Genomic DNA, 57,671 nt, shown 5'->3' with positions numbered 1-57,671 from the left:
TATAAACATACACCACCGGGATTAGCTTCCGGATCGATTAGCGTGGTTTTAATCCCTAAATCGGCTGCTCGAAAAGCGGCTGCATAACCACCCGAGCCTGCACCAATTACTATCAGTTCTTTTTTATCTTTCTTGCTATCTGCCATAATTTATTTTTACTCGATAATCGAGATTTCAATATTGCAAAGGTTGTTTAGAACAATAAAATTACTTTTCTAAACTCTTAAGCTTAGCTAAATGGAATCCTAATTACACACCAAGCAAGGCTTTGTAAGGATCTTCCAACGCCTGAGTGATCCAATTGATAAATGCAGCACCATCAGCACCATCGATTAAACGATGATCGTAGGATAAACTAAGCGGTAAAATCTCTCTTGGTTTAAATTCGTTGTCAATATAAACAGGCTTTTTTGCCGAACGTGAAATTCCTAAAATCCCCGATTGTGGTGCGGGCACAATAGGTGTAAAATTAGTTCCGCCAATTCCGCCAAGATTAGAAATAGAGAAGTTGGCGCCCTCCATATCTTCTTTACTCAATTTACCATCTCTTGCCTTTTCAGCGATATTGGTTAATTCCGCAGCAATTTCTATGATACTTTTCTTGTCGGCATCTTTAATTACCGGTACTAACAATCCTTTTTCGGTAGCAACTGCAATCCCGATATTCACATAATTTTTCAGGATCATTTCCTGATTTTCCATATCTACGCTGGCGTTAAACTTTGGAAATCGAACCAACGCACTGGCAACGATCTTCGTAAGCAATGCCGTAATGGTTAATTTTCCCCCGGCTTTTTCAGCTTTATCCTGATTTGCTTCTAAATATTGCTGAATATCGGTAATATCGGCTTCATCAAACTGAAAAACATGTGGTACTGCTTGCCAGGAAGCCGTAACATTTTTAGCTGTTGCTTTTCGGATATTGTTTAATGGCTCACGTTTTACATTTCCGAATTTTTCAAAATCCGGTAAAGAAACTGAAGCTGATTTTGTAGATTTTTGACTTCCGCCTTTAGCAAATTCTTTGACATCTTTTTCTGAAATTTTTCCTGAAATTTCTTCTGCCAATTCACTAAGATCTACCCCAAGCTCTCTCGCTAAACGACGAGTTCCCGGTGAAGCCTGAATTCCGGCTCCGGTAGATTTCCCTGAAGATTTGTTTGATTTTTTCTTCTCCTCTTTATCTTCATCATCAGATTCAGATTCATCATTTTTAGAAGCTTTTTCCTCCTTTTCTTCGTCATCTCCGTCAGAGTCTTCCTCTTCATCATCGTCAGAATCTTTGCTCTCGCTAGCTTTCTCTTCTTTTACTTTCTTTTTTTTCTTGCCACTATCTTCTTCAGCAGCATCATCTTCATTTTCTTCTTCGGAAGTGTCTTCATTTTCTTCTGTATCTTCTGAAGATTCTTCAGCAGCATCATCGTCCTCTCCATCAGATTCACCGTCGCCTTCTAGCAAAATAATTACCTGACCGACTTCAACCTCATCACCTTCACTAATCTTTATTTCTTTTACCGTTCCGGCGTCTGAACTTGGAACCTCAACAGAAGCTTTATCACTTTCTACAGCAATAACGCCCTGGTCTTTTTCAATTTTATCTCCTTCAGCGACTAATATTTCGGAAACTGTTGCCGTTTCTACTCCGTCCGCTATTTGTGGTACTTTGATTTCTATAGCCATTTTTCTTTTCTTTTTTGATTAGGATGTTCTTGGATTCGGTTTTTTAGCATTGATGTCAAATTTCTTAGCGGCATCTTTTAACTGCTTGGCTTTAATTCTTCCTTCGTTTGCTAACTCGTAAAGTGTGGCAAATACAATATGTGCCGCGTTTACTTCGAAGAAATTACGTAGTTCTGGTCTTGCATCGCTGCGGCCAAAACCATCGGTTCCCAAAGCAGCAAGATTTGTAGGAAACCATTTTGCGATCGATTCCGGCAATGCTTTCACATAATCGGAAGCGGCTACAAAAACACCTTTTTCTTCTTCCAGACAATCTTGAATATAATTCTTCTCTTTGTTTAGCTGAGTTTTTAAGCGATTATTACGTTCTGTATCTATAGCGTCATCGTATAATGATTTGTAGCTGGTAATACTCCAAATATCTACCGCAACATCATATTCTTTTTCTAGAATTTCGGCAGCCTCCATTACTTCAACCATAATAGAACCGCTACCAAAAAGATGTGCTTTTTTATCGGTTTTGCGTTTTCTGGTTTTCTGAAATTTATACATCCCCTTCAAAATACCCTCTTCACTGTCTTTAGGCATTTTTGGCATTTTGTAGGTCGCATTTCCAAGCGTGATATAATATTGATATGTTTTTTTGTCGATATACATTTCCTGTATTCCGTTTTTTACAATAGTCGCCAATTCGTATGCAAAAGCAGGATCGTAAGCTTTTACCGTTGGGAATGCTAAAGCAAATAAATGACTGTTGCCATCTTGGTGCTGTAAACCTTCACCTGGCAAACTTGTTCTTCCTGAAATACCTCCTACTAAAAATCCTTTTGCCCCGGCATCTGCTGCTGCCCAGATTAAATCTCCGGTTCTTTGAAAACCAAACATAGAATAAAAGAAGTAAAACGGAATCATTGGAATTCCCTGATTGAGATAAGAAGTACCGGCGGCAATAAATTCGGCCATGCAACCTGCTTCAGTAATTCCTTCTTCCATTATTGCCCCATCTTCAGATTCTTTATAAAACAGCAGACTTTCTTTATCTACCGGCTCATATACCTGGCCACCGGGAGCGTAAATCCCAACTTGCCTAAATAAAGATTCCATCCCGAAAGTTCGGCTTTCATCTGGAATAATCGGAACAATATATTTCCCCAGTTCTTTATCTTTAAACAACCTACTTAAGGTTTGGATCATTACCATTGTTGTTGCCGCCTCATCATCTCCTGAACCTTCTAAAAAACTTTTAAATACTTTTTTATCGGGTTGTTTTATGGCTTCGCTTTCATCTTTGCGTTGCGGCATAAAACCGCCTAAATCTTTTCGTTTTTTCTGAAGGTACTTAATTTCTTCGCTATCTTCTTCAGGCTTTATAAACGGAATATCTTTTATTTCTTTATCTGAAATTGGCAGATTGAAGAAATCTCTAAACGATTTCAACTCATCTTCTTTAAAGCTCTTAGTTTTATGGGAAACATTACTGGCTTCACCGGCTTTTCCCTGACCGTAACCTTTAATAGTTTGAGCTAAAATTATGGTAGGCTGACCTTTATGCTCGGTCGCTTTTTTATAAGCATTATATATTTTTTGCTGATCGTGACCGCCACGCTTTAAGCGTTTCAACTCATCATCAGATAAATTTTTGACAATTTCAGTTAAATTTTCATCTTTTCCGAAGAGATCTTCTCGGATAAATTCGCCTTCAGAAAATGCATATTTTTGAAGTTGCCCATCGGGTAATTCATCTAATAAACTAATTAACTTGCCTTCGGTGTCTTTTTCAAAAACCGAATCCCAATCTTTCCCCCAAAGCAGCTTAATTACATTCCATCCGGCTCCACGAAATAAACCTTCCAGTTCCTGAATAATTTTTCCATTTCCGCGTACCGGACCGTCTAGACGTTGCAGATTACAATCTACCACAAAGGTTAGATTATCTAATTTATCACGAGCAGCTACACTTATTGCGCCACGTGCTTCCGGCTCGTCCATTTCTCCATCACCTAGATATGCCCATATTTGCTGATCATTATTTTCTATTAATCCACGTTTTTCAAGATACTTATTAAAACGTGCCTGGTAAATTGCATTGATAGGTCCTAACCCCATAGATACAGTTGGAAAGTTCCAGAACTCCGGCATTAAATGCGGGTGTGGATAAGACGTTAAACCTTTATCTGATTTTATTTCTCTACGGAAGTTTTCTAAGTGTTCTTCAGTTAATCTACCTTCTAAAAAAGCTCGAGAATAAACACCAGGTGAAGCGTGTCCTTGAAAGTAAACCATATCAGATCCTGCTTCACGATCCATTTTATAAAAATGATTAAAACCTACTTCCCACAAATGTGCTATAGAAGAATAGGTTGAAACATGCCCTCCTATACCTTTACTTTCATTATTTGCTCTCACCACCATGGCCATGGCATTCCAACGAATGTACCCTAAGATTTTCTCTTCAATTTCGATATCACCAGGATACTTTTCTTCGTCTTCCGGGCTTATAGTATTTATATAAGAAGTGGTAAGGGGTAAGTTTTGCTTCACACCGTTTCTTTGTGCTTCAGCCTGAAGTAATTTTAGGATTTCTTCAACTCGTTCTTTCGACTCATTTTGCAATACCCATCTGAGCGAATCCAACCATTCCTGATTTTCAATCTCGGTATTACTTTCATTTTCCTTAGCCATACTATGCAATTTATTGATTGGTAAAAAGAGTTCTCTTCTTATGAAATTACCAATTTATAAGGCTGAGTTAAAATGATTAACAGAAGATTATAGTGCAATGCTAAAGCTTTCAAAAAATAAAATTGATAATCTGATTTTTGGAAGGTTTACTTGCAGATTTATTAGTGAAGTGAGAAATAGATTGAAATAAAAAAGCCCCATAAATAACAAAATTTATGAGGCTTTTCAACTAATATTAGCTTTCAACTACGAAGCTGCTTTCAGTGCATTTATAGTTGATTTATTTAATTTCTCGTCAGCATACTTTTTAGTAAGCTCAAATTCTTTTACATCACTTTCCGGAAGATCAAACATCGCATCTGTTAAAATTGCTTCACAAAGCGAACGTAAACCACGTGCACCAAGTTTGTATTCTACCGCTTTTTCTACGATATAATCCAAAGCTTCATCGGTTACACTAAATTCGATTTCATCCATTTCAAACAATTTTGTGTATTGTTTGATAATCGCATTTTTAGGCTCCGTTAAAATTGATCTAAGCGTATCTTTATCTAATGGATTCATATACGTTAGTGCCGGTAAACGACCAATAATCTCAGGAATAAGTCCAAAATCTTTCAAATCTTTTGGGATGATATATTTTAAAAGATTAGTTCTTTCGATATTATCATCGCTCTTAGAGGCACTAAATCCTACCGCTTGCATATTTAAACGCTTACTGATATTTTTCTCGATACCATCAAAAGCTCCACCCGCGATAAACAAAATATTCTCTGTATCTACCTCGATAAATTTTTGATCGGGATGCTTTCTTCCTCCTTTTGGCGGAACATTTACAGTAGTTCCTTCTAAAAGTTTTAGTAAAGCTTGCTGAACACCTTCTCCAGAAACATCTCTGGTAATTGATGGGTTATCGCTTTTACGAGCAATCTTATCGATCTCATCAATAAAAACAATTCCGCGTTGTGCTTTTTCTAAATTATAATCGGCTGCCTGTAATAGACGGGTTAAAATACCTTCTACATCTTCTCCTACATATCCTGCTTCGGTTAAAACCGTCGCATCTACAATTGCCAAAGGCACATTTAGCATTTTAGCGATTGTTTTTGCCATAAGGGTTTTACCGGTACCGGTTTCTCCTACCATAACAATATTACTTTTCTGGATTTCGATATCATCATCGCTATCCGGTTGTAATAATCGCTTATAGTGATTATAAACGGCAACAGACATTACCTTTTTAGTAGCTTCCTGACCAATTATATATTCATCTAAAAAAGCCTTAATAGATTTAGGCTTACTTAGCATTAATTCTGAAGATAACTCGTTTGCTTCCCCTTGTTTGGATTCTTCAAGCACAATACCGTGCGCCTGCTCTATACATCGATCACAGATGTGAGCATCCAAGCCGGCAATCAATAGATTGGTTTCCGGCTTTTTTCTTCCACAAAAGGAACATTCTAATTCTTCTTTCGCCATCTTATTTAATTTCCTGTTCTGTTTTAGAAATACCTTCTAAAACTCTTCTCTAAATTTCGTTCTTAATACTCCTTAGTCTCTAGTAAGAATTTCGTCGATCATCCCGTATTCTTTTGCCTTATCAGCTTTCATCCAGTAATCACGATCACTATCTTCGTGTACTTTCTCGTAAGACTGCCCAGAATGTTTAGAGATAATTTTGTATAATTCTTCTTTTAAAGTAATAATCTCTCTTGCTGTGATTTCGATATCACTAGCTTGTCCTTGAGCTCCGCCAAGAGGTTGGTGAATCATCACTCTAGAGTGTGGTAATCCACTACGTTTTCCTTCTGCTCCTGCACAAAGTAATACCGCTCCCATTGAAGCTGCCATACCAGTACAAATCGTAGCAACATCTGGTTTTATAAACTGCATGGTATCGTAAATACCTAAACCAGCGTATACACTACCACCAGGCGAGTTTATATAAATTTGAATATCTTTTGAAGAATCTGTACTTTCTAAAAATAATAATTGCGCCTGAATAATATTAGCTACCTGATCGTTGATGCCAGTTCCCATAAAGATAATCCTGTCCATCATTAATCGTGAAAATACATCCATCGCTACAGCATTCATTTGGCGCTCTTCAATAATGTTAGGCGTCATCCCCATTGGGGTCATACTGCTTACTATTTTGTTATAATAATTGCTATTTATCCCGTGATGCTGGGTTGCGTATTTTTCGAATTCTTTTCCGTAATCCATCAATTTTTCTTTTTAATTACACATGCTACCCATAAAGCCAAAAAAGGCGTTATACCATATGGATAACGCCTTAAAGATAGGTATAAATTATAAAAAAGGCTTAGTTATAGATCTCTTTCACAAAATCATCGTAAGTAACTTCCTTTTCGTCAAATTTCATATTCTCTTTGTAGAAATTTAACAGCTTTTCGTTTACTAATTGCTCAGAAAGACGCTTTACTTCGTCTTGGTTAGAAAGGATTCTTGCTGCGATATCGTCTAATTCTTTATCTGAAGGATCCATCTGCCCAAATTGAGCCATTTGTTCTTTAATTTTATCTTTAGCGAAAGCTTTAAGCGCTTCAAAATCTACCTGAATATCGTTATCCTTAACGATTTTTCCTTCGATCAACTGATAACGTAAACCTTTTTCGCTCTTTTCGTATTCTTCAACCGCTTCTTCTTCAGTAAGTGGTTTTTCTCCAACAGTTCTAATCCATTTTTGAAGAAATTCTTTAGGAAGATCGAAGTCTGTTTTTTCAATTAATGCTTCAGTAACATCATTCATTAATTGTTGATCACTTTGCTGAGTAAATTGCTTCTCTGCATCTTCTTTGATCTTTTCTTTAAGCTCGGTAACTGAAGTTACTTTCCCTTCTCCAAAAAGTTTATCAAATAATTCCTGATCTAAATCTGCAAGCTCTCTTTTGTTAACTTCAGAAATAGTAAACTCAACTTCGATATCCAGATCGTGCGCTTTATCGTGCTCAACCTTTAAGTGTTGTTGCAAGTCGTGATCATCTTCAAAAAGACTTTTTGTCTTTAAAGTGATAACATCACCAGCTTTAGCGCCAACAAATTTATTAAGATTTCTCTTCCCTTTAATTTTTTCTAACTCGATAGAAGTTTCGTTTTCGATTCCTTCTTCTTCGTTTTTAAAAGTTCCGGCTACGATATCTCCTTCTTCAACTTCTTCCTTAGAAATTAATTTACCGTATTGCTTCTGGATAGATTCGATTTGGCTATCGATCATTTTATCATCAGCAACGATATTATATTTTTTAACCGGCTTTTCTAAGTCAAGATCAACTTCAAACTCTGGCGCAAGACCTATTTCAAATTCGAATGTATACTCATCTTTATTCCAGTCGAAGTTTTCTTGCTCTTTTGGAATAGGATTTCCAAGAACGTCTAATTTTTCTTCAGTAAGATATTTATTAAGATTTTCCTGTAGCAATTTGTTTACCTCATCTACTAAAACAGCCTGCCCGTATTGCTTTTTAACCATTCCCATAGGAACATGACCTTTTCTAAAGCCAGGAATATTGGCGTTTTTACGGTAATCCTTAAGGATTTTCTCTACTTTAGGAGCATAGTCGTCTTTTGCGATATCTACTTTAACTACCGCATTCAATTTATCAATATTCTCTCTGGTAATATTCATTCTTGACTTATTATAAAAATTGGTGTGCAAAATTAAGCTTTTTTCATAAGCCTGCAAAGTTTCAAATTATTGAATTTCAGCAAGCTTCTAATCCTTATCAAGAAGGGAATACAATATCGACTGAAACAAAGAAAAAAGCAGACTAAAAATAATCGCCATAAACCAACCATCGACGCTGAATCCTCCTATAAAGCTATCTGCAAGAAATATAATTATCGCATTTATAATTAATAGGAATAGCCCAAAGGTTAAAATTGTTACCGGTAAGGTAAGAACGACCAATATTGGTTTTAAAATCAGGTTTAAGACCGCAAGTACTACAGCTACTATAAACGCTGTTAGATAACTACTTACACTTACACCGGGTAAAATCTTAGCAAGACCAACCACTACAAGGGCCGATAAAAGAAGTTTTAGTAAAAGTCTCATATTTAATTTAGTTTGAATACCTCAAAATTGCGAAAAAAAAAGCCGGCTAATTGCCGACTTTCTTTATTTTAATATAAGTTTATCATTACTGTACATCATTACTAGGTGTAATAGTGTTGTATTGACCAACATTCACTTTAGGAACCGTAGAACCATAAGTTGCATTTATTTGATCGATAATCTCGTTCGCCATTACCGCATATCCTCTTGGTGTTAAGTGAACGCCATCTAAAGAAAATGCACCACCAGTCCCGAAAGTAGAAGTAACCGAACCTCCATCATAAGCGACACCTCCATTAGCCACTTGGCTAAGCATAGCATTAGCATCAACAAAAGCAAGATTATTGGTTGTCGCAATACTTTTTATGGAAGTATTAAAGGCGTTTGTGGCTTCTAAAATTTCAGTCTGCTCACTTGGTATTAAAACATACTCATCACCTAGCGGATAAGTAATCCCGTTTATTGCAAGTTGCCCGGCCATTTCTTGCGGCACACCTGCCTGAACTAGCTGAGTGAACCGTGTTTCATTAAGCTGCCCAATAACTCTTGAAGAAGTAAGTGTGAATAAATCTTCGGAAGTAGCCTGACGAACCTGCCCAAACTGCTGCCCATATAGTGCAGCCATCGACGCATCGAATCCAGATTGCGTTAAAACCTGAGTTATTTCCGCTGAAAGATTTGTCAATGATTCATCAAAAATCAATACTGGCGAAGCCGCTGTTTCAGAATACTGAATACTTCTATCAGAAACTTGTAAGGCAGCAAAAACCTGATTTAACTGTGAAAAAGTAGCATTTAAAGTGGGAATTTGAGCTGCAAAATCGTCGTTAGCTGCAGGATTAAGTGCATTAAACGGTACGGTATTAAAAAATGCTACATCTGTAACGTCTGGTATATTAATAAGGACACCCTTGGCGCCTCCAGAGATTAAAGTTTGTACTAAACCTGAATATACCTGAGCAAAAACATCAGGATCTGTAATATCATTTGATCCATATGTCCTAGGGTCTAAATTACCTGTCTGATTTACCCCAGTTCCTCCTGAACTTGCATAACCTAAAACATCGTTATTACCTATCCAAAGCGTAAAAAAGGTAGGGTTTTGAGCCATCGCATCAGCCATAATACTTGTTTGAGGTGAAGAAGCAAATCTTACAAAATAAGGATTAGCAAGACCGGCCTGCACTCCTGCTATATTACCATAACCAGCCACACCCAAATGATACGATTTAGCACCAGGAACACCCATATTACTAAAAGGCCCTTCTAAAATATTTGATATATCTGTAGTAGGCGACATTCCTGTATAAACTGAAGGAGCACGCTCCCCATCTTCATCTACTGCTAGCACTAAACGATTATTGAAACCCTGCAATGGTTCGCCGGATAGTAAAAGTCCGCCGGCATTATCATTCATATAAGGAATTGTAAACTCCTGTGTTTCCTGAGTTAGAGCAAATTGTCCCGCCAAAATATTGGGATACGAATTTCTTTGCCCCGTAATATAAAGTGCATTATCTGCATAACCTGCGGTTAACGAATTTCCAAGAGCAACATAATTAGAGAAATCTGCTTCTCCATTAGTATAAACACTTCCTTTTTCATCTATTGGGTTATCTAAATCTGGCTCACAAGAAACTATTCCCAAAGCCAATAAACCAACTACTAAAAATTTATAGTTTTTCATCATTTCCTGTAAGTTTAAATTTTGAAAGTTACCCCAAGACCAGGAACAAACGCCACAGTTTTGTAAGTCCCTTCAAAAGGTACATTTTCTCCGTTTTCCATATAATAATTGTAAGACTCATCTACTTCTTTAAACCTATTGTAAAGGAAAGAAGCATCTATGGAAAGCTTTTCGGTAATATTTACTGAAAGTCCCGCGGTAAACCCATGCGCGTCATTTCTTGGTGTTTCCGGCGCAAAATATCCTGATTGTACAGGAGATTCATCAAAATAGTAACCAGCTCTAAGCGTAAACATTTCGTTAGCTAGATATTGAACCCCGAATCTATAGGTATTCGCATCTTTGTAATTTCTAGGATTCTCTGAATCTGGAATATTTGGATCTTCAAAATCGATATCTAAAGATTGATAAACATCCCAAAAAGCGCGGTTATAATCAAAAGCCAACAACCATTTCTCTGTAAGCTCGTAAGATGCACCGATTGAAAACTCTGCTGGTAAAGGCAGCGATGCATCAAATCTAGTATCATTAAAAGGAGCAAGTGGTGAATTAGGAATATTGCTAAAATCTGCGTCACCATCTTCTGCTTCGACAATAATTTCTGAACGATAGTTTGCTCCTATTCTCAGTTTATCGGTAGGATTATACATTGCCCCAAAAGACCATCCCCAAGCATGAACCCCAGAAGCATCTACAGTTACATTTGCCCGATTTCCATCGATATCGCTAAGGGTTCTATTTAAGTTTCTATTAAAGTTAACCGATCCATTTACATAGATAGGACCACCACCAACACTAAATTTTTCTGAAATTTTTACTGAAGCTAACGCCTGAACATAAATTGCCTGGAGATCGATATCGTTTACCAGATGAGATCCAGACCAATCGGTTGGCCATTCTACAGAACTACCATAAGGCGTATATGCTGCTAATCCTAATGTTAACCAATCTGTAGCTCGATAAGAAATGTAAGCATAAAAGGGAGTTCCTATAGAACTATCTGTTCTGGACATTTGTCCAAATTCATCATTCTGCCAAACCACATCAGAGAATACGGCACTTGCTCCAAAAGCAACATTTATATTATCCTCTAAATACACTAAACCCGCCGGATTAAAAAAGGCCAGCTCTGCATTATCAACCACAGCTACACCAGTATGCCCCATAGCCAGTCTCCGCTGCCCCTGAAGCCCTACTCTGTAACCACCTGCATAAGCCATTGCAGCTGCCAACCCAAAAAGGGTTAGAAATACTAGTTTCTTCATAATAATTTATTGTAGAATTAAGTTTTATCAGGTTTAAAAAACCTATGCTCAAATTTAGTATAAATTACGAATCCTACAACAAAATAGAGGAAAATATTATGTATGCATAATAATTAAAGGTGCTTTTTACAAAAATCGTATTATAGCATTGTAAAAATCATTCTGGTTTTCTGCATGAACCCAATGGCCCGCATTACTTATTACTTCAATTTTTGCTTCTGGAAAATGAGTACGGAGAAGTTGCTCATCTTCAGGTAACCTTATGTAATTAGACTTTTCTCCTTTTATAAAAAGTGTTTCGCCTTTATAAACTTCATCTTTTTCTAAACCTGCTCCAATATTTTCAATCTTGTCTTTTAGCGTTTTAAGGTTTACTTTTAATACATAGTTTCCTTTCCCTTCGCGGTCTAAATTCTTCAGAAGAAAAAGCTGTGTTGGCCTATCGGGAACGTATTCAGAAATTATTTTAGAGGCTTCCTGGCGAGAGGAAAGATTGGCGTCTTCTAACAAGGTTAATCCTGCTAAAATTTCCTGATGATGAGGTTCGTAATATTTAGGAGCAATATCTACGATTATTAGTTTATCTAGCAATTCTGGATAGGTTGCTGCAAAGAGCATCGCTGTTTTACCACCCATAGAATGGCCTAAAAGCACAATTTTTTCCAACTTGTGCTCTTCGATATATTCTTTTAAATCTTCCACTAATAATTCATAAGAAAAATCATCACTATGCGGACTTTTACCATGATTTCGCTGGTCTACCAAATGAACTTCGTAACCATCTTCAGAAAACATTTTACCTAAAGTCTTCCAGTTATCTCCCATTCCTAGAAATCCATGCAAAATGATAAATGGCTTTCCTTTTCCTAAAACATTAGTATGTAATTTCATTTTTGTTCTTTTAAAATCTTAACCAAAATTGGTCAATTTTAATTTACTTTAATTTCTTTAAATATCTTGCTATGGTCTCTTCTAGACCTAAATAAAGCGCTTCTGCAATTAAGGCATGCCCAATAGATACTTCATCTACAAAATTCACGTGTTTTTTAAAGAATGCTATATTCTCCAACGACAAATCGTGACCAGCATTTACACCCAACTCCAAATCGTGTGCAAGTTTGGCACATTTAGCATATGGTGCCACAGCTTCTTCTTTATTTCCGTGTGCAAATTTTTCAGCAAAACTTTCTGTATAAAGTTCTATACGGTCTGTTCCGGTTTCTGCGGCTCCCTCAATCATTTTTTCATCTGGATCAACAAAAATCGAAGTACGAATACCATATTTTTTAAATTCTGAAATTACTTCCTGCAAATATTCCTTATAACGAATAGTATCCCAGCCGGCATTACTGGTAATTGCATCTTCAGCATCTGGCACTAGCGTAACCTGCGCTGGTTTAATTTCCAGGACGAGATTTACGAATTTGGTCACTGGATTTCCTTCAATATTAAATTCAGTTTTTAAAACCGGTTTCAGATCTTTCGCATCCTGATATCTAATATGTCTTTCATCTGGGCGTGGATGCACCGTAATGCCTTGTGCTCCAAATTTTTCGATATCCAAAGCACATTTCACTACATTAGGTATATCCCCTCCCCTTGCATTTCTTAATGTGGCAATCTTATTAATATTAACGCTTAACTTCGTCATAGCTATAGTTTTCTCCTTTCAATAAAGGGATTTGTATTTATAGTTTTTATTTGACATATAGAGCCGTGTGCAATTATAAATTACTACTGCACTACATACTCTAAAGCTTATCTTAAAACTTTTTGTTTTAACAAAAATACAAAGTTGGGTATGGCTGAATGAATTTTATTTTAATTAATTTGCGCTAAAGGACGTGGGATATGAATATGGAAGAATATATTTTAAATGACGTTTCAATTCGTCATTTTACTGACAAAATTGGTGAAGTACAGAAAGATTTTAATCAGCTTACCTATTCTCACTTGCCCGTAGAGAATAACGGATTATATATGGGATGTATTTCTGAAAATGACATTCGTTGCTTTGATGCCGAAAAATCAATTGAAGATTACCAATATGCGCTGGAAGGTTTTTTTGTTAGAAATACCGATTACTGGCTAGATGTACTCGAAACTTTTGCACAAAATGATTCGAATATCCTACCTGTATTAGATAACGAAAATGAATATCTGGGTTATATCGAATTAAATGAAATTATGGGAATTTTTAACGAAACTCCCTTTTTGAACGAAGCAGGAAACATTATTGTAGTAGAAAAAGGATTTAAAGATTATTCGTTAAGTGAAATAAGCCAGATTATAGAATCAAGCAACGTACATTTACTTGGCTTATTTGTGTCTAAAATTGAAAACGATCTTGCCCAAATTACCATCAAAATAAATCCTACGGGAATTACTGAAGTGATACAATCACTACGAAGATATGGTTACAGTATTATCTCCCAACACCAGGAAGATTCATTTAATAAAAATCTTCGAGAACGCTCTAAATATCTGGACAAATACCTAAACATTTAATATGAAAATAGGCATTTACGGCCAGTTTTATCACGAAAACGCCGGCACTTACATCAATCAACTTTTAGAGCTTTTGCAAGAACAAAAAGTTGAAGTTATTATCGAACGTTATTTTTTAGAACTTATCAATAAAAATCAAAGCGTTACGGGGGAATATAGTGACTATGAAACATTCGATGTTTTAGATGACAGTTTTGATCTTTTTTTCACTATTGGTGGCGACGGTACCATTTTAAAATCGGTGAATTATATTAAGAATTTGGATATTCCCATCGTTGGTATAAACACAGGGCGTTTAGGATTTCTATCTACCATTCAGAAAGAGCAAATTGGAGAAACGATACACGCGATTTTGAGAAAAGACTTTAGTATTTCTCCAAGAACGGTATTGCAAGTGGAAACAAATCCAGAATTTAATGAAGAGATCTTTAAAAATGTAGCCCTAAACGAAATAGCAGTTAGCCGAAAGAATACAACCTCGATGATTACAGTAGACACCTGGCTAGACGATCAATATTTAACCTCTTACTGGGCGGATGGATTAATAATCGCTACACCTACGGGATCCACAGGATATTCCCTTAGTTGTGGCGGGCCGGTTATTACTCCAGATGCAGATTCTATCGTAATCACACCTATCGCACCTCACAATTTAAATGCAAGACCGCTTATTATTAAAGATAATACAAAAATCACTTTAAAAGTTAGTGGACGCGAAGACTCTCATCTTCTATCGATGGATTCACGCTTAGCAAGTCTCCCTAATGATACTGAAATTATAATTAAAAAAGCACCCTATACTATTAATCTAGTAGAACTTCACGACAATAGCTTTCTACAGACGCTAAGAAAGAAACTTCTATGGGGAGAGGATAAACGTAATTAGACAATATTTTTTTTAAAACTCTGTTAATGTAATACTAATTAGCTCAAATTATTGCAGAGCAAACATAATTGTTATATTTGCAAACTTTTAAGAACCTATGCGGTATCGAATAGCTTTAGTTTTAATGGTAATTACTTCAGTACATTTGCAATCTCAGACCTATGAGGTCGGTGCCTTTTTGGGTGGCGCAAATTATATTGGTGATGTGGGTAAATCTACTTACATCAACCCAAGTGATTTGGCATTCGGGGGTATTCTTAAATGGAATCGCAGCCCTCGCCATTCCTTTAGGTTTTCTGTTATTATGGGAAATATAGAAGCAGATGATACCGAAAGTAATGATACCCGAAGAGAACAAAGAGGTTACTCTTTTAGTAATACGATTACAGAAGCATCCTTAGGCTTAGAATTTAATTTCTGGGATTTCGATCTTCATAAGGGAACGCCGCAAAGCAGCCCTTATCTTTACACAGGTGTTACTTATTTTAGTGCAGACCACGTAATATTAGATGGATCTAGAGGAGGACCATTGGTAAACCAGGGTACAAACTGGGAATTTGCGATCCCAATGGTTATTGGTTACAAAACAACTTTAACTCAGCGTCTAATTGGAGCAGTAGAAATTGGCGCGCGATATACGTTTACAGATAATTTAGACGGAAGTAATCCAGAGGAATTAACCGACACACAAGATCCTATTCTTACCTTTGGAAATCAAAATACAAATGATTGGTATGTTTTTACCGGAATCACATTTACAATAACCTTCGGGAGAAAACCCTGTTATTCGAGCTTTTAGAGAATGAATTTTAAAGAAAATCTCAACTTAACAAAATTACCTGCGCATATTGCCGTTATTATGGACGGTAACGGTCGTTGGGCCAAAAAACAGGGCTTTTTAAGAGCCGTTGGGCACAACGAAGGTGTAAAATCGGTTAGAGATGTAGTTGAAGGAAGTGCCGAAATCGGAGTTAAATATCTAACTCTTTACGCATTTTCAACAGAAAATTGGAACCGCCCTAAATTTGAAGTTGATGCTTTAATGAAAATTTTGGTTTCTTCGCTAAAAAAAGAAATCAAAACATTACAAAATAATAATATTAGATTAACCGCCATTGGTAATATTGAGAACTTACCAAAAAAAGCGAAAAGAGAACTTTTAGATGTTATCGATAAGACAAAAGACAACTCTAAAATGACGTTAATTTTAGCTTTAAGCTATGGATCCAGAGAAGAAATAACCTCTGCATTTAAAATTTTAGCCAATAAAGTACAAAATGGAACGTTAAAACCAGATGAGATCAATGATTCTTTAATCTCTGAAAATTTATATACCAAAGATGTGCCCGATGTTGATCTTATGATTAGAACTAGCGGCGAACAAAGAATCAGCAACTTTTTGCTTTGGCAAATGGCTTATGCCGAGTTGTATTTTACAAGTATTTTATGGCCAGACTTTAGAAAAGAAAATCTTTACGAAGCCATTTATAATTATCAAAACAGAGAACGAAGATTTGGAAAAACAAGTGAGCAACTTAGTTAGTGCATTTATGACGAAAAATATAGTAGCATTCGTAATAATTTGTTTTACTCTTAGTATCGCTGCCAATGCGCAGGATCTCCCTATAGGAAATGGTAAAAAATATACTTTAGGCGAAATTAAAGTAACTGGATCTACACGATACAACGAGCAAACCGTAATCTCGTTTACTCGACTTAAAAAAGGTGAAGAACTTTACATCCCGGGACAACGTTTAAGTAATGTAATTAAAAAACTTTGGGATCTAGATATGTTTAGTGACATTGAATTTTATATTACTAATATAGATAACGGAGTGGCCGATCTTGAGCTTGTTATTACCGATATCCCAAAACTATCAGAAGTTCGAATTCAGGGAATTAAAAAGAAAAGAGATAAAGAAGAGCTTATTGATGAGAATAAGCTTAAAACCGGTGTAAATGTTACCGAGAACTTAATTACAAATACCAAAAACTATATTGAAAGCAAGTATAAAAAAGACGGCTATTTTAATGCAAAAGTAGCTATCAATACTGTAGAAGTAAAAGACACAACCGGTACCAATCAGGTAAATATGGTTGTAAATATTGATACTGGTGATAAAGTAAAGATCAAAAATATTGATATTATCGGTAACGATCAGATCTCTGATGCGAAGCTGAAAAGAGCAATGAAAAACACAAAACAAAAACGCTTTTATCGCTTTTGGAAACGCTCTAAATTTAACCGCGACGATTATCAAGAAGACAAACAAAACCTGGTTAATAAGCTTAAAGAAAATGGTTTTCGCGATGCGCGTATCATATCTGACAGTCTTATAAAAATAGACGATAAAAATATCGCCCTAAATATTAAAGTTGAAGAAGGAGACAAATATTTTATCGGAGATATCTCATTTGTAGGGAATACAGTTTATACAGATGAATTTTTAGATCGCGCAATGGGAATCAAAAAAGGAGACACTTATAATGGTGTTCTTATTAACGAACGAATCGAAGCGCAGGATCCAAACGCAACAAATATTTCAACAATCTATAGAAATAACGGTTATTTATTCTCAAGTTTCAACTTAGTTGAAACGCGTGTTTACAATGACACTATAGACTTCGAATTACGTATTAACGAAGGTAAAGAAGCGTATTTTGATGAAATTAGAGTGGTTGGAAATAACAAAACAAAAGATCACGTAATCTATAGAAATTTACTAACAAAACCGGGACAAAAATACAACCAACAAGATGTTGTTTCAACCGTTAGGGAATTAGGTTCATTAGGATTTTTCGATGCAGAACAATTAAGTCCTGAATTTATTGATCCAGATCCACAAAGTGGAACATTATCTTTAGAATATAACGTTGTGGAAGCAGGCGCCAGCCAAATCGAACTACAAGGTGGTTACGGTGGCGGTGGCTTTATAGGTACACTAGGACTTTCTTTCAACAACTTCGCTATCTCAGAGATCTTCAATAAAGAAGCTTACAAGCCGGTACCGATGGGAGATGGCCAAAGATTATCTTTAAGGGCACAGGCAAGTACATACTACCAAACCTATAGTCTTTCTTTTATGGAGCCTTGGCTAGGAGGTAAAAAGCCAGTACAGCTATCAACATCATTTTCTTACACAAGACAGTTCTTGTATGACTACCGATCGAGAAGAGCTGACAAAAACCGTAGTTTCGACATTTTAGGGGTTAGTGTAGGTTTTGCGAAACGTTTAACAGAGCCAGATCCATATCTTCAGGTTTCACATACTTTAGGGTTTCAACGTTACGATCTTAATAATTATAATACCGGTTTATTTACTTACGGTGATGGTTTCTCTAACAACTTAACTTACACCTTTGGTATTACTAGAGATAATACAAGATATAACCCAATATTCCCTATTGCAGGATCTGTTTTCAGTATTACAGCTAAGTTCACTCCTCCTTATTCTTTATGGAATGGTGTTGACTATGATGACTTAGAAAACCAAAGAGAATTTCAATTAGAAGACAACGATGGTAATTTAATTAACAGAAATGGTGGGCGTGTTACCGAAGCAAATGCCGTTGGCGATCAGGCGAAAATTGACCAGGAAAAATATAAATGGTTAGAGTTTTACAAAGTGAAATTTAAAGGAGATTGGTATACTACATTGGCTAATTTTGGAGAAAACAAAAACTTGGTACTAAGAACTAATGTAGAATATGGATTTCTAGGTGCCTACAATCAGGATCGTGGAGTACCACCTTTCGAAAGATTTTATCTTGGTGGCGATGGTCTTGGCTCATACAGCCTTGATGGTCGTGAGACTATACGTCTTAGAGGTTATCCCAATCAATCTTTAATTCCGCTAGACAGAACTAACTCTTTAAGCCAGGCATCGAATGATGATGGAGCTACTATTTATAATAAATACTCTCTAGAACTTCGATTCCCGATAACGCTTAAACCTTCAGCTTCTATTTATGCATTAACTTTCTTAGAAGGTGGTGCATCTTATGATAATTTTAGAGACTTTAACCCATTTCAGCTAAACAGATCTGCAGGTGCAGGTTTAAGAATATTTATGCCAGCTTTTGGATTATTAGGTATCGATTTTGGATATGGTTTCGATGCACTGCCAGGACAACCTAATAGCGGTGCTAACGGATGGGAAACTCACTTCATCATTGGGCAACAATTTTAAAATGGCATGATATTTTCTATCTACCAATTATGAAAAAAATATTCCTTATCATACTAACCATACTTTTACCCCTGGGAGCTTTTTCCCAACGCGGACTCAATATTGGTTATATTGACATGGATTATATTTTAGAGAATATTCCGGAATATCAGGAAGCATCAAATCAACTTGATAATCGTGTGCAGGATTGGAAAAATGAAATAGATACTAAAAAAAGAGCAATTTCTGAAATTCAGACCCAGCTTGAAAACGAAAGAACTTTATTAACTAAAGAACTTTTAGAGGAACGAGAAGATGATATTAAGTATCTTCAGGATCAATTGACCGAATATCAACAAAAAAGATTTGGCCCGGGTGGTGATTATATTTTACAAAAGCGCCAGCTAATTAAACCTATACAAGACCAGGTATTTAACGCAGTTCAGGAAATAGCTGAAAGAAGAAAATTTGATTTTATTTTTGATCGAACCTCAGATATTGGTATGATTTATGCCAAATCCAATTACGATATGAGCGATCAGGTAGTAAGAATTATTACAAGGGCTGCTAATAGAGAAGAGATTGAAAGCCGCCAGGATCTTATAGAATTACAACAAGCAGAAAATAGAACTGTCGAGCAGGATTCAGTAATTCAAGCTCGGGAGCAAGCCTCTCAAAATGCCAAAACAGAACGCGAATTATATATTGAAGAGCGAAGAAGAAAACGTGATTCTATGAGAGCTGCTAAAAAAGCTGAATTTGAAGAAAGAAGGGCACAGATATTGAAAGACAGAGAGAGAAGAAGAGATAGTATAAATGCAGCCAGAGAAGCTGAAGTTAGAACTAAGGATACAATCAATTAACAAATAATTACTTTAACACTTAATAATTAATTAAAATGAAACAATTCAAAACACTTTTTATAGCCCTAGCCTTAACATTGGGAGCTACAACATTTGTAAATGCGCAGGATTCTAAAATCGCTCACATTGCAACTCAGGATCTTATCGAGTCTATGCCAGCCTACAAAGAAGCAATGACGCAGCTTGATAAGCTACGAAACACTTACGATGCTGAGATCAAAGATATGATGAATGAAGCTCAAAAAACGCTTCAACGTTACGAAGCTGAAGCAGAAACTGTAACTGAGGAAGAAAACCAAAAACGTTCTATGGAGTTACAAGGTGCGCAAAGAAGAATTCAAGAACGCAGCCAAAAAGCTTCTCAGGATCTTCAGAAAAAACAACAAGATCTTGTAAGACCAATCTTAGAAAAAGCTCGTGGTGCTATTCAAAAAGTCGCAAGAGCTAAAGGATACGACTATGTATTAGACTCTACAACAGGTGCTGGAGTAATCATGGCAGATGGTTACGACTTAATGCCAGCTGTAAAGACTGAATTAGGTATGTAATTTACCTTAAAACATAAAATTCTATAAAAACTGCGCAGATATCTGCGCAGTTTTTATTTTTGGAGTTATGGTAAAAGATAAAATCGGCATATTTGATTCTGGGATAGGCGGCACCTCTATATGGAAAGAAATTCACGAACTTCTTCCCTTCGAGAATACTATTTACCTTGCAGACAGCGCTAATGCTCCCTACGGAATAAAAAGTCGAGAAGAAATTGTGGCATTAAGCCGAAAGAACACCATTAAACTTTTAGAATTAGGCGCTAAAATAATTGTTGTAGCCTGTAACACCGCAACCACCAATGCAATCCAGGAGCTAAGAACTGAGTTTGACGTACCATTTATAGGAATTGAACCAGCAATAAAACCAGCTGCTTTAAAATCGAAAACAAAAACGATTGGCATTCTTGCAACCAAAGGAACGCTTAGCAGCCAATTATTCTCAAAAACTTCAGAATTGTATACACGAGGCCTAAAAGTGATTGAAGTAGAAGGAAATGGTCTTGTAGAGCTTATTGAAGCCGATAAGATTAATTCCGAAGAAATGGATATCTTATTACAAAACATTCTAATTCCGTTTCAGGAACAAGCTTTAGATTATCTGGTTCTCGGTTGTAGTCACTACCCCTACCTGATCCCTAAATTACGTCATTTTTTCAGCAACGATATATCAATCATCGATTCTGGTGAAGCGGTTGCCAGACAGACAAAAGCAGTCTTGGAGAAATTGAAAATACTAAATACTAATTTTCAACAAAAAGGAGAATGTAAATTTTATACGAATACTAATCCGAATGTACTTCAGAAAATAATTAATCCTGAAAAAGAAGAATTTCAGGTAAAGCAAAAAAAATTCTAATTTATTGCGGGACAGTGACAATCGTATCGTTCTCTATTCTTTCCAAAATTATAACCTAGTGTAAGTTGATGGAATCCATTATCACTTAACACCATTGTATTTAATTGATAGCTGAAAGTGTACCCAAAAATAAACTGTTTATATTCAATACCTAAAAACGGTGTGATATATTTCAAACTTTGGCGAGCTACTTCTTCCCCATTTCTGTTATATTCTGAAGCATCAAAACTATGCCGATAAGAAGCACCTATCCACCCAAGGCCAAAATCAAAATCTTTATAAGCTTTTAGATTTGCGTCTACACTACTCTGCGAATTTTGCTCTCGTAACTGAAATAAAACTGAAGGTTCTAATCCCCAATCATCTTTATAGAAATCAAAAACATAACCGGCAGATGCCAAATATTTTCTTTGATTATTAGGAACGGCATCTGAATAAAATAAATCGCGCTCTACAGAAATTATATTCTTAGCTGCAATATGCGCATAGAAATCCATGTAGTAATAAGACATTCCCAAATCCATATTAGCAAAAAAATCGGTTGCATTACGGCCTCCAATTAAAGGATCAAAAACTGTAAACTGAGATTGGTCTAAACGATGCTGAATAATCCCCGCACTAATCCCGAATGATAATTGATTCAGATTGACGTTATCGCGAGAAAACATAAGATGATAAGCAAAAGTACCATAAGCACCCAATTTCGAAAAATAACCGTTTTCATCTCTAAAAAAAATAGTACCTAATCCAACCTTTTCACCTAGTCTTCCATTAACACTTAAAGTTTGTAAGTTGGGTGCATCCTTAACGTCAAACCATTGCTGCCTTGCGGTTAGACGTATCTGATTATAATTAGAAGCGCCCGCCATAGAAGGGTAAAGAAGATATAAATTATCTGTCAAATAATCGGAGTAGGTTGGGATAACTTCTTGTGCTATCGCATTATTGACTGGAAAAACGAAAAATAAGCTTAAAATCAATAAGCCTTTGATTCGTTTAAAAACTATAAAATTAGAGTAAAATTTTATCAAACTATATTTTCAATTTTATATAAGTTAGGCAATAAATCTACAAGATAATTTTTGTTTAGTATTTTTGCCAAAAATTAAGAATAATGGAAAATTACAAAATTAATATACAACATACTACACAAACTCAGATTGTTAAATTTGAAGCTAACAAATTTTTAACCAAGCATGAGAATTTTGAATTCAAAAATATAGATGAAGCTGCAAAATCGCCTATAGCACAACAGTTATTTTACCTTCCCTTTGTAAAAACAGTTTATATCTCACAGAATTTTATCGCTATTGAAAAGTACGACATTGTAGAATGGCCAGAGGTAGAGCAAGAAGTAGCTGAACAAATAGAATCTTACCTTAATAAAGGTGGAATCATTATCAAAAACGATGAAACCGAGCAGAAAAATATTCCGGTAACTGTTTATGCTGAAAGCACACCTAATCCAAAGGTAATGAAGTTTGTCGCCAATCGTAAGCTTGTGCTTCATGCGGCAGAATTTAAAAATATCGACGATGCGAAGGATGCACCTTTAGCGCAACAATTATTTCATTTTCCATTTGTAAAAGAAGTTTTTATTGATGAGAATTATGTGAGTATTAATAAGTTTGATGTTGCCAGTTGGGAAGAAATCACCATGGAACTGCGTGAATTTATCCGCAATTTTATTCAGGAGGGAAATTCGGTTTTAAACAATGATGCCGTTACCACTTCTACGGAAAAAAATAATACAACCGAAGATGCTGCAAAAGCCCCAAAGCCACAAATTAATATTGATGAGTTAGATGACACTTCACAACAGGTTGTAGCGATATTGGAAGAATATATTAAACCTGCCGTTGCCAATGATGGAGGGAATATCTTATTCGATTCTTACAATGAAGAAACAAGAACAGTAAAAGTTATTTTACAAGGTGCTTGTAGTGGCTGCCCATCCTCTACTATGACATTAAAAAGCGGAATCGAAACGATGCTTCGTGACATGCTGAAAGGAAAAGTAGATTACGTTGAAGCTGTAAATGGATAATTTCTTCGGAAATAAAAACAAAAAAGCCGCTTATCAATTTTAAGCGGCTTTTTTATTAATACTAAATATTTATTATAAAGTACTTTTTGCTTCACGATAAAAATCCTGAAATAATTGCAACAAACTCATCGTAGACGTTATTAGATCGCGAGTTTCCAATAACAATCCAAAATATAATTTTGTATTACGAGGACTGGTTTCTGATGTTCTAATCCTATTAATTTGCTTCTGAATTAAGTCTGAAACATAATCCAGTAATTCCTGCTTATCTGTTAGAATTTGATCTATTTTCCCAAATTCGTGATTATTAAATGTATGCTCAATATCATCGAATAAAACCTGCATACGATCGTCAACCTTTTTCAAATCTCTAATCTGATTAAACTTCAGGTTTTTATGATTATTATGAACGTGGTTATAGCTATTACGAGTAATAAATGCTATAGACTGCGTCATATCCTGAAGATAATCCAGAATCAAAATATAAAATTTACTGGCTTCAACAGAGTCATCATCTAGCGATTTAATAAAATAAAAAATATTCCCCTTTAAATCATCTACTTCCTCTTCAAGCTTCCCTATAGCTTTATTATTTTTCTTCAGTTTGCCAAGATCATGATAACCAAGATTATCGACCGTCTTAGTGTACATTCTATTAATCCCGTGTATTACACTAGAAATATTCTCTGAAGTTTCGGTGGTAATTTCATTAATCGTAATAATATCGGTACGATTATATCGCTTATTTTTCTTCTCTTCTTTCGATTTTCTAGAATGCATTATTCCGCTTCTTACCACAAGAACTACGGCTAAAATGATTAAAACAGCTAAGGCTATAGTCCCTCCGTAGTAAATGATACAAGCAAAAATTGCTGCTGCTGTAAATGCTACTAATGCTGTTACAAACCAACCACCAATTACATTAAGTACTCCTGCAACACGATAAACAGCACTCTCGCGATCCCATGCTCTATCTGCTAAAGAAGAACCCATAGCTACCATAAATGTTACATAGGTAGTAGATAATGGTAATTTAAGGTTTGTACCTATAGAAATTAAAATACTGGCCACAACCAGGTTTACAGAGGCTCTAACCATATCAAAGGCCGGAGCATCTAACCTCTTACTTCTAGAAGTATTTTCTGGCTTTTCAAATTTCTTATCTATTTTATTTTTAACCACTTTTGGCACTACGGTAGAAACAGCTCCACTAACTATAACAGAATAGCGAACAATACTTCTGGAAAGCCAATTGGGTTCAAAACGCTCTACTCCATCTCCTTGTCTTGCCAGGTTAACTCCCGTTTCTACTACTGCTTTGGCTTTACTGCTAAACCACAAAGTTACTACCATAACACCACCTGCTATGATTAGCAAAAACTCTGGTGTAGGGACGCTCCCGCTTAAACCGCTCATCAAAAGCTCTGAAGGTAATGTTCCTGAAGATTGATAAGCAGCTTCCCATAAAGTAAAAGATTGCCACGCAGCAATAGGCACTCCAATAAAGTTTACCAAATCGTTACCAGCAAATGCTAACGCCAAGGCAAAAGTTCCTATAACAATAATTACCCTAAGAATATTCAGCTTGAAAATACTCATTAAAAGCTGACTGATAATCGAGAATATTACAAAACCAATAAGTATTATTAATAATGTATTTTCATTTATAAAATTTAGTGTTTCTTCAGAAAGGTAAGTAACACTTTTAAGACCTTTTATAAGGATAAAATAAAGGATAGCGGTTAATGAAGCTCCACCAAAAGCACCTCCAACATATTTCATTTTTTTCTCAAACTGAAAAGAGAAAATAAGCCTTGATATATATTGAACCAGCAACCCTATAATAAAGGCAATAACTACCGCCATTAAAATACCAATAATAATCTCTGTCGCCTTACTGGTATTTATATAATTAGTTAATAATCCTAAATCGCCACTATCTTTATAGATCTTAATTACAGCTATACTTACAGCAGCACCCAGTAATTCGAAAACAATAGATACGGTTGTCGAAGTAGGAAGACCAATAGAGTTAAAGAAATCGAGCAGCAGTACATCTGTAATCATTACCGCCATAAAAATGATCATGATTTCTTCAAAATAGAATTGCTGAGGCAGAAAAATCCCTTTTCTGGCAACCTCCATCAAACCACTCGAAAATATCGCTCCTACAGCTACACCTATACTGGCAACGATTAAAATGGTTCGCATTGAAACGGCTTTAGACCCAATAGCCGAATTCAAAAAGTTGATGGCATCATTACTTACTCCTACCACCAAATCTGTAATTGCCAGTGCAAGAAGGGCCACCAGCATTACAATGTATACATCTTCCATAAATCCTATATTTTCAACCAGCAAAAGTCTTTCTTTTTTTTCAAATTAAAAGCGCTCCAAGGTTACCAAAACTTTAATTAATTACTGCCCTCAAAATATAGGCTTTGTACTGATATTGAGAGACAAATATAATGATCTCACCTTTAGATTGTCATTACGAACGTGAAGTTATCTAAACTTCATTGCACCAAAACTTTTAAATTTTACTACCTTTTATTAAAAATAGGTTATGGAATCCCCGCAGTTTACTAATGATTTAATAAATGAAAGTAGTCCGTATTTGCTTCAGCATGCCCATAATCCAGTGGATTGGAGAGCATGGAATAAAACGGCATTACAGGAGGCAAAACAGAGTAATAAGCTAATTATTATAAGTGTTGGCTATTCGGCTTGTCACTGGTGTCATGTAATGGAGCACGAAAGTTTTGAAGACGAAGAGGTTGCTGATATCATGAATGCGCATTATGTTTCTATAAAGGTAGATCGTGAAGAACGACCAGATATCGATCAGGTTTATATGCAGGCCGTACAAATAATGACCGGACGTGGTGGCTGGCCAATGAATATTGTGGCGCTACCAGACGGCAGGCCTGTTTGGGGCGGCACTTATTTTAGAAAAGAACAATGGATAAGCGCCTTGCGCCAAATTAGACAGATTTACGAGAAAGAGCCAGCGCAATTAACTAATTATGCTGAAAAACTTGAAGAAGGACTACACCAATTAAAGACTCTTGAAATTGATGAAAATGACGTAGAATTCTCTCAGGATCATTTGAAGAATTTTTTAGAAATCTGGAAACCATATTTGGATACTAAACTTGGAGGTAATAAAAATGCTCCAAAATTTATGATGCCCACTAATCTGGATTTTTTACTGCGATATTCTTATCAATTTCAAGATACCCAGTTAAATGATTACGTTCTTCACACACTAAATAAAATTTCTTTTGGAGGAATATTCGACCATGTGGGCGGTGGTTTTTCCAGATATGCTGTAGATGCAAGATGGCATGTTCCGCATTTCGAGAAAATGCTTTATGACAATGCACAACTGCTAAGCGTTTACAGCAAAGCTTATAAACTTACTCAATATCCATGGTTTAGAGAGATTGTTGAAAAAACAGCCCTATTTATCGAAAATGAGCTTACAGATAGTTCGGGAGCATTTTACTCTGCTCTGGATGCTGATTCTGAAAATGAAAGCGGAAAACAGGAAGAGGGCGCTTACTACACCTGGAAAAAAGAAGAACTTCAGAAGTTATTAACTTCAGATTACAACTTACTTGCTTCTTATTTCAACATCAATGAAAAAGGATATTGGGAAAACGGAAATTATATTCTTTATAAAACCGAAGACGACAAAAGCTTCGCCAAGAAACATCAAATCTCGCTAGAGGAACTTCAAAATAAAAAAGAGAAATGGACTGGTATTCTTTCAGAAGCACGAAAAAAAAGAAAAAGGCCAGGTCTAGACGATAAAACACTTACTTCTTGGAACGCAATGACGATTACAGGTTTTTTGGATGCTTATGCTGCTACGGGAATTACCAGGTTTTTAGAAATTGCTAGTACGAATGCCAATTTTATAATTGAAAAACAGTGTGGTTCAGATTTTAGATTATACCATTCTTATAAAAACGGAAAGAGTAAGATTAATGGCTATCTTGAAGATTACGCATTTACAATAGAAGCTTTAGTTAAGCTCTATGAGGTTACATTCGATAAAAAATGGATCGATCTGGCGAAAAAGATGCTTCAATATAGTATCAAAAATTTCCATAATGCCGAAAATGGACTTTTTAACTTCACATCTTTAGAAGATGATCCATTAATAAGTACCCCGGTAGAATTCACCGATAATGTAATACCTGCTTCTAACTCAGTAATGGCTAATAATTTATTCAAGCTAAGTAAATTATTGACGAATATGGAATATCAGGATATCACCGTTAAAATGCTTAAAGTTATTTCAGAAAAAATCGAATCCTACCCTATGGGATATTCTAACTGGCTTCAACTATATATGAATATGAGTAATCCTTATTACGAGGTTGCAATTCTTGGCAATAAAGCAATGGAGTATAAAACTGAAATTCAGAAAAATTACAATCCTAATTTGATACTTTCAGGAAGTAAAGTAGAAAGCGACTTGCCTTTACTTGCCAACAGATTTATTAACGGAAAAACCCAAATATTTTTATGCGAAGAGGGCAAATGCCAGCTACCCGAGCAAAATTTAACGAGCGTTTTGAATAATATACAGCTGGTTTAACAAAACTTAAACGAGAATTTCTCGCATTTACTCAAAAAAATTATTCTATTTGTGAAAACTACTAAAAAACTATGAATAAATTAAACGACTTTTCTGCTCTAGCGAAAGAATACGCTAAAAAATTTATTGATTTTCTACCCGACTTAATTGCAGCTATTTTAATCCTAATTATCGGTTTTTGGATCGTAAAAAGGATAATAAAATTCATGAAAAATGCACTGCAAAAAAGAGAATACGATCCTGCTTTAGAAGGTTTCCTTGCTACATTGGTAAACTGGGCTTTAAAAATATTGGTAATTATTGTTGCCATCTCCCAAGTAGGCATAGAAACAACCTCTTTAGTGGCCATTCTTGGTGCTGCAGGTTTAGCTATAGGTCTTGCATTACAGGGATCTTTATCAAACTTTGCAGGAGGAGTTTTGATTATCATCTTAAAACCTTTTAGAATAGGAGATTGGATTGAAGCTCAAGGAGTTTCTGGTAGTGTAAAAGAAGTAAATCTTTTTTATACTAAGCTAGATACCTTCGGAAATCAGGAAGCTGTAATTCCAAATGGTAGCTTGGCAAATGACAACATTGTAAACTATACGGTAAACGGTGTTCGTCGCGAAAATATGACTTTTGGTATTTCTTATGACGACGATATTAAGAAAGCTAAAGAAGTATTGATGAATCTTGTAAAAGAACAGGAAGGTATCGAAGCAGATCCTGCACCACAGGTATTAGTTGGAGAACTTGGTGACAACTCGGTTAATTTTTATGTGAGATATTTTGCATCCAATACTGTATTTTGGGACCTCCACTGGTATATGCTAGAAGAAGGTAAGATAAGATTGGAAGAAGCAGGTATGACCATTCCTTATCCACAAAGAGATGTTTATCTTTACGATCAAACAAAAATGAGTGGGACTGTTTTAAAAGAATCAGAAAAATCTAAAGACAGTTCTGAAGACAAAGAACTATAAGACAGCAGATTATCCTGCTACAAAATCCTTCAAATAATAAGGCTCAAAATAAGCGACATCTTCCATGTCGCTTATTTTGTATTTATCAAAGGCTATAACACACATTTCTTTTGCTGAAGGAAGCTTATCTTCTATAAAAACACCATTAGGATGCTCACAAATTTCTTTGAATTTTGCAACTCCGTTCCCAATGAAATAAACTTTTCCTTTAGACAATTCTTCCGTAAATGATTCTTCAGAAAGTATTTGAGCTTTTGTTTCTCTAACTTGGTTAAATGCTGAATCGAATACTGCGGAATATACTTCCATTCTTCGAGCATCCAGCATTGGGATAATCTGCTCCTGTGATTGTGGAGCTACTTTTTTAGCCAAAGCAGTTAAAGTAGGCACTGAAATTAACGGAATATCCTGAGCAAAACATAAACCTTTTGCGGTAGAAACACCTATTCTTAATCCAGTATAAGACCCGGGGCCTTTACTTACGGCTACAGCATCAAGATTATTGATTTCAAGATTATTTTCTTTGAGTATCTGATCAATAAAAACATGAAGCTTTTCGGCATGCGAATAGCCTTTACTGTTATCTTCTTTTAAAGCAATTAATTTACCATCTTCACACAAAGCAACCGAACAGTTTGTGGTTGCTGTTTCCAAACAAAGAATTATAGCCAAAATTTTAATTTTTTAAACTCTAGTCTTCGCTGTTACCGCTATTTGAGACCTCAACTTTATCTCCAGACTTAAGAGTTTTTGTTACCACATTATAAGGACCGGTAATTACGGTTTCTCCTTCTTTCAGACCTTCTGTAATCTGAATGTTAGCATCGTCCTGAACACCGGTTTTTACAACGCGCAATTTAGCTTCTTCTCCATTCTTAACAAAGACACACTCATAAAGTTTAGAAGGGTCTGTTTCTTTTGCTGAAGCTGGCACTGACCCTGTTTTGGCAGAGGTTGTATCAGATTTTACAACAATAGCACTAATTGGCACTCCTATTACGTTATTCTTTTGGTTTGTGATAATATCTACGGTAGCCGTCATGCCCGGTCTAAAAGGCGAATAATTCTCGTCTCGCCCTTCTAAAAGATCTTGGTAAGATTCTTCTAAAATTCTTACTTTCACTTTAAAATTGGTTACCTGGTCTGTTGTTAATTCACTATCTGCAGAATTAGAAATTTCGGTTACCACTCCTCTAAATTCTTTTCTCAGGTACGCATCAACCTCAACTGTGGTAGAATCTCCTACTTCAACTTTTACGATATCATTTTCATTAACATCAACTTCAACTTCCATATTAGAGAGATTGGCTACTCTCAAAATTTCGGTACCTGCCATCTGTTGTGTTCCTACAACTCGTTCACCTAATTCAGCATCTAATTTAGATATAGTTCCACTCATTGGAGCATAAATGCTAGTTCTACCTAAATTATCCTGAGCTTCGGTCACAGTCGCCGCTGCGCTTTGCATGCTATAGTAAGCAGACTCTTTATTTGCTTCTGCTACTTCGTAATTAGATACTATACCATCCCACTCAGCTTTCGAAATAACTCCTTTGTCGAATAAAGTTTTGTTACGCTCATAATCGGCTTTTGCTTGTTTTAAACTAGCCTGAGATTGTGCATAATTTGCACGAGTATTCTCCATACTAGCTTGAGAACGTTGCAAGCTCGACTGGTAAAGATCTGGGTTAATTTTAACCAAAAGATCACCTTTTTCTACCTGTTGCCCTTCTTTAATAGGAAGCTCAATAATTTCTCCTGAAACTTCAGAAGATAATTTAACCTCTACTTCGGGCTGAATTTTTCCGGTAGCAGATACCGTTTCTACAATATCCAATGGTTTAATTTCCGTAACTTCGATCTGCTTAAAATTACCGCTCTTACCGAACATTCCCGATTTTTTCCCTACAACAAGTAATACAATTAGCAATACTACTACACCAAGAATGATAAAAAGAGTTTTCTTTTTCATTTATAAAATTTTTAAACGCAATCATTTTTAATCATCAATCGTAGATGATCTATTATCTATTATTACTGTAAATCTCCCAACTGGGGTAAATTTAAAATCGTAAATCTGAAACCGGAACTCCAAAGTAAAGCTCCAGTACTTTTAATTTGAAAATATAATCATATTTAGCACGAATCACCTCGCGTTGTGCATTTTCAAAACGTAACTTAGATTGACTAAAATCAAAAGCATTTGTTAATCCTACATCGTAACGTTCTGTAGCATATTCGTTAGCTTGTTCCTGAGATTCTGCTGCAACTAATGCCGCTTCGTAAGCTTCAAAAGCACCAGAGGCATCTACGTAAGCTTGATAAACATTTGCTTCAAGATCTAGCTCTGCCTGTTCCAATTGATATTCTGCTCTACGCGCATCTACCTGGCTTCTTCGTACCTGGTTTCTGGTTGAAAATCCATTAAATACAGGAACGCTTAATTGAAACCCATAAGAAATACCATCATTTAACCATAACTGATCGATAAAAGGACGTGGACCTATCACTGTTGGAACCGCAGGATCACTAGTCTCTGTCACAACAGGCTCTCCTGTAGATTCTACGTAACCAATCTCTGTAATTGAAGTTCCCGGAGGATCAAAATATTCAATTCTATTTGCTCCTGTCTCTCTGGTATTATAATTTACAAAAGCCCCTAAAGTTGGCATATAAGCTCCACGCGCAATTTCAACGTTTTGTTGAGCAATTTCTTTATTTGCCTCTGCAATTTTAATTTCAGAACGTTCTTCTTTTGCTCTTTCAATAATATCGTAAACTGAATTATTTAAAATCTCAGCTCCAAAAATATCGTAGTCATACTCTACAATATCGAAGTTTTCATAATCTTTAATTAAAAGCATTTGCGCCAGGCTAATTAAAGAAATCCTTATGTTATTTTGAGCTACAATAATACGTTGTCTTTCATCGGCATCTGTTGCCTTAATTTCTAAAAGATCCCCTCTTGGCAAAGATCCTGCATCTACCAGCTGTTGCGTACGCTCTAATTGCTCTTGTGTGACTTCATTTTGAGATTTTAAAACCTCTAGATCCTGTTTTGCAAAAAGCACCTGTAAATATGAGTTTGCAACATTAAGCGTAATATCATCCTGCATCTTATCGAGCGAATACTGTGCTGAAAGCTTAGCTAATTTTGCACGCTGTAATTGCTTGTAATTACGAAGGCCATCAAACAAATTGATGCTTGCTGTTACCCCTGCAGAAAAGTTTCTTGTAGTCTGATTCTGAAGCACCCCCGTGGTTACATTTTGGGTTAGACCTGTATTCCAAGAGTTACTGGCATTACCATTTATCGCCGGTAAAAGATTACCTATCGCATCTTTTTTATCGATTTCTGAAGCTTCCACATCAAGCTCAGATTGCTTTACAGAGATATTATGCTCCAAAGCATATTCTACACATTCTTGTAAAGTCCATTTTTTCTCCTGTGCGTTGGTGATGAACCCAACGAAAAGTAAAATGGTTAAAAAACTAAATTTCTTCATAATTAATATTGTAATTGATATGTCTAATGAAAAGTTGAGATGTTACAAAAACTATTATTTTTTAATTCGTAGCAACATTTTGTGCGGGTTTCAGTTGATTCCAAACCTTAATTTTAGCGTCTTTATCAATTCCGCTTTTTACTTCTACATGAATACCATCGCTAACGCCAAGTTGAATGTTTTTGCGCTCAAATTGTTGATTTCCGGTTTCAATTTCTACATAAGGCTGTTGTGAATTGGAGTCAAACTGAACCAGGGCCTCTTTTATAGCAAGAACATCTTCAGCCTTTTCAAGAATTATGGAAGCATTTGCACTAAGACCTGCTCTAATAAAAGTAGCATCAGCTTTATCTAAAGTTCCCTTAATTTCAAACTGAATCGCGCCATTTTCCTCTACTCCTTTTGGGGCGATATAATCTAAAACAGCATCGAAAGTTTTATTTTCGATCGCACCAACGGTAACTTCAAGAGGCAAACCTTCTTTTATTTTCCCTACTTCACTTTCATCAACCTTTCCTTCAAAGATCATTTTATTTACATCAGCTAAAGTTGCTAAGGTAGTTCCGTCGTTAAAATTATTAGATTCGATTACCTGATTTCCCGTTTTCACCGGCACATCTAAAACCATCCCGGTTACTGTACTTCTTATTAAAGTATTGGCAGCAACACCTATCCCGCTTGTTGTTCCTGTTTTTACGATCTCAAAATTTTGTTGAGCAGATTTATAATTTTGTTCTGCTCTTTGATAGGCAACTTCAGTATTATCAAAATCGTTTGCAGAGATTACTCCTTTATCAAATAAAAATTTTTGACGATCATAGAGCTTCTTTTGATTATCTAAATTGATCTTTGCTGTAGCTACTGCATCCTTTGCACTTTGCAATGAAGTTACATTTGGGATCACTCTAATCCTAGCAATTAAGTCTCCCGCCTCTACAGATTCTCCCGCTTCAACATAAATTTCATCAATAATTCCGCTAATATTAGGCTTTATTAGGATCTCTTCTAACGGTACTATATTACCTGTAGCCACTGTTTTCTTGGTTATTGTTTGAGTTGATGGTTGCTCGGTTTGATAAACTACAGGATCTTCTTGACCTTTTTGAAAGTAGTAATACAGCGAACCCAAAAAGCCTATAAAAATTATGGCTAAAATAATGATGGTAACTGTTCTTTTCATTTTTGATTGTATTTATCTTAGGTTTGATTCTATTCGGTTCTTAAAGCGTCTACCGGCTTTATTTTAATTGCGTTTTGCGCCGGGATTAATCCTGCGAGTAATCCTGAAATCACTAAAATTGCCAGCGCAATTAATACCACGCCAATATTTACTGATGGATTTGCAAACATCATTTCTGAAGTATCCACTCCTTCTAAAACTTTATTGATGATGAAAATAACGATGGTAGAAAGTATGATACCTACCATCCCTGAAACAATCGTTAAGAATATGGATTCCAATAAAATTTGCCCTCTAATATTCCAGGGACTTGCACCTAAAGCTCTTCGAACTCCGATTTCATTAGTTCGTTCTTTTACTACAATAAGCATGATATTACTAATCCCAATTATACCAGACAACAACACCAAGGTACCCACAAAATAAGCTACAAATCGAAGTGCAACAAACAATCCGTTTATCCGGCTATACTCTTCATATAAATCAAAATTCCCTACTGCTCTATCATCATCTGGATGCAGCGTATGTCTTGTTTTAATAACATTAAAAATTCGGTTTTTAAGCTCGGTAATAGAATGATCGTCATCTGCGGTAATTGCCATCCAACCCACAACATCCCCCATATTAAAAGCCTGGGAATATGCTGAAAAAGGCACGTAAATTTCCTTTTGCTGCTCTTCTATATCTCCGCCGCCGCTTCCTTTTTTCTTATAGGTGCCAATCACCATAAAGTTGACCCCGTTAATTTTGATGTATGAGCCTAAAACTTCTTCATCTAAATCGTACAAACCATCTTTTACCCCCTCACCGATAACTGCTACTTTTCTCTTTTCTTCAATATCCGAGTAATTAAGAAATCTACCGGAAGTTATATCCATTGGCTGTTGCTTTATAATTTCAGGATAATCGCCATACACATTGTAAGCACCGCTATTAAGACCTCGCACAACATTATTAGCTCCTCCAAAACCACCTAGTTGATTTCTGGGTGAGACAATTGACAAGCCGGGAACATTTTCTTTTATAGCCTCAACATCACTTGTTTTAAAATTATATTCTCTTCCCTTAGGAAGCCCTTTGTAGGATTTGGAAACAGTTCTGGACCACATAAACATAGAATTTGTTGCCATATCTCCAAATCCCTGCTTCACTCCATTTTCTAAGCCTTTACCCGCCGCCAGAAGTATTACCAGTATAAAAATCCCCCATAATACACCAAAGGCGGTAAGCAGTGTTCTAAACCAATTGGAGGTTAATGCTTCTATAATTTCGTCCCAGCGATCTCTACTAAACATATTATTCGTCTCTTAAAGCTACAATTGGTTTTATTCGTGCTGCTCTGTATGCAGGAAAAAAACCTGCTAAAGCACCCGCAACTATCAATATTACAACTGTAGATAGCGCAACGTTAAAATCAACCGTTGGGTTATACAAAAAATCTGTTTGAATTAAAGGACCTGCTAGATCCAACAAAATTAATCCTGCAATTAATCCCGTTAATCCCGCAAAGGAGGTTACAAAAATAGATTCGTGAAGCACCATCCCTATAATCGAAAGTGGCTCGGCTCCCAAAGCTTTTCTTACACCAATTTCTCTAGTACGTTCTTTGACGATAATTAGCATTATATTACTTACACCAACCACACCGGCAATAATGGTACAGATACCCACTCCCCAAAAGAATATCTTGATCATCCCCATAAGATCATAAAATCGCTTAGTATTCTCTAGCATATTGTTTACTCTTATGGCACTGTTATCATCTGGAGCTACCGTATGCTTTCCTTTTAAATAGGTTTCTACCTTATCCGTGAAGCTGTTTGACGCTGCAAGCGCTTCTTCGTAAGTATCTTTAGGTTCTAATGTAAAACTTAGTAAATCGATATTATTAGCACCACTAAAAACTTTTTGTGCTGTTTTGATTGGAACAAAAACCCGACTTTCTTCTCTTTCTCCACCGGGATCGGTATAAACACCAACTACCTGAAATTTGATTCCTGAAATTTCTACGTATTGTCCAATAACATCATCTGAATCCTTGAAAAGATCGAGCTTTACACGATTTCCGATTACGGCTATTTTCGTTGATTCCTCAATATCTTTATGATTAAGAAACCGTCCTTGGACCATACTACTATTTTCGAGAAATTGATAATCTGGATAAACGCCTTCTACTCTGTAAGAACCAGACTCTTTACCATAAGTAATCATACCAGACCAAATACGATAGATTGAAGAATTAAGTTCTAATTCGTTTTTGTTATCCCGTTTTGTAAACTCGTAATCTTCATTTTTCATTTGAATTTGACGGCCAGGATTCAAACCTTTGTATTCTTTGGTAGTTACCCCGGGATAAACATAAATCACATTGGCAGCATCAGATTGAAATTCTTTTTCAATACCATGCTTCATGCCTTCACCAATACCAAGAAGAATCACAAGAATAAATATTCCTGAAGCAACTGAAAGCCCGGTTAAAAACGTTCGCAATTTATTCTTGCTTATCGTTTCGAATATTTCCTGCCAACGCTCTAAATCAAACATTCTGTAAAGCTCTTACCTGATTAACTTTAGTATCATCGATAATTAATCCATCTTTTAGATTAACAATTCGCTTGGTCATTTCAGCAATATCATGCTCGTGTGTTACGATAAGAATAGTTCTTCCCTCATCGTTTATTTTTTGGATAAGATCCATGACCTCGTAAGAAGTTTTAGTATCTAAGGCTCCGGTAGGTTCATCTGCTAAAAGCACTTTGGGATCACTTGCTAAAGCTCTGGCTATTGCTACTCGCTGCTTCTGCCCACCAGAAAGTTGATTTGGCAGGTGATGCATCCACTTGGCGAGGCCTACTTTCTCTAAATAAGCTTCAGCCCTATCCATTCGCTCTCCACGCTTTATCCCTTGGTAATAAAGTGGAAGCGCAACATTATCTACTGCAGATTTGTAATTGATAAGATTGAAAGATTGGAAAATAAATCCCAAAAACTTGTTTCGGTAACGAGCAGCTATTTTTTCGTTTAGATTTTTAATAGCCACACCATCTAATGTATAGGATCCTTCGTCTGCTTCATCGAGCATACCAAGAATGTTAAGCAGCGTAGATTTACCAGATCCTGAAGAGCCCATAATAGAAACGAGTTCCCCTTCAGCAACATTAAAATTTATTCCCTTTAAGACATGCAGAGAATTGTTTCCTGTTTTATAAGATTTGTGTAAATCTTTAATTTCGATCATAACATTTTGATTGATGGTTAGAAGCAAAATGAATGCCTTTAACCATAAGACTAAAATCTTTACAAAATGTTACAGAAATTTTTAAAATTATTAAGAAAAAGAATTTGATTTAAGACTGCGACTTACTTTTTCTATAAGAGCGGTAAATATAGTATCCCAAACCGCCAACGAGTAAATAAGGAAAAACCATTAAATAAAGAATACCATCATTAATGCCTTCAGCAGCGTTTTGAGAAGCTTCACTTTCTAAAACAGCTCTACACATTGCACATTGGGCATTAGAAACCACAGGAATAAATAGTATTATTAAAAACGAAATTATCCACTTTTTGTTAGCTCTTATATTCATATTAAAGTTGTTTAATAATACGGAAACATAAAAACGTAGACCAAAACACCGGTTATGGCCACATAAAGCCAGATAGGAAAGGTCCACCGCGCTATTTTCTTGTGCTTTTCATATTCTGCAGTCAAACCGCGATACATCGTAAATAACACTAAAGGAATTATTATTGCTGAAAGTGCTATGTGTGTTATTAAGATGAAAAAATACACATACTTAAGCATTCCCTCACCTCCATAATGTACGGGCTCATTACTAATTTTGGAAATCACATAACTTACTAAAAATATGGATGACAAAAGAAATGCAGTGATCATTACATTTCTATGAAGTTTATACTCATTTATCTTCATAAAAAAGTAGCCCATAAGCAGTAAAACTGCCGTAGATCCATTCAGCACAGCATGAAACAACGGAAAAGTTCCGGATTCTGTTCCTAAAAGATTATACCTTTCGGGCAAGTTCATTAAAATAAGCACCACTATTGGGATTAAAACCGATAGTGCGATTATAACAGGAATTGCTATTTTGTCTGTTTTAGTTAAAGCTTTTTTCACAACAATGTTTTGATATCTTCAATTAACATATCGATTTGAGGTTCTTCTTCACCTTCAGCAATCGATTTATTTCTTTCTACAAATCCTCTATAGTAAATTAAAGGATTCCCAAACTTATCTTTTCTTGATCGTATATAGCCCTCTTTATCGATCAAAGCAAACATTCCAGAATGTATAAAACCTCCCTTTACGCTTGGATCTTCTCCTGCATAGGTTTGAAATCCTGCGTTGGCCAATTTATAAATATCGTCACGATCTCCCGTCATTAAATGCCAGTTTGGATTGCTTACACCATAGCGATCGGCGTATTCAGCTAAAACTTCAGGCGTGTCATGATCTGGATCTATTGAAAAAGAAGCTATACCAAATTGATCTTCGTGAGATTTTAATTGATCCTGAACTTCAACAAGATTCTCGCTCATTATAGGGCAAATTGTTGGACAGGTTGTAAAGAAAAATTCTACAACGTATACTTTCCCTAAATAGTCTTGATTACTGATGGTATCACCATGCTGATCGATAAATTCAAAATCTGGCGCTTTTCTTTTTTCTCCATTCAATTCAACAAAACCAACCTCGGGCGATTTTTTTGATTTTTTCTTTGTTCCTTCTTTGTTAAGTCGATCTGCAGATACGACCTCACCATCTTTAACCCTATCAATAATTTTAGGAATAAAAATAATCCCGAAAATTAAGATAACAATGGTTACACCTATGTACGAATATTTCTTCTTCATTTTACCGAATTTCTATTATAATCCTAATAATCTCGATCTGCATTATTCTTTTTTAAAGCCAATCTGTATTCCGCTAAAATCACCTTAACATCATCATTCATTTTATTGGTTAGTTCAGCAATATCCCTAGAATCATAACCATAAAGATCTTTACCGTCATCATCATCTCTACCACGTAAATTACCAGCTTTATCTACAATAAAAACGTAAGGAGAATATAATTTATCAGAAAGTTGATAGGGACTTTTGAAGCTTTTAAATACAGCTTTAATTTCTTGTGAGGAACCAAAGATAAATTTCCATTCTTCTGCATTAGTTATGCCTTCAAATTCTTTTGCAAAAGCTTCAGCATCTTTTCTTGCGCTTTCAGGCAGTATGATTACAAATTGAAAATCGTCGAAACCATAATACTTCTCTAAGATTTTCTTATCCAAATTAAAGGTATTTCCTCTAAACTCTTCAAGATTACTCCCGAAGAAGGCTACTACACTAATATGCTCTCTTAAGGCAACCGCATCCCCATTATAGGTAGACAAATTGGAAATTTCTGTCACATTCTCTGTTAATACCGGCAACTTGGCAAAATTATTCTTACCTGAGGCAAAAAAAAGATAGGCTATAATCGGGAGTGCAAAGAGTACTGTAAGTACAAAAAATTTCTTCATAACAGCAATTCAGAAAAGGAGTACAAAAATAAAAAGACGGTTTTACAAAACCGCCTTTTCTTAACATTTTAACTTTTGGATTATATTAAAAATCCCAAGCTATATAACCGTTTTCATATACTTCGTAAATATATCCTCCTTCGGTTAAAAGTATAAAGATTAAATATATTGCTAAAAAGATACCAGACCAAACTACGGCTCTTCTTAAGCCTTTAGTTTCGTGTTCCATGTGCATAAACGCCCATGCTATATAGTATGCTTTGTATAAGGTTAGAATAATAAATATCCAGTTTAATAGGTGCATACCTATTACCGTTGTTTCAGTTAAAAAAGGAGGTCTTAAAATCCCCAATATCACCTCCACAATGGTTACTACTGAAAGAATTGCAAATACCTGCCATATTCTTTTTGTACTTGATTCGTGCTGATGTGCTGTATTATCGTGTGCCATAATCTCTTCGCTTCAAAAAATTAAACAAGGTAAAAGAAAGTAAATACAAATACCCAAACTAAATCTACAAAGTGCCAGTATAAACCAACCTTTTCTACCATTTCATAACTTCTTCTTCTCTCATAAGTTCCAACAATTACATTGAAGAAGATAATAACATTAATTATTACTCCAGAAAGTACGTGAAAACCATGAAAACCGGTAATAAAGAAAAAGAAATCTGCGAATAAAGGTGGACCATATTCATTCTCTGTTAAATTAGCGCCCTCAACAATACCAACTGCATTATTATCTAACCATTTTTGAGAATCCCCTCTGGATAAAATGTTTTTTTCTCCTTCTTCGTTAAAATCTAGAGTTCTTATGAATAAATTATCGTTAGCTGCGAAGCCTTCTTTTATTTCTTCTAGTGTAAATTCAGAAACTGTTGATTCACCTTCAAACCAAACACCGGTGTTGTTGGCATGAGTTACTCTTTCTCCTTCGTGTGCTACTGCAATATCTTCTAAAGCTACTCGATGACCTTCACCATCTACAAATTGAAGAATTTTACCTCCTTTAGTTTTTAGAGCTCCATATTCTCCCTGAATAAAATTAGTCCACTCCCATGCCTGAGAACCAAGGAAGATCAATCCTCCAATAATGGTTAAAAACATATAAGTAGTCACTTTACCCTGTTTCATTTGATGACCAGCATCTACAGCTAGCACCATTGTAACAGAAGAGAAAATAAGAATAAATGTCATTAATGCAACGTAGTACATTGGTGCATCTACCCCATGTAAAAAAGGAAAGTGATTGAAAACCTCATCGGGTATTGGCCAAGAATCTGCAAATTTGAATCTGGAAAACCCATAAGCTGATAAAAAACCTGTGAATGTAAGTGCATCGGAAAGGATGAAAAACCACATCATCAACTTACCATAGCTGGCTCCAAGTGGCTGGTTACCACCGCCCCAAGTTTTACCTTCGGTACCTGTTCTAACAACAGTAGCGTCCATAAGAAGAAGTCATTTAATTTTAAGTGATGCGCAAAAATACGCAATTTTATTATCTAAAGAAATATAAAAAGAAAAACAGGTAAACCCACAGTAGATCAAGGAAGTGCCAAAAAGTTGCACCAAGCTCTAATCCAAGTGTTTGCCCGTTGTAGTAGCGCTGTTTAAAATGATTATAAATTAGCACTAAAAGCACAACCAAACCTCCCGCCAAGTGGGCTAAATGCGCTAAAACCAACACATATATAAAACTTGTCGTAATTGTACTTTCACTACCAGTAAAATAATAGCCTTCTTCTACAATACTTGCAAAACCCTGAAATTGAAACACTACAAAGACAGAAGCTAAGACTAAAGTACCAATTAAAAAAGCAGTACCATTAGTTCTATTTCCTGCAATTATATTCTTTTTCGCTAAAAACATCGTGATACTACTAACCACAATAACAATAGTACTCCATATGAAAGATTTAGGTAAATCAAATTCCGTAAGCCAATCAGGTCTACTTTTACTCACTACGTAAGCACTCGTAAGACCTGCAAACATCATTACCATACTAATTATAGCAAACAGAAGCATCATCTTTTTTGCACGATTCTTTCTATCTTTCTCACTTCCTCTTGTTAAATCCATTCTCTTATAAATTTATCCAAAACATAAACAATTTGTAATAAAGTGATATACGAAACACTAGCAAGCATCAAACGTTTTGCTGCTTCTGCCGTTTTCAATTTATAAAGTTTTAGCGCATAATAAAGCATCCCCAATCCTAGAATTAAAATAATAATTCCCGAAACCGGTGTAAGATATAATCTACCTGTCACACCAAATACCGGTATCAAAGAAACTAATATTGTCCAGACTGTATACAAGATAACTTGTATTGCTGTTCCCTTATCTCTTTTACCAGTGGGAAGCATAAAGAATCCTCCCTTTTTATAATCATCATATAACCACCATCCAATTGCCCAAAAATGCGGGAATTGCCAAAAAAACTGGATCATAAATAGTGTACCTGGCTCGATACTAAAATTACCCGAAGCTGCTACCCATCCTAACATAAAAGGAATTGCACCAGGAAAGGCCCCAACAAAAACAGATAATGGTGTTTTAGTTTTAAGCGGAGTATAAATACTTACATATAAAAATATACTAATACCGCCAAACATGGCTGTTTTAGGGTTAATAATATATAGCACTACTAATCCCAAAATAGTAAACAGGCTTGCGATAATAAAAGCACTGGTAATCGACATTCTACCTGCGGGAATAGGGCGATTTTTTGTCCTATTCATCAATGCATCAAGATCCCGTTCAATTATCTGATTATACGCATTAGATGCACCAACCATGAGGTATCCCCCAATAGCAAGAAGAAGTACCGTTACGAAATCAACAGTTTCAGCACCTAAAAAATAGCCAGCAACAGAAGAAAAAACCACACTAATTGCAAGACGCATTTTGGTTATTTCCTTAAAATCCGATAATATTGAAGTGGAAGTACTATGTACGCCTGCGCTGCTCAAAAACTACTTTTTACAATTGGCGCAAAGATACTCCTTAATTAGGTTTTGGCAAGGCCGTACAATTGTTAATTTTTTAGCAAGCTTAAAACTCTAGTAATCGTAGTACCAGTTAAAAATATCTGTACGTATTCCAAAGTTAAGCCAAGTGGTAGAAATATCGAAGTTATTCACTGTATTCATGTCGGTATTCATATTTCTATAAATAAAACTACCGTATAGCTTCAAATTGGTTTCCGGATTAATAATGTACCCTGCTTCTAATTGACCAAATAAGGAAATACCAGTGTTACCCTGCCCTATCTTCACACCATCATCAAAAGGCCTCTCTCTATAACTTCGGTAAATATTTTCTCCATATGAAAAAGGGTCTTCAAAAGAATTATAGTCAAAACCCCTTTTTCCGTAGATCATTTTTGCCATTCCATACCAACGATCTTTCTTATACCTACCAATGGCAATTATTTCTCTAAAATTCGCTCCCCATAGATGCGCCATGGATTGATTGGCATGGCCATAGTTTAAAACGGGTTTTCTATGCGAATAAGTATAAGGTCGAACCTGATTGTATTCTAACTGAAGGAAAAGATTAGGAACGTCGAATGCATTAAAGTATTTCAATCCCAATTGATAACCCAATTTATTCTTCCAACTCTTTTTCCCTCCAAAAATATCAGAAGAAGAAAATTCATCAATAATCCATTGCCCATAAGCATTTAACTGATTATTAATTTTATATTTTGCCGTAAGCCCTATTAAAGCATTACCCCCGTTAGGTCCCGTAGAGAATTCTATCGCTCTGTAGAAAATAACTGGATTCAAATAATTAAGATCAAAACCTCGATCATTATCACTCTCCCAAATTACAGACTCAAACAAACCAATATTAAGACGTTTTGTAACATTCAAACTTAAATAATGATTAGCCATGAATTTAGTTTTAAAACTACCATTATCATTAACCTCTGGACGCACATCGCGTAAAGACATCCAGGTATTGGTATATTTCAATTTCCAAAATTCAGTATCTAATTTTAAATAAGGGAAAGGAGAAGCAACATCACTCATCAACAAAGAACGATAACCATCTCCTATAAAATTTTTACCATGCCCGAACTGAACATTAAAAAATTTTGAAGGACTATAGGAAATATAACCTTCAGCAACAGGATAATCATAGGCATTATCTCCAAATGGCTTCGCAATTCCACGTGCAGGGATGATAGCTGGATCGCCACCAGCCGGCCGAAGAGACTCTGCCCAATTATTATAATATCCAGCAAACTGGCCTTGATTTTCGTAGACTACCGCATAGAAATTTAGATTCTTGCCAAGCCCACCCTGAAAAATAGCAGCTCGAGTATTATTGTAAGTATAGTCTCTGCTATCATCATTAAAATCTTTACCCAACTGAAGATCTAAAGCAAAATCGAATGTAAACCAATAATCATCAGCCTCAAACCGAACCATATGCTCATTCCAGATTTTACGCCCCACTAATGTTTTTCGATCTTGAAATAAACGTCTTGAATCTCCCTCTAAATCGTAATATTCAGAAACATCTTTAAACAAAAATGGTTTTGAAGCAGTATGCGTATTTGTTCCTATTTGGTTAAGTGCCGCATCGAATCTGGAATAATATTCGTGAGAAAGCGGAATATTGATATTGCTATTATAACGAGGATTGGTGAAGATTTTAGATTCAATTGAATCATACTCATTGGCAGCCTTTACCAATTCGTTTTCAGTAAAATCTTCTTTATACTCCTGAGCGATTACAGGAGCTTCAACTGAAGTGATATTTTCACTACGCACTTCTTGTATTAAATTGCTTTCCAAAGGAACATTAATAGGCAATCGAAATTGCATATAAGTGGGCTCTGCATTGTACATTGCCGGCTGGATTTGCGGCAAAAGAGAAAACACTCTTTCTATTTCCTTTTTTAAGCTTTCATAGGCTGCATCAACGTAAATTACACGAAAAGCCCCGTTTCTGTTTACTTCAAAAATCACAGTAATTTGTCCGTTATACTTTTTCTCTTTTAAAGCAGATGGCACTTGGAAACGCTCTACCACAAATTCAGTTAAAGTAGCATTAAAACAAGCTTCAGAAGCACTATAGTTCACAGTTTCACACTCCGGAAAAACGGGATAAACCTCAGCATTCTGAGAATACAAACCACAAAAAGAGAAGAATAGAATTGGAAGTAGAAGATACTTCATACCAGGATAAAAGATTTTTCGGGTCGAAAGATACGCTATTTAACGCTATCCTGAAATAAAGAAATCCCGGATTTACCGGGATTTCTTAAAAATATTATAAAAAGTAATTTTTTTAATCCTGAATTTGGAAAACAATTGGTAAAGAATAAACCACACCTACTGGCTTACCTCTTTGTTTACCAGGTTGCATTTTAGGTAATTTGTTAACAACTCTAGCTGCTTCCTGTTCTAATCTAGGGTGTGGAGCACGAGCTCTAACCTCGGTAATATTACCTTGTTTATTAATTTTAAACTGCACAATTACTCGCGTAATACCAGATAATCCAAGCTCTGACCCTAAATCTGTATCGAACTCTTTAACTACAAATTTCTGAACTTTTTCACTCATACAAGCTTTACGCTCATCATTGTTCTTAAGGTTCTCACATCCTGGGAAAATTGGCACATCTTCAATTACAGAGAAAGGAACATCTGCAACCTCTTCTTCAGAAGGCGCTTCAACCACTTCCTCTACCTCTACGATGTCTTCAAGACTGGTTTCTGTAGATTCGATTTCATCTTCTTCTACTTCTTCCTCGTCTTCCACAACTTCGATTACCTCTGGCGCCGGTGGTGGTGGCGGTGGTGGTGGAGGCGTGTTTTGCATTTGAGTAATTGGAATTTCTTCGTCTTCTAATTGATCCATCTGTACCATTCCGGTGTCGATATCAGACTTGTCATAAGTCTTCCATTCGATAGCCTGCCAGGTTACAAAAAGAACCAATATTAGACCTAATTGAAGAAACAATACGCTTCTTCTGGACAAATCTGCTTTAGGATTTTTCTTAGGTTCCATAATGGTTATTGATTAATAAGGTTTGCTAAAATAAATATTTTTTCCAAAAAATTAAACAAATATCAGTTTTTAACCTTTTTGAGTGGTCCCTCAAAAGCTAAAAAAAGAAATGATGCTATTAAAACACCGGTTGAATTTGCGACAACATCCCACCAGTCGGCTTGTCTATAACTAGTAAGCGTCCCTTGTAAGACCTCAATTAACATACCAAAAGCAATACAAGCTAAACTTATTTTAACTACTGTCGACTTATATGCTGTTTCTGTATTAGATTTTAGAAAAAAAGCCAAATTCCAAAACACAAACAACATTAAATAGGCAGATGCATGTAGCATCTTATCGGTTACACTAAATCCTCCTACTTCAAATTCTGGTGTAATTTTATACAACGAGAAAAAAAGCAGCGTTGCCGTGTAAGCTCCTGCCAAAAAAAAGGCAATTTTAGCCACCGATTATTTCTTTATATTCTTGGGCAGTAAGAAGATCTTCAAGTTCAGAAATTTCAGAAAACTTAATCTTAATCATCCAACCGTCGGTATAGGGATTGTTATTTACCTTTTCCGGCTCATCTTCCAGACTATCATTAAACTCAATAATCTCTCCCGTAAGTGGTAAATAAAGATCTGAAACTGTTTTTACAGCCTCTACGGTACCAAATACGTCTTCGCGGTCTAGAGATTCGTCTACAGATTCTACCTCAACGTAAACAATATCTCCCAACTCACCTTGTGCAAAATCTGTGATACCTACAGTTGCAATGTCACCATCAATTTTAACCCACTCGTGGTCTCTGGTGTACTTTAAATCCTCTGGAATATTCATAGTTATGTTTTATATAGCGACAAAGTTAATTTTTTCGGGTAATTGTTCAAATAGGCAAACACTAATTTCCGAAATTATATCGTAATGTTATCCCTGAGCGTATTGTAGTTTGCGGAAAAGCCGTCGAAACTGCATACTCAGAGAATGTATGCTCATAATAAAATAAAGCCGTTAGATTCTTTGTAATCGCATAATCGGTCACAAAATTGATCGACCAAATGTCCTGCCCGGCAATTACCTGATTATTCAATAAATCTAAATAGCGTACAATAGTTTTATTTCTTCTATAAGAAACGTCTGCTTTAAAATTTAAATCGCTACTTAAAACCCGGCGACGACCACCAAGTGCTGTAACAATTTTCATATCCTTTAAACGATACCCCATTCCTAAGGTATATTGATTTCCTGTAATCTCTGTTAGAATATTATTATCAAAACTTAAGGAAAGCTGTCGATCTTTTTCTAACCTTCCTAAAAACTGGATATTATTACTTGTTTCAAGATCAACTTGCAGGAGCGGTGTAAATAATTCTGAAAGTACAATATTCGAAAACAAGGTTCTATTTTTAAAATCTCCGGCCTGATTGGTCTCAAAAGGATTCTCCTCATCGTAATCCAAATTGGTTTGAAATTGGTTGATGGTATAATTGGATTTATAACCATGGCTAAGTGAGAATCGTCTAAAACTTCTTTTAAACCATTCCAAACGCATTAATCCAGTATACTTAAGATTCCAGTTAGGTAATGGCACATCTCTAAAAGCACCAAGCTTTACATTTTCTGCGGAAGTTCCGGAGTATGCCGAAATGAAAGCAGGCAACAATACTGCCTGATTGGTTTTCCCCAGACCTACAGGATATCCCGATTCATCTACATTATTAGGATCTAAACCTTTTTCTACAGCGAGTCTTCTTGCAACTTCCAATCGATTTTCTCTAAATTTCTGGAAAGTTTCTGAAGACCGCTCGTCACTTTGCTTAAAGGCAGTTTTTATTAAAATCGTTGAAATATTGAAGTTACCAAAAGTGTATGGCGTTAAAGATTGATATTCTAAGCTTTGTGGATCTACCTGAAAATTTTCAGAAAAGGTTTCAGAATACAATTTCTTTCCTGTAAGCTCTATAGTTAAATCTGGCAAAAGGTCTACCGACGCTTGCGCACTTAATTCTTCATTTTCTATGGTTGTAAACTGCTGATTAAAATTTTGATACAAAGTTAACCAACCTCTCCTTGCAGCTTCGTAGCGAATTTCATCCTGCATCCCAAAAGTAAATCCTGCGGAAGGTTTTAAAGATCCCATAAATCCTATACTACGAGTATAACCAGGCAAGAAGGTTCCTTGATTATTTCGATAATTAACCTGAAGTCGCTTTACAGCTGTTACAACATCAATAAGCGTATTTACAGCTTTATTACCCGAAGCACTTTTACTGGAACGCGCTGGTTTTTCATTAGCTCCTGGCGGCTGCAGCGTAGGTACTCCCAAACTACGCTCGGCGATAGAAGTTCCTTTTTTAGCATCTTTCTTACGAAGCCCTACGTAGTTATAAAGTTTTTGCAAATCCATATTTGCAGTTATTTGATGCGAATTTGAATTCTGAACAGAATTACCAATATCAGGAACACCATCCAAATTTTGTAAAATACGCGACCCTCTTTGCCACTGGAAGTCTCCGGTATACGAATAAGACGTCTTTAAAAATTCAAAAACTGGTATTTTATTTAGCGGAACCTCATAATTAAGTTGAAGCGTTTGATAATGGAAGTTAGGTTCTCCTACATTAAAATAGTCATCCCAAATTCCAATCGTATTATCGGCATTTCCCTCTTCGTCGATATAATTTCTTACAATCCTGTTGTTAGATGCATTAAAACTGAAATTTAAAGCTTCGGTTAGATTATAATTAATCCCATATTCCCAATCAAATAAATAATTTCTTTGATAAAGCGTAGGGATTCCAATATCATTATCGCTCAATTCTAAAGATCTAAATTGTTGCTGTGTATACTGTCTAAGATAATTTGCACTGGCATTTATATTGGTAGGCAGGAGGTTTAAATTGAAATCTTTAATCAAAGAGAAATAATCACTACTATCTAAAGCCGTAATATTTTTGAAAGGCTCTACTTTTTTAGGCGCAAAATTGAATTGATACGTAGCACCCGTTCTTACATTTTGATCTAAAGATTCTTCAATTTCAAAATCACGATAATCAACCTGATTATAAGAACCCGAAAAAGCAAAATTCTCCACGTCGTAAGGCTGTGGTTTAGATTCTCCTGTACGTTCTTTTCTTAAACCTATAAGATTTATACTCTCACGCTTAGTATAAGTTTGCGATTGCTTTTTAACGCGATCTCGTTCTTCAGGATTAGTTATAGCTGCAAGCCTATTATCTAACTCGATATCTAAAAATTCCTGATCGTATTTTGGCGTAATCAGCTCTTCTCCCCTACTATAGTTTACCGGAATTTTGAGTCCCCAATTTTGCGGCAGCAATTGCCCCATATTTAGATTGGTTACAAAATCATATTGCTCTGCATCTTCCCTGCTTCGCTGATTAGGCCCTTGATCTAAAGTTCCAAAACCAACAGTACTTTTTCTTCCGGTTGCAGAAAATGTTGCAAAATCGGCCAAATTCGTATCGATATTTAAAACTCCGGCCCATCCACCTTCGTTATCCAAATCTGAAAGTCGCAATTCATTAAACCAAACTTCCCCACATATATCCTGCAAACTTTTACGATCTGCACCGTTCTTTACTCCGAGCATTATTAACCTTACATTTCCAAAACTCGGATTTCCTTTTACACCAATTCTTAACCTTCCGGCTTCGTAAGCATCCTCGGGATTTCGAGGCTCTAAATTCTCATCGAAGAAATTAAGACGAGTAGTATTATAAGCCGGATCTCCCAAAACTGCAGTTTTTACTTGTTGCAGTAATTCTAACGGAAGATTTAACCTATTTAATTCTGGCCAAATTTCTGTAGGATTCACACTACCGGCCTGAGTAATAGATAACGGAATTTCAATTTGATAAAAATTATCAGTAAAATCGGTTCCTATTCTTAAAAACGCAACCAACTCGCCATCCAATGGCGATGTTTGGCCCTGTAAAGCCTCGGCATGTAAGAACATTTCCAAATTTTTATACTGACGCATATCTATCTGGAAATTTTTATAAACAGCACGAGCATCCTGAGGTTGTAATCCGCAAACACTCATAGATAGAGACTGCTCATTTTGTCTAATATTAGTGTTATTTTGATACAGTTCTTCTCTTACTACACCCGGAGGCAAAACATACGGAATTGGCTCCCGGTTCTCGTTTTCTTCAATATTTACTGCGGTAACTTCAAAAAGCACATTAGAATCTTGTGGTAAATTACTTTCTTCATCTAAATTACCATTGTAGCGACGATAATCTCCACGCACCAATTCCATCGTTCCAAAACGTAGTAAAGTTGGTTTTTCAAATTCAGTAAGAAACATTCTCATAAATCGGATAGAACGATAATCTGCTATTCCCCCGATAGCATCTGTAGGCTCGTAAATTGGCACTTTAAATTGCACCCATCTTACCTGCTGGGTTTGGCCATTTAAAAGCGTTACACTTAGCTCTTTGGTATCAGAGATATATTCATTATTCTCGCTATTCATTCCGTTAAAAAAAGGAACTTCGTATTGAAAATAACTGTCAATCGTATTCATAGTATTATCACGATTAACATCTTCTGTAGTTGGCAAAGTAGTATTCCCGCGATCGTTTGCTCCTGAATTGTCTGGAGAGTTTCCATCTACACCATTGTAATTTTTATATCGCTCTCTAATGCCACCATCTACACTTAAAAAATATTCGTAATTATCTGCTGAAGGATCGGGAAGATTACCAAAATCTGGGAATTTTAAAGCTTCCTGAATATCATCCAAACCATCATAACCTACATCTTGATTTTCTCTAGCTTCTCCTTCCGAACTGAAAGCATAAACCAGTGATTGATCTGAAGGAACTCTACCATAAGTAGTTTCTATAGTATTTAAATCTGAGCCATCTACCGGCAATCCATTTTCGTACTGTTTCCTACCATCTTTTAAAACATCTTCACTAATATTCCCTAAATTAAATACAATCGTACCGTCGTTATTTACATTATCAGGATTGTCCTGGTATAAAAATGGGTCCATCACCCAAAACTGAATATATTCTACATTAGATTGTTCAAAATTAGTAGTATTAATACCGCGCATCATTCCCCCAAAATTACCTGCTGGGTTAGGGATTGTGTTCCCTCCAGCAGCAGCAGGATTGTAGTTATACGGCCCTCGCTCTTGTGGATTATAAGCCACATCCATGGTATAAATAACCTGAGCCTGCCCCTGGACTACATCTGTATTAGGAAAAATCTCATCTACAGTTACCCTACGTGTTGCATAACTACTAAGATCGGCATCTGAAATACCACTAGGACGCTGACTACTATAAAAAATTGGATCGATAGAGTACCAGGCAAGTTTTGCCCTGCGATCGCCAACACTTAAGTCGCCATTTGCCAACTCTCCACCAAAACCAATTGGTACACTAGAAAGCTCCCAACTAAGAGGTGTACTGATATCTATAGAAGTTTGAGCAGCTTCAAAATCATCTATATATGTTGTTGCTTTGCCATCAAAATCATTAACTGCTGGCGCACCTGGGAGTAAGTAAGCAAATTCACCTCTTACCGACACATTCGATTTTACATCGGTATCAATATTTGGCAATTTATTCACCAATCTTGTGAGAAAAGGAACTTCTTTGGTATAATTGAAATTGAATCCCAAAATCGTATTGTTAATGGGCTCGTAACTATAGTTTGCCTTTTGCGTTAACGGGCGTTCTCTAAGATTTAAAAATGTACCTGCAAAGATCAAATCTTCATTAAACTGATGTTCTACATTTATCCCGGTAAATCTTTTAGATTGTTGCCCAAATAATGCATTACTTTCAGTATTTACCTGAATTGGCGTATCTGAAGCTAAAAGTGCTTCATCCAAAATCTGTACTCTTCCCAAATCGTAATTCACTACATAATCCACACCTTCTTGCAGTAATCTACCACCAGCTGTAACCGTAACCGAACCTTGAGGAACATTATAACCTATTGGAATACCTTCAAAATTTGCCGATTTGTAACGTCCTTTTAACTGAAATTTATTTTTATCTGCATCTTCTTGCTCTGCCTGCGTTTTAGTAGTACGATAAAGTGACCTGAAAACATACTTATTCTGATTGCCATTCCAGGTAGAAGGTTCTGAGTAAATTTCCTGATTATTATTTGGTGTATTATCTAACTTTTCAAATAAATATTCACCAAACGGTTCAACAGAGGTAAAAATTACCAGTCCATTTTGGACATCTACTGTAAAACCGGGTACAAAATCAAAAAATCCATCCCCTCCATTTATTGGATCATTATTGGTATTCAGATTATCTAAATTGAAAACACGTAAGAGTGGTGTTTCAACGACATCCTCTGGCAGCGGAACTGAAGAATTTTCAGCTTGTTTAATATAATTTAAGGGCTGAGGATCGGTATATAAAATATTTAATCTAAAATCTGAAGGATCCAAATCATAAGCTCCCAGGCTATAAATGTTTTTCATCATCAAATCCCAAACAGGCTCGTTCACATTTGTGATGGTACTTTTAAGCATTTTCACCACTAAATTTTGGCTTATCCTGGCATCGTTTTGTCCTTGCTGTTGTTGTGACTCGTCTCCCGTCGCATTTACTCCATCATTTGCAAATTCCCCAACCTGAAATACCTGCCCGTTTACCGTATACTGAAATGCTACCGCTAAAACCTCATCATTATTTAGTCTTTGGTTTAAAGTAATGTATCCCAAATCCTGATTTAATGTGTACTCACCAGGATTCAACTGCCGTGCATTTTCCAACTTCACGTAATCTATTCCTTCTGAAACCTGAACATTGCCAAAACCACTTTCTACGGTTGAAATATCACGAATGGCCGAATTTAAAACAGACTGAGCACCACCATTTATTCCGAAGGGATTAAAATCGTTATTTTCATTATCGGGATAAGCGCCAGCAGGTTGATTAAAAAATCCTGAAGGAACCACGTTTAAACCTATATTCCCATCTACCGGACTTTCACCGATATCCTGAATAGCGACAATATTTCTGGTATCGGTAAGATTTTGTACATTATTGGTTCTATTGGTAATCCAAACTTGAATTCTTTTAATCTGAATTCCGCTACTTACAAATGGATAATTCTTAACCGAATTATTGTAATTATCCCTAAAATAATGCGCTAAGAAAAAGTGCCGATTTTCATCATAATCTAAAGCAAATTTTTCGTAATTCTCTACTGCTGCACCACCTTCTACGTTTACCGTTCGCCTCTCTGAATTCTGCTCTGAAAAAACACCTGTTATTTTGGTTTTACCAAATTGAAGTTGTGTTTTAAAACCAAACAAGCTTTGTGCGCCTTGAATAAGGGTATTATTAAGCGGCATATTTACGTTACCTACTTCAATCTTTTGAACAATATCATCTTCGCTGGGCGTGTATTCCAGTTTTAATTGATTCTGAAAATCGAAGGTAGACTCGGTATCAAAATTAGCTACAATTCCCAATCGAGTACCTACCTGCCCCAAAAGCGACAACTGAATCCTCTGATCAAAATCGAATGTAAAGTTAGATCTGTTTCTTGGCGAAAAAGCGGGATTATCCTGTTTTGTATATAATCCACCAAGATCTACCGCTACTGAACCTTGTGGAGCAATATCAATATTTGTCCCACCGAATATACTTTGGAAGAAATCTGAATTAACATAAAAATCTGGTAATAAATCCTGTTGCAACTCTTCAACATTATCGCTCCTACCAGATAATGCCTGGTTTTTAAGCCTGAAATATTGTTGCATTTCTTCTTTAATAACAAGCTCTTGATATTCTTTTGGAGAAAGAACTAATGGCAAACCAATATTTGTTTGTCCCAGGCTCTTTTTGTAAAAATATAAATCTAAAGCCGGATCATACTCATACTTAGATTGTATAGCACTGGGATCGGGCATAGATATAGTGCCAAACGAAAATGCTTGTGTGGTATCCTGTTGCGTTTCTTCCTCTTCCTCCTGCTGTGCAGATAAATTAGAAGTAATTAAAAGCAACAGCAATACTAGCAGCGAAGGGAAACGCATCGATGTGAAAAACCTTAGGTAATTGTTTCTCAATGTCTCTACAAGTTTTTTAATGCTAATTTAATAAGAGTTTCTACCGTTGGATCTTCCTGCTCTTTAATTAGCTTATTTAGAACCTTATCTGCCTGCTTACGAGCATAACCCAAAGTCTCTAAAGCAGATAACGCTTCTTCTTTATTTGTATTGCTTTGTTCTACAAAAACCTCATCAATACCAAATATTTTAACAATCTTATCTTTTAGGTCTAAAATAACCCGTTGTGCCGTTTTGGCGCCTATCCCTTTTATACTCTGGATAGTTGCTACGTCACCAGATGCTATAGCATCTCTTATCTGTACAGGCTCTAAAGACGAAAGCATAGATCGAGCAGTATTAGCCCCTATACCACTTACGGAAATAAGAAGCCTAAAGATTTCTCTTTCAGATTTTTCATGAAAGCCAAATAAGGTGTGAGAATCCTCTTTCACCTGTAAATGAGTAAAAAGGGAAATATTCTCTTCGTCTTGTATTTTAGAAAATGTATGCAGCGAGATATGGACAAAATAACCAACGCCATTACAATCTACGACAACATAGGTAGGATTCTTCTCTACCAGTTTGCCCTTTAAGTGATGAATCATACGGTAACCGAAAGTTAAAGCCGCAAATGTACTAAAATAAAATAAGGGGAAAAACGCAAGCTTTTCCCCTTAAATCATCTTTATGTTAAAACTATTTTTTAGCCTTTTCAGCTTTTTCTTTCTCCTGTGCATCAACTACAGCAACAGCAGCCATATTCACCATTTCTTCTACACTAGCACCTAGCTGAAGAACGTGAACCGGTTTTTTCATCCCCATCATAATTGGCCCAATAGAATCGGTATTATTAAGCTCTTTGATAAGTTTATAAGCACTATTTGCTGAATCCAAATTTGGATAAATTAGTGTGTTAACTTTTTTCCCTGCCAATTTAGAAAACGGAAATTTACTTTGAAGCATTTCCTTATTCAATGCAAAATCTGATTGAAGTTCCCCATCTACCAATAAATCTGGATGATAACGATGTAAGTAAGACACTGCATCTTTTACCTTTCTTGCTTGTGGATGATCTGAGGATCCAAAATTCGCGTAAGACAACATCGCCATAACGGGATCCATTCCAAATAATTTCACCGTTCTTGCGGTTAATTGAGCGATCTTAGCCAAATCTTTAGCTGAAGGATCTATGTTTATAGATGTATCACTAATAAAAATAGGACCTCTACTGGTATTCATAACATTTGTTGCTGCAACTCTAGAAACACCTTTCGCCATTCCTATTAACTGAAGCATTGGTTTTACCACCGTTGGATAAGCTCTGGAATATCCTGAAAGTAAAGCATCGGCATCGCCCACATTTACCATCATTGCAGCGAAATAATTTCGCTCGCGCATTAATCGTTGCGCATCATAAAGCGTTACTCCTTTTCTATTTCTAGTATCAAAATAAGCTTCAGCATATTTTTGAAGTTTATCCTTTTCTTCATCAGATTTTGGATCGATGATTTCTACATCAGCATCAAAATCTATTTCTCGCATTAATTCATTAATCACCTCTCTACGGCCAAGAAGAATAGGGATTGCGATCCCTTCGTCATGCACTATCTGCGCAGCTTTTAATACATCTAAATGATCGGCTTCAGCAAAAATTACACGCTTAGGATTTGTTTTTGCACGTTGCATAAGTAAACGGGTGATCTTATTATCGCTTCCCATTCGCTCTAGCAGCTCATCTTCATACTTTTGCCAATCTGTAATATCCTGCCTAGCTACACCGCTTTCCATAGCTGCTTTTGCTACAGCCGGCGGAACTTTGGCAATCAGTCTTGGATCAAATGGCTTTGGTATTATATAGTCTGGACCAAAATTTAAACGGGTTTCGCCGTAAGCAATATTTACCTGTTCAGGCACCGGTTCTTTAGCCAATTCTGCTAAAGCTTTTACGGCAGCCATTTTCATTTCCTCATTAATTTTCGTCGCTCTAACATCTAAAGCACCGCGGAAAATAAATGGAAATCCTAAAACATTATTTACCTGATTAGGATGATCACTACGACCAGTGGCCATAATTACATCTTTACGAGTATCCATGGCTAGTTGATAATCGATCTCAGGATTTGGATTCGCCATAGCAAAAACGATAGGTCGTTTTGCCATACTTTCTAACATTTCTGGGGACACAATATCTGCAATAGATAGGCCGATGAATACATCAGCTCCCTTCATCGCATCATCTAACGTATTTAAATCACGCTCGGTAGCAAATTCTAATTTCTCTTCAGAAAGGTTAGGACGATCTTTTCTAATTACTCCTTTACTATCCAGCATCACAATATTTTCTGTTTTAGCTCCAAGAAGTTTGTATAACTTCGTACAAGAGACTGCCGCTGCACCGGCTCCGCTTACTACGATTTTAACCTTCGACATTTTTTTCTTGGCAAGCTCTACGGCATTTAATAATGCTGCTGCTGAGATTATCGCAGTACCGTGCTGATCGTCGTGCATTACAGGAATATCTAATTCCTCTTTTAATCTTTTTTCAATTTCAAAAGCTTCAGGAGCTTTGATATCTTCAAGATTAATTCCTCCAAAAGTAGGCGCTATATTTTTAACGGTTTCGATAAAAGCATCTACATTTTTAGTATCCACCTCAATATCAAAAACATCGATATCTGCGAAGATTTTAAAAAGTAAACCTTTTCCTTCCATTACGGGTTTAGAAGCTTCAGGGCCTATATCGCCAAGGCCTAAAACTGCAGTACCATTACTTATAACAGCAACAAGATTTCCTTTGGTGGTGTATTTATATGCGTTTTCTTTATCTTTTTCGATTTCTAGACAAGGTTCTGCTACTCCCGGCGAATAAGCTAATGAAAGATCGCGCTGTGAAGCATATTTTTTTGTCGGGACAACCTCAATTTTCCCTGGTTTAGGTTTAGCATGATAAACTAATGCTTCCCTTCTTTTTCTGGAATTGTTGCTCATAACTTTTGGTTTTAGCTATTTACAAAGTTAGTAAGGTAGATGGCAATTACTACTTAAATATTTTAAAATAATGGTAAGATTTTAGCTAGTTTTAATCAATTTTAATTTTTCTAGAGCCTCGCTGTTCTTGATACCTAGCAATTAAAATTACATTCAGATTTTTTTTAATTACTTTCTCTCCAATTCAAATAATTAATATTCCGCTTCAAACCTTCGAATTTGGTTCTTTTAACGGCAGATTTTCGAAAGATTTCGTTGAAGGTTTCTTTGGTAATTTCTTCCCAATCTTTTTTATCGAATTTAAGCAAGTCGGGATGGGGATCGAACAACGGCTCGTTATGAGGTTTGGAGAAACGATTCCAAGGGCAAACATCCTGACAAATATCGCAGCCAAACATCCAGTCGTCAAAAGTATTTTTAAAACTATTCGGCAATTCATCTTTTAGCTCTATGGTAAAATAAGAAATACACTTGCTACCATCTACTTTATAAGGCTCTACAATGGCGTTGGTAGGACAGGCATCAATACAGGCAGTACAAGTACCGCAATGATCGGTTACCGGGGTATCGTATTCTAAATCCAGATCGACGATCAACTCTGCTATAAAGAAAAAAGAACCGGCTTTTTTAGAAAGTAAATTTGAGTTCTTCCCTATCCATCCCAAACCACTTTTTGCGGCCCAGGCTTTATCTAAAACCGGTGCAGAATCCACAAAAGCTCGTCCTTCAACTTCACCAATTTCATCTTGAATAAATTTCAGTAAAGATTTCAATTTGTCTTTAATCACAAAGTGGTAATCTCTTCCGTAGGCATATTTACTGATCTTGTAAGAGTCTGGGTTTTGAGTTTGAGCAGGATAATAATTCAGTAATAAAGAAATCACACTTTTAGAACCTTCCACCAGTTTTGTTGGGTCTAGACGCTTATCAAAATGGTTTTCCATGTAATACATGTTACCATTTCGATTTTTATTAAGCCATTCTTCCAAACGCGGTGCTTCTTGCTCTAGAAATTCAGCTTTACTAATTCCGCAAGACATAAATCCAAGACGTTTCGCCTCTTCTTTGATGATATTGGTGTATTTTGCTTTGTTTTCTGAAAACATTAAGCTCTTTTCTGAAATTCTACAAAAGCATTTTTAGGCTTCAAAGTAATAAGAGGTAAAATCTCGATTTCTTTTTTCTTCGGAAGGATTTTAAAGTTAGAAATCATTTCTGAAACGGCCAAAATCATCTCGTACATCGCAAAATTGCTACCTATACATTTTCTTGGCCCTGCACCAAATGGAAAATAGGCTTCCGGATTTTTTTCTGAAGCAAAACGATCTGGATTGAAGGACAACGGATTTTCCCAATGTTTTTCGCTACGATGTATCTCATAAAAAGAAAATAAAAGGTTCGAGTTTTTATCGAATTTGAATCCTTTAAATTCATCTTCTTCTAAATTCACTCGATCCATAAAATATGCAGGAGGATATAAACGCATACTCTCTAAAACTACATTTTGCGTATAAGAACATTGCTGAAGAAATT

48 protein-coding genes (2 of these 48 running past the window's edge) are annotated in these 57,671 nt (G+C 35.9%); 11 read left to right on the top strand and 37 right to left on the bottom strand.

What is annotated here, in order from left to right; translation table 11 throughout:
- The 11 genes from lpdA to PBT91_RS01950 all read right to left on the bottom strand — a co-directional run.
- On the bottom strand, positions 1-146 hold the start of the coding sequence (gene lpdA / locus PBT91_RS02000) for a dihydrolipoyl dehydrogenase (protein ID WP_270060143.1). The gene continues 1,270 nt to the left of window position 1, outside the view; only the first 146 of its 1,416 coding nucleotides appear in the window; it begins with the start codon at positions 144-146; its stop codon lies beyond the left edge, outside the window.
- Between the two features lie 103 nt (positions 147-249).
- A complete protein-coding gene (locus PBT91_RS01995; RefSeq protein WP_270060142.1) occupies positions 250-1,680 on the bottom strand; it encodes a 2-oxo acid dehydrogenase subunit E2 in 1,431 nt (476 codons plus the stop codon).
- Positions 1,681-1,698: 18 nt separating this feature from the next.
- Positions 1,699-4,362 carry a pyruvate dehydrogenase (acetyl-transferring), homodimeric type gene (gene aceE, locus PBT91_RS01990; protein ID WP_270060141.1) on the bottom strand — a complete coding sequence of 888 codons (2,664 nt, stop codon included), beginning with the start codon at positions 4,360-4,362 and terminating at the stop codon, positions 1,699-1,701.
- 246 nt (positions 4,363-4,608) lie between these two features.
- A complete protein-coding gene (gene clpX / locus PBT91_RS01985; protein ID WP_270060140.1) occupies positions 4,609-5,841 on the bottom strand; it encodes an ATP-dependent Clp protease ATP-binding subunit ClpX in 1,233 nt (410 codons plus the stop codon).
- Positions 5,842-5,913: 72 nt separating this feature from the next.
- Positions 5,914-6,588: an ATP-dependent Clp endopeptidase proteolytic subunit ClpP gene (clpP, locus tag PBT91_RS01980; RefSeq protein ID WP_270060139.1), complete on the bottom strand. Its 675-nt coding sequence runs from the start codon at positions 6,586-6,588 to the stop codon at positions 5,914-5,916.
- Between the two features lie 100 nt (positions 6,589-6,688).
- Entirely contained in the window at positions 6,689-8,011 is a 1,323-nt protein-coding gene (tig, locus tag PBT91_RS01975; RefSeq protein WP_270060138.1) for a trigger factor, read from the bottom strand.
- A gap of 87 nt (positions 8,012-8,098) precedes the next feature.
- Positions 8,099-8,440, bottom strand: coding sequence for a phage holin family protein (locus PBT91_RS01970; RefSeq protein WP_270060137.1), 342 nt, complete (start codon positions 8,438-8,440; stop codon positions 8,099-8,101).
- Between the two features lie 85 nt (positions 8,441-8,525).
- On the bottom strand, positions 8,526-10,127 hold the full coding sequence (locus PBT91_RS01965) for a G-D-S-L family lipolytic protein (protein ID WP_270061410.1): 1,602 nt from the start codon (positions 10,125-10,127) through the stop codon (positions 8,526-8,528).
- Between the two features lie 14 nt (positions 10,128-10,141).
- Positions 10,142-11,392, bottom strand: a complete 1,251-nt coding sequence (locus PBT91_RS01960; RefSeq protein ID WP_270060136.1) for an OmpP1/FadL family transporter — start codon at positions 11,390-11,392, stop codon at positions 10,142-10,144.
- Positions 11,393-11,518: 126 nt separating this feature from the next.
- Positions 11,519-12,283, bottom strand: a complete 765-nt coding sequence (locus PBT91_RS01955) for an alpha/beta fold hydrolase (protein WP_270060135.1) — start codon at positions 12,281-12,283, stop codon at positions 11,519-11,521.
- Positions 12,284-12,326: 43 nt separating this feature from the next.
- Positions 12,327-13,043, bottom strand: coding sequence for a pyridoxine 5'-phosphate synthase (locus PBT91_RS01950; protein ID WP_270060134.1), 717 nt, complete (start codon positions 13,041-13,043; stop codon positions 12,327-12,329).
- Positions 13,044-13,243: 200 nt separating this feature from the next.
- Here PBT91_RS01950 and PBT91_RS01945 point away from each other — a divergent pair, with 200 nt between their 5' ends.
- From PBT91_RS01945 to murI, 8 genes are all read left to right on the top strand, one after another.
- Positions 13,244-13,900, top strand: coding sequence for an acetoin utilization protein acuB (locus PBT91_RS01945; RefSeq protein WP_270060133.1), 657 nt, complete (start codon positions 13,244-13,246; stop codon positions 13,898-13,900).
- Between the two features lies 1 nt (position 13,901).
- Positions 13,902-14,786 carry an NAD kinase gene (locus tag PBT91_RS01940; RefSeq protein ID WP_270060132.1) on the top strand — a complete coding sequence of 295 codons (885 nt, stop codon included), beginning with the start codon at positions 13,902-13,904 and terminating at the stop codon, positions 14,784-14,786.
- Positions 14,787-14,883: 97 nt separating this feature from the next.
- Entirely contained in the window at positions 14,884-15,585 is a 702-nt protein-coding gene (gene porG, locus PBT91_RS01935) for a type IX secretion system protein PorG (RefSeq protein ID WP_270060131.1), read from the top strand.
- A gap of 3 nt (positions 15,586-15,588) precedes the next feature.
- Positions 15,589-16,329, top strand: coding sequence for an isoprenyl transferase (locus PBT91_RS01930; protein ID WP_270060130.1), 741 nt, complete (start codon positions 15,589-15,591; stop codon positions 16,327-16,329).
- Between the two features lie 7 nt (positions 16,330-16,336).
- On the top strand, positions 16,337-18,976 hold the full coding sequence (gene bamA / locus PBT91_RS01925) for an outer membrane protein assembly factor BamA (protein WP_270060129.1): 2,640 nt from the start codon (positions 16,337-16,339) through the stop codon (positions 18,974-18,976).
- A gap of 29 nt (positions 18,977-19,005) precedes the next feature.
- Positions 19,006-19,818: an OmpH family outer membrane protein gene (locus PBT91_RS01920; RefSeq protein WP_270060128.1), complete on the top strand. Its 813-nt coding sequence runs from the start codon at positions 19,006-19,008 to the stop codon at positions 19,816-19,818.
- 35 nt (positions 19,819-19,853) lie between these two features.
- Complete coding sequence (locus PBT91_RS01915) at positions 19,854-20,366, top strand: OmpH family outer membrane protein (RefSeq protein WP_270060127.1); 513 nt, start codon at positions 19,854-19,856, stop codon at positions 20,364-20,366.
- 67 nt (positions 20,367-20,433) lie between these two features.
- Positions 20,434-21,225 (top strand): glutamate racemase, encoded by a 792-nt coding sequence (gene murI, locus PBT91_RS01910; protein WP_270060126.1) that lies wholly within the window; start codon positions 20,434-20,436, stop codon positions 21,223-21,225.
- Here the strand turns inward: murI and PBT91_RS01905 are convergent.
- Positions 21,222-22,205, bottom strand: coding sequence for a PorP/SprF family type IX secretion system membrane protein (locus PBT91_RS01905; RefSeq protein ID WP_333474213.1), 984 nt, complete (start codon positions 22,203-22,205; stop codon positions 21,222-21,224). The two genes, murI and PBT91_RS01905, sit on opposite strands and share 4 nt — an antisense overlap.
- 134 nt (positions 22,206-22,339) lie before the next feature.
- Here PBT91_RS01905 and PBT91_RS01900 point away from each other — a divergent pair, with 134 nt between their 5' ends.
- Positions 22,340-23,272, top strand: coding sequence for a NifU family protein (locus PBT91_RS01900; protein WP_270060125.1), 933 nt, complete (start codon positions 22,340-22,342; stop codon positions 23,270-23,272).
- A gap of 72 nt (positions 23,273-23,344) precedes the next feature.
- Here the strand turns inward: PBT91_RS01900 and PBT91_RS01895 are convergent, their stop codons facing one another.
- Positions 23,345-25,609, bottom strand: a complete 2,265-nt coding sequence (locus PBT91_RS01895) for an inorganic phosphate transporter (RefSeq protein ID WP_270060124.1) — start codon at positions 25,607-25,609, stop codon at positions 23,345-23,347.
- Between the two features lie 229 nt (positions 25,610-25,838).
- On the opposite strand from PBT91_RS01895, the gene PBT91_RS01890 reads away from it, so the two are divergent.
- Entirely contained in the window at positions 25,839-27,881 is a 2,043-nt protein-coding gene (locus tag PBT91_RS01890; protein ID WP_270060123.1) for a thioredoxin domain-containing protein, read from the top strand.
- A 71-nt stretch (positions 27,882-27,952) separates the two neighbouring features.
- Positions 27,953-28,846 (top strand): mechanosensitive ion channel family protein, encoded by an 894-nt coding sequence (locus PBT91_RS01885; protein ID WP_270060122.1) that lies wholly within the window; start codon positions 27,953-27,955, stop codon positions 28,844-28,846.
- 9 nt (positions 28,847-28,855) lie between these two features.
- Here PBT91_RS01885 and tsaB read toward each other — a convergent pair whose 3' ends face one another.
- From tsaB to PBT91_RS01765, 24 genes are all read right to left on the bottom strand, one after another.
- Positions 28,856-29,518 (bottom strand): tRNA (adenosine(37)-N6)-threonylcarbamoyltransferase complex dimerization subunit type 1 TsaB, encoded by a 663-nt coding sequence (gene tsaB, locus PBT91_RS01880; protein WP_270060121.1) that lies wholly within the window; start codon positions 29,516-29,518, stop codon positions 28,856-28,858.
- A 19-nt stretch (positions 29,519-29,537) separates the two neighbouring features.
- A complete protein-coding gene (locus tag PBT91_RS01875; protein WP_270060120.1) occupies positions 29,538-30,818 on the bottom strand; it encodes an efflux RND transporter periplasmic adaptor subunit in 1,281 nt (426 codons plus the stop codon).
- Positions 30,819-30,909: 91 nt separating this feature from the next.
- Complete coding sequence (locus PBT91_RS01870) at positions 30,910-32,352, bottom strand: TolC family protein (RefSeq protein WP_270060119.1); 1,443 nt, start codon at positions 32,350-32,352, stop codon at positions 30,910-30,912.
- 61 nt (positions 32,353-32,413) lie between these two features.
- On the bottom strand, positions 32,414-33,532 hold the full coding sequence (locus tag PBT91_RS01865; RefSeq protein ID WP_270060118.1) for an efflux RND transporter periplasmic adaptor subunit: 1,119 nt from the start codon (positions 33,530-33,532) through the stop codon (positions 32,414-32,416).
- Between the two features lie 29 nt (positions 33,533-33,561).
- Positions 33,562-34,827, bottom strand: a complete 1,266-nt coding sequence (locus PBT91_RS01860) for an ABC transporter permease (RefSeq protein ID WP_270060117.1) — start codon at positions 34,825-34,827, stop codon at positions 33,562-33,564.
- A gap of 1 nt (position 34,828) precedes the next feature.
- Positions 34,829-36,076: an ABC transporter permease gene (locus PBT91_RS01855; RefSeq protein WP_270060116.1), complete on the bottom strand. Its 1,248-nt coding sequence runs from the start codon at positions 36,074-36,076 to the stop codon at positions 34,829-34,831.
- Complete coding sequence (locus PBT91_RS01850; RefSeq protein ID WP_270060115.1) at positions 36,069-36,770, bottom strand: ABC transporter ATP-binding protein; 702 nt, start codon at positions 36,768-36,770, stop codon at positions 36,069-36,071. Before PBT91_RS01850 ends, PBT91_RS01855 begins: the two co-directional genes overlap by 8 nt.
- A gap of 109 nt (positions 36,771-36,879) precedes the next feature.
- Positions 36,880-37,119: a hypothetical protein gene (locus tag PBT91_RS01845; protein WP_270060114.1), complete on the bottom strand. Its 240-nt coding sequence runs from the start codon at positions 37,117-37,119 to the stop codon at positions 36,880-36,882.
- 11 nt (positions 37,120-37,130) lie between these two features.
- Positions 37,131-37,670, bottom strand: coding sequence for a DUF420 domain-containing protein (locus tag PBT91_RS01840; RefSeq protein WP_270060113.1), 540 nt, complete (start codon positions 37,668-37,670; stop codon positions 37,131-37,133).
- Positions 37,667-38,407, bottom strand: a complete 741-nt coding sequence (locus PBT91_RS01835) for an SCO family protein (RefSeq protein WP_270060112.1) — start codon at positions 38,405-38,407, stop codon at positions 37,667-37,669. Before PBT91_RS01835 ends, PBT91_RS01840 begins: the two co-directional genes overlap by 4 nt.
- Positions 38,408-38,430: 23 nt before the next feature.
- The gene (locus PBT91_RS01830) at positions 38,431-39,072 is read right to left on the bottom strand and encodes a hypothetical protein (RefSeq protein WP_270060111.1); all 642 of its coding nucleotides are present in this window, start codon (positions 39,070-39,072) and stop codon (positions 38,431-38,433) included.
- 85 nt (positions 39,073-39,157) lie between these two features.
- Positions 39,158-39,523, bottom strand: coding sequence for a cytochrome C oxidase subunit IV family protein (locus tag PBT91_RS01825; RefSeq protein WP_270060110.1), 366 nt, complete (start codon positions 39,521-39,523; stop codon positions 39,158-39,160).
- A gap of 20 nt (positions 39,524-39,543) precedes the next feature.
- Positions 39,544-40,524: a cytochrome c oxidase subunit 3 gene (locus tag PBT91_RS01820; protein ID WP_270060109.1), complete on the bottom strand. Its 981-nt coding sequence runs from the start codon at positions 40,522-40,524 to the stop codon at positions 39,544-39,546.
- Between the two features lie 49 nt (positions 40,525-40,573).
- Positions 40,574-41,155 (bottom strand): cytochrome c oxidase subunit 3, encoded by a 582-nt coding sequence (locus tag PBT91_RS01815; RefSeq protein WP_270060108.1) that lies wholly within the window; start codon positions 41,153-41,155, stop codon positions 40,574-40,576.
- On the bottom strand, positions 41,146-42,048 hold the full coding sequence (gene cyoE, locus PBT91_RS01810) for a heme o synthase (RefSeq protein WP_270060107.1): 903 nt from the start codon (positions 42,046-42,048) through the stop codon (positions 41,146-41,148). Before cyoE ends, PBT91_RS01815 begins: the two co-directional genes overlap by 10 nt.
- Before the next feature lie 90 nt (positions 42,049-42,138).
- Entirely contained in the window at positions 42,139-44,268 is a 2,130-nt protein-coding gene (locus PBT91_RS01805) for a gliding motility protein RemB (RefSeq protein WP_270060106.1), read from the bottom strand.
- A gap of 112 nt (positions 44,269-44,380) precedes the next feature.
- On the bottom strand, positions 44,381-45,103 hold the full coding sequence (locus PBT91_RS01800) for an energy transducer TonB (protein WP_270060105.1): 723 nt from the start codon (positions 45,101-45,103) through the stop codon (positions 44,381-44,383).
- Positions 45,104-45,165: 62 nt separating this feature from the next.
- Positions 45,166-45,531, bottom strand: a complete 366-nt coding sequence (locus PBT91_RS01795; RefSeq protein WP_270060104.1) for a VanZ family protein — start codon at positions 45,529-45,531, stop codon at positions 45,166-45,168.
- 13 nt (positions 45,532-45,544) lie between these two features.
- The gene (gene gcvH, locus PBT91_RS01790; RefSeq protein WP_270060103.1) at positions 45,545-45,925 is read right to left on the bottom strand and encodes a glycine cleavage system protein GcvH; all 381 of its coding nucleotides are present in this window, start codon (positions 45,923-45,925) and stop codon (positions 45,545-45,547) included.
- A gap of 61 nt (positions 45,926-45,986) precedes the next feature.
- Positions 45,987-53,135 carry a T9SS outer membrane translocon Sov/SprA gene (gene sov, locus PBT91_RS01785; RefSeq protein WP_270061408.1) on the bottom strand — a complete coding sequence of 2,383 codons (7,149 nt, stop codon included), beginning with the start codon at positions 53,133-53,135 and terminating at the stop codon, positions 45,987-45,989.
- Positions 53,136-53,173: 38 nt separating this feature from the next.
- The gene (ruvA, locus tag PBT91_RS01780; protein WP_270060102.1) at positions 53,174-53,755 is read right to left on the bottom strand and encodes a Holliday junction branch migration protein RuvA; all 582 of its coding nucleotides are present in this window, start codon (positions 53,753-53,755) and stop codon (positions 53,174-53,176) included.
- Between the two features lie 91 nt (positions 53,756-53,846).
- Complete coding sequence (locus tag PBT91_RS01775; protein ID WP_270060101.1) at positions 53,847-56,138, bottom strand: NADP-dependent malic enzyme; 2,292 nt, start codon at positions 56,136-56,138, stop codon at positions 53,847-53,849.
- Between the two features lie 164 nt (positions 56,139-56,302).
- Complete coding sequence (queG, locus tag PBT91_RS01770; protein WP_270060100.1) at positions 56,303-57,244, bottom strand: tRNA epoxyqueuosine(34) reductase QueG; 942 nt, start codon at positions 57,242-57,244, stop codon at positions 56,303-56,305.
- Positions 57,244-57,671: the 3' portion of a cytochrome P450 gene (locus PBT91_RS01765; protein WP_270060099.1), read on the bottom strand. The gene runs 898 nt beyond the window's last position; only the last 428 of its 1,326 coding nucleotides appear in the window; its start codon lies beyond the right edge, outside the window; its stop codon occupies positions 57,244-57,246. The genes queG and PBT91_RS01765 overlap by 1 nt, the downstream gene beginning before the upstream one ends.

Origin of the sequence: Zunongwangia sp. HGR-M22, from assembly GCF_027594425.1 — a bacterium.
Taxonomy (GTDB): Bacteria; Bacteroidota; Bacteroidia; order Flavobacteriales; family Flavobacteriaceae; genus Zunongwangia.
This window is presented reverse-complemented; position numbering and strand designations above follow the sequence as displayed.

Excerpts from the sequence above, each read along its gene's own strand:
- PBT91_RS01950 (WP_270060134.1), bottom strand. The coding sequence starts at position 13,043 with ATGACGAAGTTAAGCGTTAATATTAATAAGATTGCCACATTAAGAAAT.
- PBT91_RS01870 (WP_270060119.1), bottom strand. The coding sequence starts at position 32,352 with ATGAAGAAATTTAGTTTTTTAACCATTTTACTTTTCGTTGGGTTCATC.
- PBT91_RS01960 (WP_270060136.1), bottom strand. The coding sequence starts at position 11,392 with ATGAAGAAACTAGTATTTCTAACCCTTTTTGGGTTGGCAGCTGCAATG.
- PBT91_RS01900 (WP_270060125.1), top strand. The coding sequence starts at position 22,340 with ATGGAAAATTACAAAATTAATATACAACATACTACACAAACTCAGATT.
- PBT91_RS01835 (WP_270060112.1), bottom strand. The coding sequence starts at position 38,407 with ATGAAGAAGAAATATTCGTACATAGGTGTAACCATTGTTATCTTAATT.
- clpX (WP_270060140.1), bottom strand. The coding sequence starts at position 5,841 with ATGGCGAAAGAAGAATTAGAATGTTCCTTTTGTGGAAGAAAAAAGCCG.
- PBT91_RS01915 (WP_270060127.1), top strand. The coding sequence starts at position 19,854 with ATGAAACAATTCAAAACACTTTTTATAGCCCTAGCCTTAACATTGGGA.
- PBT91_RS01850 (WP_270060115.1), bottom strand. The coding sequence starts at position 36,770 with ATGATCGAAATTAAAGATTTACACAAATCTTATAAAACAGGAAACAAT.
- sov (WP_270061408.1), bottom strand. The coding sequence starts at position 53,135 with ATGCGTTTCCCTTCGCTGCTAGTATTGCTGTTGCTTTTAATTACTTCT.
- PBT91_RS01875 (WP_270060120.1), bottom strand. The coding sequence starts at position 30,818 with ATGAAAAAGAAAACTCTTTTTATCATTCTTGGTGTAGTAGTATTGCTA.
- PBT91_RS01865 (WP_270060118.1), bottom strand. The coding sequence starts at position 33,532 with ATGAAAAGAACAGTTACCATCATTATTTTAGCCATAATTTTTATAGGC.
- aceE (WP_270060141.1), bottom strand. The coding sequence starts at position 4,362 with ATGGCTAAGGAAAATGAAAGTAATACCGAGATTGAAAATCAGGAATGG.
- PBT91_RS01860 (WP_270060117.1), bottom strand. The coding sequence starts at position 34,827 with ATGTTTAGTAGAGATCGCTGGGACGAAATTATAGAAGCATTAACCTCC.
- PBT91_RS01885 (WP_270060122.1), top strand. The coding sequence starts at position 27,953 with ATGAATAAATTAAACGACTTTTCTGCTCTAGCGAAAGAATACGCTAAA.
- murI (WP_270060126.1), top strand. The coding sequence starts at position 20,434 with ATGGTAAAAGATAAAATCGGCATATTTGATTCTGGGATAGGCGGCACC.
- PBT91_RS01815 (WP_270060108.1), bottom strand. The coding sequence starts at position 41,155 with ATGGATTTAACAAGAGGAAGTGAGAAAGATAGAAAGAATCGTGCAAAA.
- clpP (WP_270060139.1), bottom strand. The coding sequence starts at position 6,588 with ATGGATTACGGAAAAGAATTCGAAAAATACGCAACCCAGCATCACGGG.
- bamA (WP_270060129.1), top strand. The coding sequence starts at position 16,337 with ATGACGAAAAATATAGTAGCATTCGTAATAATTTGTTTTACTCTTAGT.
- PBT91_RS01800 (WP_270060105.1), bottom strand. The coding sequence starts at position 45,103 with ATGGAACCTAAGAAAAATCCTAAAGCAGATTTGTCCAGAAGAAGCGTA.
- PBT91_RS01970 (WP_270060137.1), bottom strand. The coding sequence starts at position 8,440 with ATGAGACTTTTACTAAAACTTCTTTTATCGGCCCTTGTAGTGGTTGGT.
- PBT91_RS01855 (WP_270060116.1), bottom strand. The coding sequence starts at position 36,076 with ATGTTTGATTTAGAGCGTTGGCAGGAAATATTCGAAACGATAAGCAAG.
- PBT91_RS01920 (WP_270060128.1), top strand. The coding sequence starts at position 19,006 with ATGAAAAAAATATTCCTTATCATACTAACCATACTTTTACCCCTGGGA.
- PBT91_RS01965 (WP_270061410.1), bottom strand. The coding sequence starts at position 10,127 with ATGAAAAACTATAAATTTTTAGTAGTTGGTTTATTGGCTTTGGGAATA.
- PBT91_RS01805 (WP_270060106.1), bottom strand. The coding sequence starts at position 44,268 with ATGAAGTATCTTCTACTTCCAATTCTATTCTTCTCTTTTTGTGGTTTG.
- PBT91_RS01775 (WP_270060101.1), bottom strand. The coding sequence starts at position 56,138 with ATGAGCAACAATTCCAGAAAAAGAAGGGAAGCATTAGTTTATCATGCT.
- ruvA (WP_270060102.1), bottom strand. The coding sequence starts at position 53,755 with ATGATTCATCACTTAAAGGGCAAACTGGTAGAGAAGAATCCTACCTAT.
- PBT91_RS01930 (WP_270060130.1), top strand. The coding sequence starts at position 15,589 with ATGAATTTTAAAGAAAATCTCAACTTAACAAAATTACCTGCGCATATT.
- PBT91_RS01830 (WP_270060111.1), bottom strand. The coding sequence starts at position 39,072 with ATGAAGAAATTTTTTGTACTTACAGTACTCTTTGCACTCCCGATTATA.
- queG (WP_270060100.1), bottom strand. The coding sequence starts at position 57,244 with ATGTTTTCAGAAAACAAAGCAAAATACACCAATATCATCAAAGAAGAG.
- PBT91_RS01825 (WP_270060110.1), bottom strand. The coding sequence starts at position 39,523 with ATGGCACACGATAATACAGCACATCAGCACGAATCAAGTACAAAAAGA.
- PBT91_RS01995 (WP_270060142.1), bottom strand. The coding sequence starts at position 1,680 with ATGGCTATAGAAATCAAAGTACCACAAATAGCGGACGGAGTAGAAACG.
- porG (WP_270060131.1), top strand. The coding sequence starts at position 14,884 with ATGCGGTATCGAATAGCTTTAGTTTTAATGGTAATTACTTCAGTACAT.
- PBT91_RS01940 (WP_270060132.1), top strand. The coding sequence starts at position 13,902 with ATGAAAATAGGCATTTACGGCCAGTTTTATCACGAAAACGCCGGCACT.
- tig (WP_270060138.1), bottom strand. The coding sequence starts at position 8,011 with ATGAATATTACCAGAGAGAATATTGATAAATTGAATGCGGTAGTTAAA.
- PBT91_RS01890 (WP_270060123.1), top strand. The coding sequence starts at position 25,839 with ATGGAATCCCCGCAGTTTACTAATGATTTAATAAATGAAAGTAGTCCG.
- PBT91_RS01845 (WP_270060114.1), bottom strand. The coding sequence starts at position 37,119 with ATGAATATAAGAGCTAACAAAAAGTGGATAATTTCGTTTTTAATAATA.
- PBT91_RS01955 (WP_270060135.1), bottom strand. The coding sequence starts at position 12,283 with ATGAAATTACATACTAATGTTTTAGGAAAAGGAAAGCCATTTATCATT.
- PBT91_RS01820 (WP_270060109.1), bottom strand. The coding sequence starts at position 40,524 with ATGGACGCTACTGTTGTTAGAACAGGTACCGAAGGTAAAACTTGGGGC.
- PBT91_RS01895 (WP_270060124.1), bottom strand. The coding sequence starts at position 25,609 with ATGGAAGATGTATACATTGTAATGCTGGTGGCCCTTCTTGCACTGGCA.
- PBT91_RS01945 (WP_270060133.1), top strand. The coding sequence starts at position 13,244 with ATGAATATGGAAGAATATATTTTAAATGACGTTTCAATTCGTCATTTT.
- gcvH (WP_270060103.1), bottom strand. The coding sequence starts at position 45,925 with ATGAATATTCCAGAGGATTTAAAGTACACCAGAGACCACGAGTGGGTT.